This is a genomic window from Tenericutes bacterium MZ-XQ, from assembly GCA_002838205.1.
Taxonomy (GTDB): Bacteria; Bacillota_I; Bacilli_A; order Acholeplasmatales; family Acholeplasmataceae; genus Mariniplasma.
The window spans coordinates 1,960,826-2,018,496 of the sequence record CP017950.1 but is presented as its reverse complement, the minus strand read 5'-3'; the positions used below and the strand labels follow the sequence as shown (position 1 = coordinate 2,018,496).

Here is a 57,671-nt window from a genome sequence, read left to right as displayed (position 1 = left end):
CATATTTTATATGATTGAGTAACTGTGAAAATGGATTCCTTTTGCTTTTTTGATGATTTTTATACATAAAAGCTAAAGGGCTTCCTTGGATTGTATCTCCTAAATCAATTCTAATTTGGTGTTCTTGTTTTTGTGTTTTCAAGAAACTGGATACTCGAGATAATCCCTTCGGCATAGGAGGTAAATGGCTGTATGAGTCACTTGTTAAATGTCCGTGAGTATCTGAAGTATGAAAAACAGTAAGATGGAATTTCCTTTTCATATCTATGTTTCCTTTTCATAATTTTTTTTTGCTAATTCTAGTATACTACAAGGTGATGATTTTTAAAGCCTTTTATTCTTTACAAAGGTAGGGGTCTTTGCTATAATTAAGACATATTTGATATATCTTATGAATGACCGAGTTTTGTGATTTTTATTTCTTTGGCACCATAGATGAACTGCTGCACGAGTTTCTCTTTGTGCTCATGAAATAAAAGCCACATATGTGGTTTTATTTTTGTAGATTATCAAATAAAAAAAATAGAGGAGAAAAGTGAATTTATGTACAAAAAATTAGTGTTATTTACATTAGCTTTTGTAACATTGCTAGGGCTTGCTGCTTGTGGTGAAGCTGAAGAAAAAACAGATTTAAGCGTATTCTTCGTTCCTTCAAGAGACAATGCTACGTTAGTTCAAGGTATTAGTTATTTGCCAGAAGTATTAAAGGCAGAATTAGCTGAACTTGGTTATGATTTCGAAACAGTAAGTGTTTATGTAGGTACTTCTTATGAAGCAGTTGGTCAAGCACTTGATGCTGGTACTGCTGATGTTGGATTTATTCCTGGTGGTACTTATGCTGTATATGCTGATGGAGAAAATATGGATGTTGCTTTAACAGCTACTCGTGCTGGATTAAACAACGATTCAGATAATCCAAAAGACTGGAACGACAACAAACCAACTACTGGTGATTCAACAAAACAAGTTACTTACTATCGTTCAATTGCTGTTGCAGGTACTTCAGCAAAAGGTAGAGAACTTGCTGCTAAAGTAAATGGTGGAGAATCTTTAACTTGGGAAGACTTACAAGATGTTAAAGTTGGTGTACAATCAGTTACATCTTCTGCAGGTCGTGTTTACCCATCATTATTGTTTAACACATTATTTGGTAAAACATTAAATGATCTTCCACAAGCAAATGTGATTCAAGTATCTGGATACGGCGGAGCAGCAGCTGCGTTAGCATCAGGCCAAGTTGATATCGCATTCGGTTATGCAGATTTCAGAAGAGATTATGCAGATGAGTGGATTTCAAGTGATGAAGGCGGATATGGTCGCACTGAATCTATTTGGGATGAAACAGATGTTGTATTTGTAACAGAAGGTGTTTATAATGATACAATTACAGTTTCTAAGAAAACTGTAGATGATGATTTACAAGCAGCTATCGAACAAGCATTTATCAATTTAGTAAGTGATGAAACACCACTTCCTAAACCAGTTGCAGGTGTGTTTGAAATGGTTAAGGATATTTTCTCAGTTTATAGCCACCAAGGTTATACAAGAGCAGATGATTCTGATTATGATGGCGCTCGTGCTGCAAACGATTTAATTAACGGCTAATCAACAATTTAAAAATATTTAAATAATAGATAGGCTTAGTATGAGAATGCATATTAAGCCTATATTTATTCAAAAGGAGTTTTCATAATGATTAAGTTTCAAAATGTTTCAAAGATATACCCTAATGGTGTTCAAGCACTAAAAAATGTAAATTTAGTCATACATCCAGGAGAGTTTGTAGCAATCATAGGATTAAGTGGTGCTGGGAAATCAACACTCATTAAACTAGTTAATAGAATGATTGATATAACAGATGGAGAGATCATCGTAAATGATCAACATGTTAATGATTTGAAAGGTGTAGAGCTTAGAAGATTTAGAAGACATGTAGGTATGGTTTTTCAATCGTTTAATTTAGTTAATCGCACAAATGTATTAAACAATGTTTTAGCTGCAAGAGTTCCAGACATGAATTTTATGCAAAGTCTTCTCGGGTTATACTCCAAAAGAGATAAACTTCTTGCACTAGAATCCCTAAATAAAGTGGGAATTTTAGAAAAAGCTTATATTCGCGCTGATCAATTATCGGGTGGACAACAACAGCGTGTTGCTTTAGCACGCACTCTCGCTCAAAACCCAGATATTATTTTAGCGGATGAACCAGTAGCATCTTTAGATCCAATTACTGCAAATCAGATTATGAGTGATTTCCAAAGAATCAACAAAGAAGAAAATATTACAATTCTTGTCAACATGCATCACGTTGATTTAGCGTTGAAATATGCCACAAGAGTGATTGGAATCAATCAAGGCGAAGTTGTATACGATGGCGACTCTAAAGCGGTTACGGAAGAAATTTTAAAGAAAGTCTACGGAAGAGAGTTAACTGATGAAGACATTATGTTCAAAGATCAATAATTTTTTCAAAAGTTACAAACAAAAGAGCGAGATAAAAAGAACTACCCATCTTCATGATGGATCATTTATTGTAAAACCTAAGTCAAATAATATTTTTTATGCATCTATAGTTATAGCTGTGTTTCTTTATTTTTGGTTTAACATCATTCAAAATTATTTTAATCGTGTGGGATTTAATTTCTTCATAAGAAACATCCCCAACTTCTTTACCATTCTTGGCGACATGATTGCAGAGTTTAATATAGATTATGCGAGCAATGTTGTAACACCAATGGTTGAGACGATTCAAATATCATTAATCGGAACATTTATTGGTGCTATTCTATCTGTTCCAGTTGCAATATTAGCATCAAGAAATATTATGGGTGCAAAAAATCCTGTACCTAACATTGTAAAATCTTTTTTAGCAGTTATTAGAACTTTTCCAACATTAGTATACGCATTAATCTTTTCTTATATTTTTGATTATGGAACATTTATTGGTGTTTTAGCAACCATTTTATTTACATTTGGTATTATTACTAAAATGCTATTTGAAGTTATAGAAGGTTTAGATATGGGTGCATTTATTGCAATAGAAGCAACAGGAGCAACTAAACTTGAAGCTTTTAGAGCAGCGATTGTACCACAAATACTTGGTCGTTTTTACTCGATTGTACTATATACATTTGAAATAAATTTAAGAGCTTCAGCAATCTTAGGATTTGTCAACGCTGGTGGTATTGGTAGAGTCTTAAACGATCAAATGCAATTAAATAAATTTGGAAATGTATCAGTGATTGTTCTTTCACTTCTTGTCGTTGTATTAGTTGTTGAAAACCTCTCACAATATCTTAGAAGGAGGTTAACATAATGAATGACGTATTATTGGCTTATGAAAGACGCCCAAAACATACCGTTAGAAATACGATTGCTGCTGTCATTATTTTAGCACTCTTCATATGGAGTTTGGATGTTATTAATTATCCTGGTATTTTTGAAGAGGGTATTAATATCGCAAGAAACTTGTTTAGATCATTCTTTAATCCTACATGGGATTTAATTTTCAGTTATCATGCTGGAAGTATTCCTAGACTCATGTTTGAAACCATTGGTATTGCGTTTTTAGGAACCCTTCTCGGTGCTATCTTATCTGTTCCGTTTGCATTTTTAACTGCAAAAAACATTGTAGGTAGAGTGCCTAGTGTTATTGGAAATACAATCATTACAACGATTCGTTCATTTCCGTTTTTCATTACAGCGTTGATGTTCGTAAGAGTAACCGGTGGTGGAGCGATGACCGGGGTATTAACTATTGGTGTTTTATCCATTGGTATGATCTCAAAACTTTATATCGAGATTATTGAAGATATCGATCCCGGTATTATACAAGCGCTTGATGCATTAGGTGCGACAACATTTCAAAAGATCAGATACGGAATTATTCCTCAGCTGACAGCAAGTATGTTATCTGTAATTATTTATCGTTTTGAGATTAATGTTAAGAATGCCACAGTTTTAGGTATCGTTGGTGCTGGTGGTATTGGGGTTTCATTGATTTTAGCGATGAATGCAGGTCGATGGAGAGATGCTTCAGCAGCTTTATGGGGTATTATCATTGTTGTGTTGATTGTGGATTTCTTCTCTACAAGAATCAGAGCAAAACTTGTTAATGGATAATTTATGAAAAAAGCATATCATGCGATATGCTTTTTATTTCATCATAATCTCAATACCGGCATTTTCACCGATATCTTCAAAGATGAGTTGTTGATTTTCGTAAAGTTTCAAAGAAATTGTTCCAGATAAACCTTCTTTGATTGTATTTTTCATAAGTCCAAATGATGGTGAAACTAGGTCTATTTCATGCTCCTTTTTTGCATCCACATAGAGTTTGTATTTGCCTTTTTTCAAAATAAAACTGATAGTATCTTTTTGGATCTCTTTCTTTAAAATTTTTGTTAAGTTGTACGTAGCAAATCTATATTCTTTTTGATTGTAGATTAAATTGACGATGAGACCTTTAAATGACATACCCATAAAAGGTATGGTTGCATAAGAAAACATAAAGGATGTTTTTTCATTATTAAAATGGTTGCTTTGTAACCAGATATAGGCTTTAGGAAAGGATTTTCCCCAATCTTTTTCTATGTATGCTTTACCATCACTAAAATCATAGACTTCATTGTTTATTGTTAAGCTACCTTTTAGATTTGATGTCATACTAATGACACCGTGGTTGCATTCCATAAATGGTAGATATGCAAAAGGTCCCATGATATTTGGTTGATACAAATTTTTGTTTAAACCTATATGGTGATTTAGGTGAATGGTTCCTTGAACAGTCATAAGCTCATGATCTAAAGATATGTTAACTTCGCTTAAAGTAAATAGATTATTTTTGACTTGCACTTGAAATTGATCATGACTATAGATGAAATCATCACTATTAAACTTAAAGTAATATGTTTTTAAATCATCACCTTTAGAGACAAATACTTGAATAAATGTATGCGGATCTTTCTGATTCATACTGATTCCAGGAATAAAAGCAATGGATACTTTTTGATCTGCTGTAACTAATTTATAATACCAACCTTCAAAGTAATGATTTTTCTTTTTATTACCTTGAAAGAGTTCGGGATGTTTTATTTTTTTTAGATACATAAAATGATCTCCTTGTCATAAAATGATGACTTGATCAAAGATTTAAATCTTTTGATCTCTTCATATTCTTGATTAGTTTGATTATAACACGCATGTTTATCAAGGTAGATCAAAAATGATTTAAATTCAAGATTAATCTTGTTTCATGTTAAAATATGAGTGAACAATGATGGATTGATATTGTTTGATTTGAACCAAATAATAGAACTTTAAGGGGAACTGTATGCACAAAGAGCGTCTACTAAAAATTAAGGATGGTAAAAAAGATTCAAGCAGAAAATATGTGATTTATTGGATGCAACAATCTCAACGAGTGCACTATAACCATGCACTAGATCATGCAATACGTTTGGCAAATCATTTTGATTTACCACTTGTCTGTTTTTTTGGTCTAGATGATAAATATCCAGAAGCAAACGCTAGAAGTTATAGTTTTATGCTTGAAGGTTTAAAAGAAGTTAAACAGTTATTAAATAAGTTAGGTATAAGTTTTGTACTTAAGTTTGGTAAACCACATGAGATGATCATCCCATTTTTAAAGGATGCTCAAGCACTTATCATGGATCGAGGATATTTAAAACACCAAAGAACATGGAGAAAAGATGTATATCACAATGTCAAAAATGATGAGATTTTATATATCGACATGGTAGATACAGATTTGATTGTTCCAGTACATGTCGCATCAAATAAGGCTGAATATGGTGCTTATACTATTCGACCTAAGATTAAGAGAGTATATGAAGAGTTTAGAGATTTCAAAAAACTTGCGGTTTTGAATCGTCAGCAAATCATTGATTTACATAGCGACAACGATTTAGATGATGTTGCTGACTTGGTTGATCATATGAATATTGATCAAAGTGTTCCAAGAAGTATTTATTATAAGGGCGGATACTTAGAAGCATCTAAACTTTTTAGTGAGTTTATACTATATAAATCAGATTTATATCCAGAAAGTAACGATCCATCAAAAGATGCAACTTCACATATGAGCATGTATCTTCATTTTGGACAAATCTCAAGTTTAGAATTGTTAGAACGATTATATATAGCTTTAGAGCAAGGACAAATCAAAGGTGAATCTTTTGACCAATATGTCGAGCAATTACTTATTAGAAGAGAGTTAGCCTTCAATTATGTTTTTTATCAAGAGGGTTATGATACATTTGAAACCATGACAGAAGACTGGGCATATCAAACAATGAATGCTCATGAATTTGATCACAGGGATTATGTTTATGACACCAAAGATTATGAAACATTTCAAACGCATGACCCATATTTTAATGCAGCAATGAAAGAAATGGTAATTACAGGATATATGCACAATTATATGCGTATGTACTGGGCAAAAAAAATAATTGAATGGTCACCATCGTTTAAAAAAGCATATGAAAACATTCTATATTTAAATAACAAGTATTTTATAGATGGTAGAGACCCAAATAGTTACACAGGTGTCGCATGGTGTTTTGGAAAACACGATAGAGCATGGACAGAACGAACCATTTTTGGAAAACTTAGATACATGAATGATAAAGGGTTAGAACGTAAGTTTGAAATTGGAAAATATATTGAAAAAATAGAGAGATTATAATATAAGTTTATTCAATTTATAAAAAGATGTTTAATTTTTTAATTTTTTAACTGTGTTCAAGATAAATACTGATATGGCTTAAAAATATCAATAGGCCAATCTCTTTGATGAATATCACTTGATTTGATTGAAACATGGTTTGATATGACATATTTTAATGCCGCATTTAAGTGCTTGTCATACTCCAATTGATACTTTAAATACTTCATGAACCTAAACCACATCAAGTAACCCTCTAAATGTTTCGTAGATACGCCTCTAAATCTTCTAAACCAGGTTTTTAATTCACTATGATAATTATTAATAACTCCTAAACTGTATTCATCTTTGGTGTGTTCACCAGAAGGAATTTGTGTAACTGAACATTCTAATTGATGAGCAATATCAAAATAAGATGATTTACTATCTGATGTGATATGACTACCCGCTTTAACCTTACCTTTAATGGCATCGAAGATATCATCTTTCCACGGATTTCCTTGACCAACGACCTTCGTTAAAACCTGATCATTTTCATCAAGTGCGATAAGAACACAAACATGTTCATTAGAAACACCACGTAAAACGGCGGGTTCACCTTTCTTCTTAGCAGATCTTGGCATTTGTTTACCTTTCCAAGGACCCTTCATGTTAAGAAGAAAATAAGTTTCATCAATCTCTATTTCCCCAGACAGTTTGACAACTTCCTGATAGTCTTTCATCGCTTCGATGACTTTATGACGCCACGCAAAGGCAGTAGTCGTTGAAATCCCAACTTCAGATGCACTCTTTCTTAAAGATAGACCATAGAGCATACATTTGATAAACATCAACCACTGTTCATATGACTTCTTGGAGTAACGAACGATGGAATGATGGGTATCTGAAATAGATCTACTGGTTTGAGGATTGAGATACTTTTGACGACCAGTAGGTGTCTTACCGTTTCTAACATATCCGTTAGGAACTCGACGCTCTCTAAAGATGATTTTATGAAGAGCATTCGCAGCATCATTGATTATCTTTTGATTCAGCTGCATTTTCTTAAGCAGTTCATTATAATCATCAGCACATAAAGTTTGAATGATTGGGTACAATGTTTCTGGTGTTATAGCTTGATTCATGTTTGGTAGACTCCTTAAATGATAAATGTCCTTAAGCAACCAGCTTGAATAGGAACTTTCTTATCGCCAAACAAGAAATAGTGTCCAAGCTGGTTGATTAAAGACATCAACTTAAAAGGTATTCTATTCACTATTCTTGTTTGGCATAATCATTTTACCAAACGTAAGGTTATTATTCAATTATGAGTTATACAAAATCAGTATTTATCTTGAACACAGTTATTTTTTTGGTAAAATAGTAAAAGACCTTATATGATAAAATCATATACAACTACGTAAAAAAGCATAAGTATTCAAAGTTTTTATGGAATTTAGAAGATTTTAAGGAAAAGTATTGATTTCTTCATGATTATGACATAAAGATGAAAGTTATATTTTATCATTTTGTGATAATATAATGATAAGGTATTTGGGGGTGGTGACACTGTTCATTGAGATACAGAAGAACCTCATATCGAGCGTTGTTTTGGTGATTTTGTTTTTTTCACTGATTAGACAACTGAATTGGAAAAACTATATTAACAAAGTTTTCTTTTATCTAATTGGAGTGAATCTTTCTTTAATTATTCTAGATTCAATCATCATTCTATTAAATGGAACTGAAGGCATTGTTGCAAGCATTGTATTACACACAAGTGTAGGTGTGTATTTTACTTTGCCTCCTCTGTTCGGACTATTATGGATCTATTATGTAGATACAAATATTTTTGGTAGTCGTAAACGTTTGATAAAATTTTCTATCATTCCAGGTATTATTTTCATTATAAATTTTGGTTTTGTGATTGCAAGTTATTTTCAAGACATAATCTTTAATATCAGCGATTTGAATGATTTTTCTAGAGGACCACATCACTACATCGTTGCGCTTTCATCGTTTTTAGTTATTATGATTGCTAACTACGATATTATCAAACATAAAGAAAAAGTAAGAAAAAAAGAGTTTTTACCTTTACTATTATTTTCACTACCACCATTTTTCGCAACAAGCATATTGATGATTTTTAATGATATTAATATGATATGGAGCAGTTTAGTTGTTTCTCAATTGATGATTTATATTTATATTCAGTCGAGAATAACATCAACTGACTTTTTAACTGGATTGTTTAACAGAAGAGAATATGAGACCATCGTTAGAGACTTATCATATATGAAGCATAAAAGCTTGACTGTTTCTGGTATTATGGTCGATATCAATGATTTTAAAAACATCAACGATCAATATGGACATCGTGTTGGTGATGAGATTCTAGTTCATGTTTCCAAATTATTAAAATCGACCATTAGATCTCAAGATTACATCTTTAGAATTGGCGGAGACGAGTTTGTTATTGTTATTATTAGTGATAAAAAAGACATAGTCAATGAGATTATGAATCGCATTGAACACGTGATTCACGAGTTCAATAAAAAATCACCATACGATTTTTCTATAAGTTTAAGTTTAGGTAAGGGCATCTATGATGAACATACATATGTAGATTTACCAAGTTTTTTTGAACACTTAGATCTTATGATGTATGATGATAAAAAATACTTTAAGAAATCTCAAGAATAAAGGCGATAAGCCTTTTTCTTTTTGTGAAATACGGCTTGACAATGAAATTCTAAAAAGATAAACTAGGCATGAGAAGAAAGGTGGTCGTGATATGAATGATGTTATAAATAATATATACAAAAGAAAAAGCGTTAGAAAATTTTTAGATAAGCAAATATCGAAAGATATTGTTGAAACGATTGTTAAAGCGGGTATAGAAGCTCCAAGTGGGCACAACACACAACCAGTTAGATTTACGATTATTAGAAATGCAAAACTAATCGATGAAATGAGTGAAGTTGCAAAATCTTATATGAAGGACTCCGATATCGATTGGGTCTCAAAATACGGAAACAATGAGAAGTATCATGTGCTTCATCATGCACCTACAGTTGTCATCATTTCAGTGAGTGAGAAAGCATATTCTCCAGTCGAAGATTGCAGTGCAGCAATTGAGAATATGCTTTTAGCAGCTACCTCTTTAAATATTGGGTCTTTATGGGTAGAACTTATAAAACACTATTTTTTAGATCCAAGTTCAATGGATAAGTTGAATATTAAAGAAGGATATAAGCCACTATACGCAGTATGTTTAGGCTATGAAAACCCAGAAAAAATTTTCAATAAACCTAAGCGAAAAGAAGATCTCTATGATTGGATTGAGTCGTAACTATCAGTTAAAGCCCCAGGGCTTTTTCTTTTTTTATTATCTTATTTATAATGATAATTAGAATGTTTATAGATATATTTGACTTCATCACTGTTTTCAATATAATGAAACTGAATAACAACGATGAGGAGAAATGTCTAATGGCAAAAAAACCTAAATATAAAAAAAATGACAGAGCTGTTTTGGCTGATTTATCTATTGGACAAAAAGCTAAAGTCATTAAATTGAACACTATAGATAAAGCCTTAAGAAGAAGATTATTAGACATGGGCATTACTGAAGGTGTACAAATAAAAGTTAAAAGAATTGCACCTCTTGGAGATCCATATGATATCGAACTTAGAGGCTATGAATTATGTTTAAGAAAGCAAGATTTAAAACTGATTGATGTAGAGGTTTTATCATGAAAGTAGCACTTTTAGGGAATCAAAACTCTGGTAAAACGACACTTTTCAATTTGCTAACAGGTCATAACCAAAAAATAGGGAATTGGCCAGGAGTGACAATCGAAAAAAAAGAAGGAAGAATCAGATCAACAGATTTTGATATTATTGATCTACCTGGTGTTTATTCGCTAACACCTTATACGATTGAAGAATCAATAACTAGAAACTATTTATTTGAAGAGAAAATCGATTTGATTTTAAATATTTTAGATTCGACAAATCTTGAAAGATCTTTATATTTAACCACTCAACTTTTAGAACTAGATATTCCTGTTGTGGTTGCACTTAATATGAGTGATATCGCTCTACAAAGAGGAATAGACATCGACTATAAGTTTTTAGAAGAAAAACTGGATACAACCATGGTTCCTATTTCTGCACTCAAAAAAACAGGTGTTTTTGATCTAATTCAAGTGATAAAAAACAAATCATACAGAAAAAATAACTATGAACATATTTATGATCATCAGTTGGAAGATTGCCTGAATATTTTAGAAAAAGAACTGACTCATAAACACAAAAGATATATTGCAATTAAATTAATTGAAGAAGATCAAGCCTTTGATGAGTATCACCAAAATGGTTCAAAAGAGTTAGTTAAAAATATGAGTCTTCATTATCAAAGGGATATGGAGCAAGTGATTGTTGATGAAAGATATCGATATATTGAGTTTATAAGAGATGAAGCAATTAAGTCTAACAAAGAGCATATGACAATAACTGATAAACTTGATCGCATTTTTTTAAACAAGTATTTAGCAATTCCTATTTTTATGTTGATTATGTTCACTGTCTATTATTTAGCTGCTGGGCCATTTGGTTCTATAACTGTAGATTTTGTTGATAAATATGTCACAATGTTTAGTGAATGGATTGCAACAACATTGGATCAAGTTGGTGCATCCGAATGGTCTAGAAGCTTAGTTGTTGATGGCATTTTAGCAGGTGTTGGAGCTATTTTGACATTTTTACCTCAACTCACTATCTTGTTTTTGCTCATTTCTTTCTTAGAAACTACTGGATATATGAGTAGAATTGCATTTTTCTTAGATAAGGTGTTTCAAAAAGTAGGATTATCTGGAAAGTCATTAATACCATTTATTATTGGTAGTGGTTGTAGTGTTCCAGCGATTATGTCAGCAAGAACAATTCATGATGAAACAGAGAAAAAAATGACGATTCTTTTGACACCGTTTGTTCCATGTAGTGCTAAGTTACCAATTATTACTTTATTTGCCGGATATTTCTTTGGAGATTATTCAGGCATTGTAAGTGCGAGTTTATATTTCTTTGCAGTGATAGTGATTATTGGATCAGCATTTATGATGAAGCAGCTCTTGTTTAGGGGTAAGACTTCAAGTTTTATTCTAGAATTGCCTAATTATAAACTTCCACATTTTGGTTTTTTGTTTAAGGATGTTGGAGATAAGGTTCTTGCTTTTGTTAAACAAGCAGGTTCAATTATATTATTAGCTTCCATTGGCGTATGGTTTTTACTAAGTTTTTCATTTGGTTTTGAGTATGGTATAGCCCCTGATCAATCAATGCTTGCAAGCATAGGGAATGTTTTCTCATGGGCTTTATATCCTTTTTTAGGAGAGTTAAGTTGGGAAGCTACTGTTTCTGCGATGCAAGGGTTGGTTGCAAAAGAACAAGTAGTCGCATCAATGGCTATTATTGCTGGTTATTCAGAGGAAGTGTCTGATGGCATATTTATTTTCAATAGCCAAGCTTTTAGTTTCTTCACACCGGCATCAGCATATGCATTTATGGTCTTTAACCTATTTAGTGCACCATGCTTTGGAGCTATTGGAGCAATGAGAAGAGAACTGGGGACAACAAAACGCATGTGGAAAGCAGTCTTTTTCCAAACTGGTATTGCTTGGGTGATTGCAACGATTGTTTATCAGTTTTTGCATATATTTGAGGTGGTATTATGACATTTACTTTAGCTGATTTTATCATTTGTCTTGTTGTTGGATTTTTAGCTGGAAGAGTGATTTATCGAATGTTAAAAAACAAGAATAAATCATATTGCGAAAGATGTGCATACGCAAAGAAATGTTCAAACTAATTTAAGAATTTGTATACAAAAAATATTATTTCAAGTCAAACAAATAGATAATCTTCATGATAACATAAGATAGGTGATTAGATGAAGTATTTAGCGGTTTTACAAAAGGCAATAGACTATGTCGTAACAATTTAGAACAAGAACTAAAAGTAGTGGATATTTCTTCGCATGTAGATATGTCAGATATTGATTTTCAAAAACTATTTTCATTTGTCATAGGTATTCCAGTGATTGAGTACATGAGAAATAGAAGAATGTATGAAGCTGCTAACCTTATCGTTAGCACATCAGCAGCTATCGGTGATATTGCAGCTAAGTATACATACTACAATCTATCTTCTTTTTCTAGAGCATTTACGAATTTCCACGGAATCTCACCAGTGACTTTAAGGAAAACACCTTCATCAAACATCAATGTATTTCCTAAGATTAGATTAGAAAGGTTTGATGAAATGGATTTTAAGATTATTGAGTTACCAAAAGTGAAAATGGCAAGATCGGGGAAAAAAAGTTTAAAATCATTTGAAAATTGGTGGAGTGAAAGATTTAATAAAAAAGATCATTTATTCCCTAAAGATTTCATGTGGAATAATGAGATTACTAAAAAACTCGAGTGGCTGTATATTTTAGATGACCACGAAGACTCTGGAGGATTTGAGACGTTCGATTTTCCAGGTGGTTTATACGCTACCATAACATGTGATGATACTTCTAAAGCGAAGAGTAAAGCTTATCAAGAACTACTTGATAAAATCTCGCATAGTCATGAATATGAAAAATCTACCATTGATAATGATGATTTTTATCACCTTAAATATCCGATGGGACATGTGTCAACGCCAGTACACTTTAAGAATCATCAGTTTACAATATTTGTACCTATTGTCAGTAAAAAAAAGATATTTAATTAAAAAGAACCGCTTTTTTGAGCGGTTCTTATCTTATTTAGGTCATTTGAAAAAGAATTATTTTTCTTTATGCGAAACAACGATTTGTGGAAATGGAATTTCCACGTCGTTTTCATCTAACATATCTTTTATAAATTTTCTTAGGGCTCTTTCGATACCGTAGTGTTTTTCGTTATTTGTTCTTGCCATAACTCTAATATCAACACTAGAAGCACCTAGAGACACTACGCCTAAGTTGATTGGGTCTTCTACGACATCTGGTTGAGTTGCTTTAAATTTAGGCAAGTATTCTTCTAAAAGATTAAATGTTTTTTGAATATCTTCTTCATACGCGATACCAAAATCTACAACAGCAACAGATGGGTTTCTAGAATAGTTCGTTAAATTGGTCATATCACCATTAGCCATGATTTTAACGTCACCTTTCCAGTTTCTTATTCTTGTAGTTTTTAATCCAATATCTGTAACAACACCTTTAAATCCTTGTACTTCAATAACATCATCAATATCATAGTGTTGTTCAAATATGATAAAGAACCCAGAAATTAAGTCATTGATGAATTTTTGTGCTCCAAGACCAATAACCAATCCAGCGATACCTAAACCAGCAAGTGCTGGACCTACATTAACACCCCAGATGGATAATATGATAATCATTGAAATAATGCCTAAAGAGTATCTTGTGACACTTGATAAAAGTTTACCAACTGTTTTTTTGCGTTTTTGATTTGGACCTTCTTTATTACCAATCTTTTTAAATGCTTTTTTGCTGAACTTCATAATAAAGAATGTAACAAATAAGATAATCAAACTAGAAACAATTCTTCCAATACTTTCAGTTAACAAACTTGTTAGATTGGATATGGTTGATTCTGCATATTCTTTGATATCAAATCCCCATATTTGAAATAACAGAAGTATGGACCCTAATATAACAAAGAATGTTATCAAATAAATAATGAATAGAATCCATCCTTTAATGCGTTCATCTTTTTTCAGTAAAAAATGTTCTAAAATCAGTATAAAAGCTATAAATAGAGTGATTCCCACTGTGTATAATATGTTGGTTTGAGTAGTTGTTAAAAATATGTTTAAGTTCATTTTGTTTACTCCTTTCATTTATAAACATTATAACATATAAGATGTTAGTGTTAAAGATAGATGATTTTTCACATTTTTAACGTTTCATATTGAAAAACACATAAAAAGTGTTAAAATAAATATGTTTCGAAAGGTGGTTCATAGATGAAAAAAGATCACAATATTACACCGTTTTTCACGAAGCTTAAAGCATATGCTCTAAGTGATACTATTTGTCATGATGTTCCGGGACACAAACTCGGACATATTGATAATGATATGATGGATTTTGTTGGTAAAAATGTTTTTAAATTAGATGCGAATGCACCAAGAGGGTTAGATAATTTAAACCGTCCAAGTGGTGTCATATTAGAAGCCTCGGAATATATGGCCGATGCATTTGGCGCAGAAAAATCATATTTCTTAACCGGTGGTACAACCATGGGTATTTTAGCGATGATTATGTCAACATGTCGTGCCAAAGAAAAAATAATTTTACCAAGAAATGTACATAAATCAGCAATTAATGCTCTGATTTTAAGTGGGGCTGTCCCTATATTTGTCAAACCATATATCGATCAAGAACTAGGTATCGCAAATCATATGGATTATGAAGAAGTAAAAAAGGCAATCGAAGAAAATCCAGATGCCATGGGTGTGTTTGTCATTAACCCTACTTATTTCGGTGTAACAAGTGACTTAGAAAGAATCGTGAACCTTGCGCATGAGTATGACATGAAAGTCCTTGTAGATGAAGCTCACGGCTCACATTTTCCTTTTTCAGATAAACTTCCTATAGGTTCTATGGAAGCAGGGGCTGATTTAGCATCATGTTCACTTCATAAAACAGTTGGCTCCTTGACTCAAAGCTCAATATTAATTGCTCAAGGTCCTAGAGTAGACCACGTGAGATTAAGATCAACAATCAATATGATTCAATCAACATCTCCATCAGGATTACTACTTGCAAGTTTGGATGTTGCAAGAAAATCTATGGTATTTGAAGGACCTGTTAAGATTCCTAAATTAATTGAAATGGCTAGAAAAACAAGAGAACAAATCAATCAAATCCCAGGACTTAAAGCTTTAGGAAAATCTTATTTTATTTCAAGAAATGCCCATAATTATGATGAAACTAAAATCATAGTTAAAGTATCTGACTTAGGACTCACAGGTTTTGATGTGTATAAAGAGTTATTCGATACATATAAAATACAATTAGAACTTGCCGAAACGCATTTAATATTAGCTGTTTTATCAATTGGAACAACTCAAAAAGATTTAGATGTTTTGGTTGAATCATTAAAAGCAATCAGTGAAACTTACATGCCAATGGAACTTGAACCGATTATGCCTAAGATTAAATATAGTTATCCAGAAGCTTACACTAGACCAAGAGAGGCATATCATGCCCCTAAGAAATATTTACAGTTATATCAAGCTGTTGATGAGATTGCAGCAGAATCAATTATGATCTATCCTCCAGGGATTCCTATTGTGATTCCGGGTGAGGTCATTAGTCAAGACATTTTAGATGACTTAGATTTCTACCAAAGAAGTGGTTCAGTCATTTTAAGTGATACAGAAAGTGGATATATTAAAGTCATTGATAAAGAATATTGGACGAAATGGAGCGAAGATGACAATGAATAAATATGAAAAAGTGGATTTATCTTTCCAAAGTTGTAAATCTACATACGAAGAGGCTGATGTTGTAATATTTAGTGTTCCTATGGACGCTACGACATCATTTAGACCAGGTACACGTTTTGCAGGAAATGCGATTAGAGTGGATTCTTTTGGGGTTGAATGGTATTCACCTTATAGAGAAAGAGATTTAAATGAATTTAAAACAGCTGATATCGGAGATTTAGATTTACCGATTGGAGCTGTAGAAGATGCGCTTGATATGGTTTATCAAACAACTAAAGACATTTTAGAAGATGATAAGATTCCTATGATGGTTGGTGGCGAACACTTGGTATCATATCCAGTGATTAAAGCTACTTTCGAAAAATATCCTAATCTTCATATCATTCATTTAGATGCTCATACTGATCTTAGAGAAAGTTTTTTTGGAAGAGAACTATCACATGCGACTTTTATGAGACATGTACATAAATTTGTTGGTGATGGAAAAATTTTCCAATTTGGGATTAGAAGTGGTGAAAAACCAGAGTTTGATTGGGCTAAAAAAGAAAACGGTCATATCCATCAAAGAAAATTTGATTTCGAAGGATTAGACCAAGTCTGTGAACAATTAAAGGATGTTCCAGTGTATATCACAATTGACCTTGATGTTTTAGATCCTGCAGTCTTCCCTGGTACAGGAACTCCAGAACCAGGCGGTATGCAGTATAAAGATTTACTTTGGGCATTTGATCAATTTGAAAAGTTGAACCATTTGGTTGCAGCTGATTTTGTGGAATTATCACCGATGCTTGATCCAAGCGGTGCATCAACTGCTGTAGCAGCAAAAACATTAAGAGAAATGGTGCTTCTTTTACAAAAGGGATTAGAGAAAAGAGTTTGATTAAGTAGTCATACAATAATAATGATTCACTGTAGAAAGTGGGTCATTTTTTTTATAATAGGAATAACACTCCACTCTGTTGATTGTTTCGATTATAGTCGAAACATATATTGACATCGGCATTAATTTCTATTATAATCGAAATAGAGGTGACTAACTATTAAAAGTCAAGTACTTTTATTAGACATACTGTAAAAACCTCCTATAGCAGATAAAATATGGAGGTTAGCTTATATTACAGATGACTTTTTACTTAACCGCCACAGTTTAAGTAATCAGTTATTTGAGTTTAGAAGAATCAAAATCTTCATGATGAGTTTCCAAATGATGAATCACTCTAATCAGTTTTTTGGCGAGATGAATAAGTGCGACACGGTGATGTTTCCCCTCTTGTTTCTTCTTGGTGTAATAATCATAGAACACAGGGTTGTGAGTCATAACCATCAGGCAAATATTAACGAGCGTAGAACGTAGATATTTACTACCGCGTTTGACAAGTTTACCTGTAGAAGACATGGTGCCAGATTGTTTGATGGTTGAATCTAGACCTGCATAGGATAACATTTCAGAGGGATTTGAGAAAAGCCGAATGTCTCCGTATTCACATATAATAATAGCTGCTGAAATGATGCCAATACCCATAATTGTTTGAATCTTTGTTGGATACCGTTCCATTAAAGAAGTGATTTGTTTCTCAGTTTCTTCGATATCAGTGTTAAGTTTCTCAACATATGAGATTGAGGTCTTTAATTTAAAGAGTTGATGATCTTGAGTGACACCAATGGTTGATTTCGCGAGGTCTTTCAGCTTCACAAACTTAGGATAATTGAACTTACCCTTTGATAGTCTTCGAAGTTTATCGAAATGACTATCGGTCATCTTAGCGATTTTATCTGGAGAAGAAAAACGTTTTAAAATGTGCAAAGATGTACCACTATAGCCTTGTTCTCGCATAAAAGGCTTATATTCAGGAAAGATGACATCTAAGACCTTAGTCATCATATTGTAGTGCTTTGTCCGTATAGAAATGAGTTTAAATCGTAACCTAGTCAGTGATTTTAAAGCACTTATATGATAAGATTGATGATGATAGGCTTTGTAGTCTACAGATCTCATATAAGTTGAAATCAATTGAGCATCTTTCTTATCCGTCTTTGTTTTTCTTAGTGAATGGGCTTCTCCAAACTTCTTCACTAGAAAAGGATTAATCTCCATGAACGAATAGCCATGGAGGGTAAGAAATGACTTAAGATTTTCACCATAATGACCTGTAGCCTCTAAGCCTATTATCATTTCTTGCTTCACATAGGGTTTAAAATGCTCTAAAAGTTCTTTAAACCCGGACTGACTGTTCTCAAATGAGAACTGATAATCAACTGTTTCGGTGGCGATGAAACAGTCGTGCTTGTACTTTGAAATATCGATACCGATATAGATCATAAGTACACCTCCTTAAAATTATGTGTACATGTGGTAAGTCCAGCTAATCTTTATCTCATAATCATGTAAAAAGCGTCTTGCGCTAACTAACTATTGCTGATTAAAATAAAGACCGTGGTAAGCGTCACCTCGAAATAGTCTAAGCTATATAAAAATGAAACAAATCCACAGTACATTATTATTATATTAAATTAGAAAGAAAGGGGAAAGATTTAAATCCGTCTTAAGTACTAACTTAATACAGTTTAAATCTTACATGATGAAAATGATAAAAAGAGATACTTATATAAATATTTTGAATGGATATAAAGACAAGCCATTTATTAAAATATTAACAGGATTAAGAAGGGTAGGGAAATCCACTTTACTAAATCTTTATGTGGATAGTCTTTTATCACAAGGAATTCCAGAAACTCATATATTAAAAATTAATTTTGAATTGCCTGACAGTTTTGAGATTAATAACTATAAAGATTTAACAAATCATGTATTGTCGTTTTCAAACAATAAAAAAGGTGTTATATATTTGTTGTTAGACGAGATTAGTAGAGTTGAACATTGGGAGAAAGCTGTCAATGCATTCCATGCAATCAATCAATATGACATTTATATTACTGGTTCAAATGCTGATATGCTTTCCTCTGAACTGGCTACCTATCTTGCAGGAAGGTATATAGAAATACTGGTTCATCCATTTTCATATAAAGAATTTAAAGAGTTAAATACAGCAGCTTCGTTTAAAGATTATTTGATATTTGGAGGTATTCCATCGATTTCTTCGTTTGATTTACAATATGATTTTTCTATGAATGCCTTAAGAGATTCTTTTCAATCTGCGATTTTGCAAGATGTAGTATCAAGATATAAAATTAGAAATTCTATTATTTTGGAAAAATTAATTCAATATGTTTTTACAAATGTTGGTAAAACTTTTTCTGCACTTTCTATATCAAAATATTTTAAGTCTCAACAAGCAGGTGTTTCAGTAGATACGATACTCAACTATTTGAAAATGATTCAGGATGCTTTCTTGATATACAAGGTAAGTAGAAATGATTTATTAGGTAAAAGTATATTAAAGACTGAAGAAAAATACTATATTGCAGACCAAGGGATTAGAGAAGCCATATCAGGGGATAATATAAAAGTTATAGAAGTTATCTTAGAAAACATTATCTACATAGAACTCCTTAGAAGGGGTTATAGCGTTTATGTTGGAAAAGTAGATGATTATGAAATAGATTTTGTAGCATACAAAGGGAAAGAAAGGTGTTATTATCAAGTATCCTATATCTTGGAATCAGAAACGACACGTTTAAGAGAGTTCGGAGTACTGAAAAAAATTAATGACAATTATCCTAAGTATGTAATATCTATGGATCAAATTGATTTTTCACAGGATGGCATTCATCACCTTAATATTGAATCGTTTTTGTTAGAGACTAAATGATTCAGTAATTAGATTATTGAATGTAATTGACATTTGGAAGATACTACGTATCTTCCATTTTTTTATTTTCATATATAAATCTAATAAATAAGCAAAATCGCTTAACAAAGATAATAAATATATATTCTATAATTAAGAGTTCTCCCTTAAGCAAAACTTTTGTATTAAAAACCCCGCTCAAGTATAATACAAGTGTAAATGAAGGAGGGCGAAGATATGCTTTTTAAAGACTATGATCCGCTTAAGAAAAAACAGTTATCAATCCTAGATGAAAAAGGTAAAATTGTTAACAAAGATTTAGAGCCTAAATTAGATAAAGAAACACTACTAAAGATGTATAAAACCATGGCTCTTGGCAGAGTTGCAGATGTTAAAGCTATGCAATATCAAAGACAAGGCAGAATGCTTACATATGCGCCAAATAGAGGCCAAGAAGGCGCTCAAATTGGCGCTGCTGCAGCAATGCAAGAACAAGACTGGTATGTTCCAGGATTTAGAGATTTAAACGTATTATTATACAAAGGAGTTACACTTGAACAAGTGTATCTTTATTGGTATGGTAACGAATGGGGAAGTCATTTTAATGATGGTGTGAAAGTTACACCTATGAACATTATCATTGGATCTCAAGTTAACCATGCATCAGGGATTGCTTATGCTTCAAAAATTTTAAAGAAAAATGAAGTTGCAGTCACTGCGATTGGTGATGGTGGTACATCACATGGTGAGTTTTATGAAGGTATGAACTTTGCTGCTGCATATGATCTGCCTTTAGTCACAATGATTCAAAACAATCAATATGCGATTTCTACCCCTAGAAAAAAAGCGACTAAAGCAGAAACATTAGCTCAAAAAGCTGTAGCATTTGGTATTCCAGGCATGCAAGTTGATGGTAATGATGTGCTTGCAATGTATGTTGCGATGAAAGAAGCGATTGAACATGCAAGAAGTGGAAAAGGTCCAGTTTTAATTGAGGCTGTGACATATCGTATGGGGCCACATACAACTTCTGATGATCCTACATTATATCGTGATGATAAAGAAGTTGAATTATGGGCAAAACGTGATCCAATTGAAAGATTCAAGAAATATTTGATTGAAAAGAAATATTGGACAGAAGAAGAAGATAAGAAATTAGAAGAAGAAAACAATACTTTTGTTGGTGAAACATTCAAGAAAGTTGAACAATCAGGTTCAGCAGAATTGCTTGATATCTTCCAGTATACATATGAAGAAATGACACCACAATTAAAAGAACAATATGAAACTCACAAGAAGTTTTTAGAAGAAGGAGGCAAATAAGATGGCAGTTATAAATTTATTAACAGCAATTAATCAAGCATTAGACCAAAAAATGGCTGATGATGATAAAGTTGTCGTATTTGGTGAAGATGCCGGCTATGAAGGCGGAGTATTTAGAGTAACTGCAGGTCTCCAAAAGAAATATGGAGAAGATCGTGTATTTGATACACCGATTGCAGAAGCTGCGATTACAGGTAATGCCATTGGCATGGCAATTAATGGTCTTCGTCCGGTAGCGGAAATTCAGTTTGATGGCTTTGTGTTCCCTGGATATACAGAAATTGTGACACACATGGCGAGATATAGAAATAGAAGTCGTGGTAAATATGGATTGCCTATTGTTGTAAGATTCCCAGTTGGTGGTGGTATTAGAGCTTTAGAACACCATAGTGAATCTTTAGAAACACTACTTGGGCATATTCCAGGATTAAAAGTTGTTATGCCTTCAACACCTTACGATGCAAAAGGTTTAATGGTTTCTGCGATTGAAGATCCGGATCCTGTGATTTATATGGAACCTAAGAGAATCTATCGTTCAGGTAAACAAGATGTTCCTGAAGAAATGTATAGAATACCGATTGGAAAAGCTAAAGTGGTTCAAGAAGGTTCTGATATCACTGTTGTTGCATGGGGTGCAATGATGAGAGAAGCTGAAAAAGCGATTAAGCTTTTAGAAGGTGAAAATATCAGTGTTGAACTTATTGATTTAAGAACAATCAACCCAATTGATGAAGAAACAATTATTGAATCTGTTAAAAAGACAGGTCGTTTCTTGGTGGTTCAAGAAGCGGTTAAGACATATGGACCTGGTGCTGAGCTTATGTCATTAGTGAATGAAAAAGCGTTCTTGTATCTAGAAGCTGCACCAACTCGAGTTACTGGTTTTGATATTACAGTTCCACTTGCAAAAGGTGAAATGTTCCATTTCGTTCAACCAGAAAGAATTGCTGCTGAGATCAAAAAAGTAGCTAAATTTTAAGGAGGTCTACTCATGTATGATTTTAAATTCGCGGATATCGGTGAAGGTATCCATGAAGGTGTTATATTAAAATGGAATTTTAAAAAAGGAGATAAGGTTAAGGAAGGCGAAACTTTAGTGATTGTGGAAACAGATAAAGTAAATGCTGAACTACCTGCTCCTGTTGATGGCGTCATCACAAAATTAGGTGCTAAAGAAGGAGATACAATTAATGTTGGTGAAACCTTAGTTGTAATCGATGATGGTACCGGTGGTGAAGTCGAAGAAAAAGAAGAAGCTAAAGAAGAAAAGAAAGATGATTCTAAAGATGAACCTAAAAAAGCTTCTGTAGCTGAAGAGGAAGAAGATGAGCCACAAGGTGTTATTGGTGAAATCGAAGTATCTTCTGCAGTCATGGCTTCTAGTAATGAACATAGTGGTGCTAAAAAAGCAAGTACTGAAAATAAACGTGTATTAGCTACACCTGTTGCAAGACAACTTGCAAAAGATTTAGGTGTTGATATTAAGTTAATCGAAGGTACTGGTGAAAACGGAAGAGTATTAAAAGAAGATATTAAAAAAGCTGCAGAGTCAAAAGGTGAAGCTAAGTCAACTGGTATCTCTATACCAAGTGTAAAGGTTTCAACTGAAGGCGATGTTGAACTTGTTAAGATTACTAAGTTAAGAAAAGCTATTGTTAAGTCTATGACGATTGCTAAACAAGTGATTCCGCATACTGTATTGATGGATGAAGTTGTTGTTGATAAACTTGTTGATCTTCGTGCTAAAGTTAAGGAACAAGCTGCTGCTCAAGATATTAAGTTAACTTATATGGCTTTTATCATGAAAGCAACTATTCTTGCACTTAAGAAGTTCCCTTATTTCAATGCAAGTTTTGATCAAGAAAATGAGCAAATGGTACTTAAGAAGTTCTATAATATTGGTATGGCTGTAGATACAAAAGATGGCCTTATCGTGCCAAATATCAAAAATGCTGATAAGAAGAGTATTTTAGAATTAGCTAAGGAAATTAGAGATGTTGCAGATGCAACTGTTGAAAGAAAAGTTCAACTTGATCAACTAAGAAACTCAACATTTAGTATTACAAATTTTGGTGCTGCAAATGTTGCTTATGGCACACCAATCATTAACCATCCTGAAGTTGGTATTTTAGGTATTGGTAAGATTGAAAAGAAGCCTGTTGTTGTAAATGATGAAATCAAAATCAGTTATGTTCTACCTTTATCATTAGCAGTTGATCATAGAGTGATCGATGGCGCTGATGCTGGCAGATTCTTAAATGAAATTAAGTCTTTATTATCTGACCCAATGATGTTATTATTAAGTTGAGGTGTAGATTATGAAAACTTATGATGTTGTTGTATTAGGCGGTGGACCAGGTGGTTATGTGGCTGCGATTAAGGCTGCGCAAAATAACTTGAAGGTTGCACTTGTAGAAAAAGAAGTTGTTGGAGGGATTTGTTTAAATCATGGATGTATTCCAACAAAAACGTTATTAAAAAATGCAAAGGTCTATAAGACATTAAGCCATGCGAAAGATTATGGTGTTACCATTGATGGTAATATTGGTTTTGATTGGTCGCAAATGTTGAAAAGAAAAAACCTTGTTGTAAAAAAACTTACCACAGGTGTTGCAGGATTACTTAAGAAAAACGGCGTTGAAGTCTTTAATGGATTAGGCAAAGTTGTTGCGAAAAATAAAGTAGAAGTTAATGGCGAAACTTTAGAATGCAAGCATTTGATTTTAGCGACTGGTGCATCTCCAATAGTTCCACCAATTGAGGGACTTAAAGATGCATATGAAAAGGGATTTGCTAGAACTTCAAGAGAGATGTTACAAATTGAAGAAGCACCTAAAAACTTAGTCATTATTGGTGGCGGTGTGATTGGTGTAGAGTTTGCGACAATCTTTAATTCATTAGGATCGAAAGTTACTATTATTGAAAAACTTGATGGTATTGTTCCGATGATGGATGATGATATTAGAACCCAATATGCGAAGATTTTAAAGCGTGAAGGTATTGAGATTTTTGTCAATGCAGAAGTTAAAGCAGTTAAAGGCGATGATGTTATCTATCTATTAGATGGCAAAGAAGAAAAAGTTAAAGCCGATAGTATTTTAGTGAGTGTTGGCATGAAAGCTAATTCACAAGGTCTAGAAGCGTTGAATCTTAAGATGGAACGCGGTGCGATTGTTACTGATGAAAGACTTAAGACGAATGTACCTAACGTTTATGCCATCGGTGATGTGAATGGTAAGTATATGCTTGCACATGTTGCATCTCATGAAGGTATCGTTGCAGTAGAAAACATACTAGGTCACGATAAAAAAATGAACTATAACCGTATGCCAAATGCTGTTTATGGTTCACCAGAAATTGCATCTGTTGGATATACTGAAAAAGAACTAAAAGAAAAAGGTATTAGCTATAAAGCATCGACTTTCCCATTACTTGCAAGCGGTAAAGCATTAGCAGATAATGAAAAAGATGGATTTGTTAAGTTATTAGTTAGTGAAAAGTACAAAGAAATACTTGGAGCTCACATTTTAGCTTATAATGCATCAGATTTGATTGCTGAATTAGGTGTAACGATGGAACTTGAAGGTACAGCTTATGAGGTTGCAAATACCGTTCATCCACATCCTACACTTTCTGAAGTGATTATGGAAGCTGCTCATGGTGCGGTAGATAAACCCATTCATATTTAAAATACAGTTAATTAATGAAAAAAGACCAAAATATGATATGATACCTCTAAAGTAGACACTATAAATAAAGAAAGTAATCTTTAAGATTATGAGTACTTTGATGTAGTAGAAACTTTGGAGGTTTTTTATATGAGCAGAAAAGCAACACTAAGTAAAGAAATGAAGTTAGAAATAATAGAGAGATACAAAGCTGGAGAGGCACCATCAAGACTAGCAGGCATATATGGTGTACATAAAAGCATCATTCCTAAATGGTTGAATAAATATGAGAGCATAGGATCATCAGCATTTGAAAATGACAAGAGTAACAAATCATATTCAAAAGCATTTAAAGAAACAGTCATTAAAGCATATCTAGAAGGAGAAGGGTCACTAGAAGATATCAGTAATAGATACAAAATAAGTAGTCGTGGGCTTCTCTTAAGTTGGATAAACAAGTATACTAGTCATATAGAAATAAAGGATTATGATCCTAAACCGGAGGTCTATATGACAAAATCAAGGAAAACAACATACGAAGAACGTATTGAAATTGTAGAATACTGTTTAGAGCATGGAACAAACTACAAAGAAACAGCGATTAAATTTAGAATAAATTATGCCCAAGTCTTTTCATGGGTAAAAAAATATAAACAACTTGGTGAAGAAGGGCTAATTGATCGTAGGGGTAAAAACAAGGTTGAGTCTGAGATGAATGAAGAAGATAAACTTCGACATCATTTAAAAAAGCTTGAGGCAAAGAACGTTTACTTAGAAATGGAGAATAGAGCGCTAAAAAAGCTCGAAGAGATCGAAAGGAGGTCGATCAGAGAAAAACACAAGAAAACATCTACAAAGCTATCTTAGAGTTAAGTAAAGATTATTCAGTAAAAGCCTTATGTATTGTCTATGAGATGAATCGTAGTTCATATTATAAATGGTTAAAGCGAAAAGATATTGTCAATGAAACAGATAAAATCATTGAAGAACAGATTTTAAGTCTACATGAACTGTTTAATCATATTTTAGGGTATCGTCGCATGACATTGTTCATCAATATCATATATAAAACGACTTATAACATCAAAAGGATAAGAAGACACATGAGACTTCTTGGAATCTCTTCAGCAATTAGAAGAAAGAAAACCAACTATTTAAGATATAAACCAGAGCAGGTAGGAAAAAACATTTTAAACCGTGATTTTACAGCAAGCAAGCCAAATGAAAAGTGGTTAACTGACGTTACTGAATTTAAAATTATTGGATCAACAATAAAGTTATATTTAAGTGCAATCATCGACTTATATGATCATAGTATTGTCACATATAGATTAGGAACATCAAATAATAATGATCTCGTTTTTAAAACATTTGAACAAGCAATCAACAAATATCCGAACATTGAAAACATCCTATTTCATAGTGATAGAGGATTTCAATATACAAATCGAGTTTTCAAGAAAAAACTTGATGATAAAAAATTCATACAAAGTATGTCAAGAGTTGGAAAATGTATTGATAATGGACCTATGGAAGCTTTTTGGGGAACATTAAAGTGCGAAATGTATAATTTAAATAAGTTTTACTCAATTGATCAATTGAAAATGGCTATTAAAGAATATATCATATTTTACAATAATCAAAGATACCAACCCGTATTAAAAGGCTTGACTCCAATACAATATAGGAATCAAGCCTCAATTTAAGAAAATATAAAATTTTATTTATTTATGATGTCTACTTGACAGGGGGCAGTTCAATATTTGGTCTTTTTTGTGCTTGTACTACTCTATTAATCGTTAAGATATTGAATTGCTGTTTTTATTGCATCAACAAGTGCATTAGAGGTTTTTGTAGATCCGGCGATTATTTGAACTTGGTCTAAGTCATCAGCACTAATGAGTTGAGATATGTAATCTCCTTCAATAACGTCTTTGCCGAATCCTGCAGTTTCTGTATGTTCTAAAACCGTAAGATTAATCAGTTCCTTTTCAGTAGAAAGTTCTACTTCAATCAGCATTTCATGATAACCCATGATACGCACAGTGATGATGTGATTCGAGTTTTCAACTTTGGCATCTACAACTGTAGGTTCTCCGTTCCATAAATCAATACCAGCTGCTTTAGCGACAATTTTTATCATTTTTGGTTCAAACATCATAGTCGCTCATGCAATGGTATCCCTTTGTTGATCATCAGCTTGATTCGTTTCAGTTAAAAATGTATAAAGTTCTTCTAGAGTTAGAGCTTCACTCACGATATAAGACTCAAGTGCCATGAGCTGTTCGTGGAATGTTCCACCACCCCATTTTCCTGTAAGACCAATAACTTTTCTACCATTTTTTACAAGACTATTTTCACTATCATAAAGTCTTACTTGCGCAAGCAAATCTGCAACAGTTGTTTCTGCTGTAATATTAAAATTATCGAATCCTGTAGATAACAATTGATAAATCTCGTCTGTAGGGACACTTTCTGGATTCACTGGAGCTCCAAAAAAGCTTAATAAAGGAAGACCCATTAATAAATCCGAGCCATCAGCTTTGATTTGTCCTCTAATCGTATACATAGCTTGAGGGATGTTCTCGGTTGATCCTCCAATAAAAATGTCAATGGTTTGATAATCTTGTAAACCACCGATCATAATGTAAGTTACATTCATTTGATAGTTTTCACTACGTTTTGAAATATTAGCCGTTGAAACCATATCAAAATGTATTTGAGTGATTTCACCATCTTCATTCAAACTACCTGCTAAGAAATAACGATATCCTGGTGTATACCCTGATGGTTCAAAATCCATAACTTCGAAAAAGCTAGAAGGACTTGTTGTTTCTTGTTGTGGAACTTCTGGTGACTCTGGTTGATCATCAGTTTCATCGCATGCAGTAAGAAGGGCAAACGAAAAAGCGCACAAAAATAGTAGTACTAATTTCTTCATATTAAATTTCTCCTTGTATTTATTTATGTATAGAATAACATAAGGAATATGGGCAATCAATCCTCTCTTTGTTTGAAAACGTTTTAATGATTTAGATTATTAAATTTATAAATGATGTTTTTATATACTTCTAATATTTGTCTACATTATTTCGTATTTATTTCAATATCAACGTTTTACTATATATAAGTTCGTATTATCTTTCAAGTCTATATTTCCTTAAAAATAAGTGTTATAATATAGATAAACATTACGCAAGAAAGAGGGATGCTAGTGAGAGCGACAGAAAAGAAAATTCTTCTTGCTGCAACAAAACTATTCTCTGAGTATGGATATTCAGGTGTATCAACGAGAAAGATTGCAGAACAAGCTGGGGTCAATGAACTCACTTTATTTAGGACATTTAAAAGTAAAAGTAATTTATTACAAGCAGTGATTAGACATTTCGCCTATGAAGGTAATATTGTTGAAAAAGTAGCACATGATCTTACTGGGGATATCAAAAAAGATATTAAGATTTTTACTGATACTTATTATATGTTTTTGCAAAATAATATCAAAATGTATTTAATACAAATTAGAGAAATTGATGAAGAAGGATTGAAATTCACCAATACAATTGACTATACTGAGTTTATGAAAGACTATTTTGTAAAAAAAGTTGAAGAAGGAAAGTTTGTTGGAGATCCGTATTTAGTAGCAACTTCCATTGTCTCTATGATCATGGGTATATTTACACTTAAAGTCCATGCGAACTCAATTTATGATAACGCTAACTATAAAACACTTATAGAAACATTCGAAGAAGATCTGATCAGATTATATGTTAAAGAGTAGAACTGCTAGCCAAGCAGTTCTTTTTTTAACTTTTTTTCTGAAAACGCTTGTATTCAAAAATAAAAAGTTCTATAATGTAAGTAAGTACTTACATATAAATTTAAGAAAGGAAAACGTTAAGTGATGAATAAACTAATCTCTAAAAAAGATTTTGTTGCTAAAGTTTTTGATGGCGCAAGTATCATGGTTGGTGGGTTTATGAACATTGGTACAGCAGAAGAAATCATTGATGAACTGCTTAAAACTGATGTTAAAGATTTAACGATTATCTGTAATGATGCAGGTTTACCAGGCAAAGGTGTTGGCAAACTTATCGATGCAGGTAAAGTTAAAAAACTCATTGCATCGCACATTGGTTTAAATCCTATTGCAGGACAAAAAATGACTGAAGGTTCGATGATTGTTGATCTTGTACCGCAAGGAACTTTAGCTGAGCGTATACGCGCAGGTGGAGCTGGTTTAGGTGGGTTTCTAACACCAACAGGCATCGGAACGATTGTTGAAGAAGGCAAAGAAGTGTTAGAAGTAGATGGTAAGAAGTATCTTTTAGAAAAACCACTTAAAGCTGATTTTGCATTTTTATTAGGGCATGTTGTAGATAAAAAAGGTAACATCCTTTATAACAAAACCATAAGAAATTTTAATCCACTTATGGCTACAGCTTGTGAACATGTTGTAGTACAAGCAAGAAAAATTGTGGAGGCTGGGGATATTAACCCTGATCACATCGTTACACCACATATTTTCGTTGATTATATCGTTGAAGGAGGAAAACAATGAATCCAAAAGAACTGATTGCTAGACGTGTAGCAAAAGAACTCAAAGATGGAGATGTTGTTAACTTAGGTATTGGTCTTCCTACAATGGTAGCAAACTATGTTGACCATGGATTAGATATTACATTCCAATCTGAAAACGGCATGTTAGGTTTAGGTCCTGTACCGGATGCTGAAAACGAAGATTGGGATTTAACAAATGCTGGTGGAAAACCTGTAACCATGACAACTGGTGGCGTATTCTTTGATAGTGCAACATCATTTGGAATTATTCGTGGTGGTCATGTGGATATCACCGTATTAGGATCACTTCAAGTAGATGAAGAAGGTAATATCGCGAACTGGATTATTCCAGGAAAAATGGTTCCTGGCATGGGTGGTGCGATGGATTTATTAGTTGGAGCTAAAAAAGTGATTGTTGCGATGCAACACACATCAAAAGACACTCCAAAGATTTTAAAAAGATGTACACTACCATTTACAGCTGTTAAAGAAGTCGATATGATCGTGACTGAATTAGGCGTAATGGAAGTGACAGACAAAGGTATTGTATTAAAAGAATTAGCACCTGGTGTAACTGCTGAAGAAGTTCAAAAGAACACAGAAGCAACACTAATTATTAGTGAAAATATAAAAGAAATGGAAATTTAAGGAGAAAGAACATGAAAAAGATTTTTGATAAAATGACTCAAGGTTCTGTAAAACTTGTTGAAAGATTTTTACCAGATCCATACATCTTTGCGATCATCTTAACGTTTGTAGTATTTTTAGTAGCAATGATTACAACTCAGTCAGGTCCTCTTACAATTATTGAAGCTTGGTATGGTGGATTCTGGAGCTTATTGCAATTTTCTATGCAAATGGCAATGATTTTAGTTACAGGTACAATTTTAGCAACTGCACCTTTATTTAAAAAAGGTTTAGGTAAGCTAGCATCTATTCCAAAGAATAAGATTCAAGCAATCATTTGGGTATCTGTTATTGGTTTAGTAGCATCATTTATCAACTGGGGCTTTGGTCTTGTTATTGGTGCGATTTTCGCTAAAGAAGTAGCGAAACGTGTTAAAGGTGTTGACTATCCTTTATTAATCGCTGCTGCTTATTCAGGATTCCTAATTTGGCATGCTGGTATGTCAGGATCTATCCCTTTGACTCTTGCAACTGGTGGAGCAAATCTAGTGACACAAACTGGTGGAGCAGTTGTTGATGCAATTCCAACTAGCCAAACAATTTTCTCAGCTATGAACTTAATTATTGTTGGTGTTATTTTAGTAACATTACCAATATTACTTGCATTAATGCATCCAAAAGGTGACAAAGTTAAGACTGTTGATCCAGCTTTATTAGAAGATGATCCAGTAGTTCCTATGAAACCTAAATCTGAAATGACTCCTGCTGAAAAATTAGAAAATAGTAGAATTATTAACTATGTATTATCAGCAATGGGCTTTACTTTCATTATTTTATATTTCGTTGAAAATGGATTTAACTTAGGATTAAATATCGTGATTTTCATTTTCTTATTTGCTGCAATATTATTACATGGTACTCCAATTAATACAGTTAAAGCTGTTAACAGTGCTGCTAAGAGTGTTGGTGGAATCTTATTACAATTCCCATTCTATGCTGGTATTATGGGTATGATGACTTATAAAGGTTTAGAAAATAATGTATCACTTGCTGGTGCTATTTCTGACTTCTTCGTAAATGTATCAAATGGTACAACTTTCCCATTATTTAGTTTCTTATCTGCTGGTATCGTTAATATCTTCGTACCATCAGGTGGTGGACAATGGGCTGTACAAGCTCCAATTATGATGCCTGCTGCAGTTACACTTGGTGTAGATACTGCTAAAACAGCTATGGCAATCGCTTGGGGTGATGCTTGGACAAATATGATTCAACCATTCTGGGCTTTACCAGTATTAGGTATCGCTAAGCTTGGTGCTAAGAATATTATGGGTTACTGTTTAATGGTTTTATTATACTCTGGCGTTATCATCGGTTTAGGTTTAATTCTTCTTTAATAGAGGATTAAATATATGTCAAAAGTATATGTAGTTGCTGCTAAGAGAACTGCAGTTGGAAGTTTTTTAGGATCTTTATCTAATACTTCACCATCTGAGTTTGGGGCAGCAGTCGTTAAACAATTATTAGTAGATACAAAAGTAGATCCAAAAGATATCGATGAAGTGATTTCTGGAAATATTTTGCCTGCTGGTCAAGGACAAGGGATTGGACGACAAGTCGCGATTAAAGCTGGTCTTCCTATTGAAGTTCCTGGTTATGCAGTAAATATGGTTTGTGGTTCAGGTATGAAAGCAATTATGGACGGCTTTTTAAAGATTAAGGCTGGATGGGAACATTTAGTCGTTGCTGGTGGTACTGAGTCCATGAGTCAAGCTCCTCATTTGATGCCTTCTAAAGGTAGAAGTGGATATAAAATGGGTAATTTAGAAGTCATTGATCATATGATCTATGATGCATTAATTGATGCTTATGATGGTATTCATATGGGCATTACTGCAGAAAATATTGCAGAAAAATATCAAATTTCTAGAGAAGAACAAGATGCTTTTGCTTATCAATCACAAGTTAAAGCGATTAAGTCAGTTGATGAAGGTCGTTTTGATGATGAAGTTGTAGGTCTAGATGTTAAAATTGGTAGAGATGTTGTTCATTTTAATAAAGATGAATATCCAAATCGTAAAACATCTTTAGAAAAATTGGGTACATTAAGAGCTGCGTTTAAAAAAGATGGCAGTGTCACTGCAGGTAATGCATCAGGGATTAATGATGGTGCTGCATATGTTATGCTTGCTAGTGAAGAAGCTGTTAAGAAATATCATTTGACACCGCTTGTTGAAATTATTGAAGTTGATCAAGCAGGCGTTGATCCTAAGTTTATGGGATTAGGACCTGTTGGAGCAGTTAAAAATGTATTAAATAGATCAGGTTTAAATCTAGATCAAATTGGATTATTAGAGCTTAATGAAGCTTTTGCTGCTCAAAGCATTGGTGTCATGAAGTGTTTATCATCTGATTTAGGTGTAGACTATGATCAGTTATTAGAAAAAACAAATGTCAATGGTGGAGCGATTGCAATCGGTCATCCAGTTGGCGCTAGTGGTGCACGTATTGTTGTTACACTCATTCATGAGATGAAAAAACGTAATGAAAATTTAGGTTTAGCATCTTTATGTATCGGTGGCGGTATGGGTACAGCTATTATATTTAAGAATATCTAAATCCCCTATAAAGAGATATGAAGCGGAGACTGATTTGTCCTTGGATAAATCAGTCTCTTTTCTTGATTAACTAGGAAATTCTAATTGATAATTTAAATAAAAACAAACAGAAAAAACTCATCTAAAATGAGTCTGTAAAACGAGTCAACAAATTAATCAATAAGTTTATGATAAATATCTAAAGGCACAAACTGCAACTTACCACAATGACTACAAACATCAACGGGAAAAGCAGCACCTTCAGTCTCCATAAAGTGAGCATAACCAGAAAAATTGACAGTAAGTTCAAATCCACAGTGCAGACATTTCATATCAACCATGATATCAAAATTAGGCATCGATATAAATGCATTAAATGAAGCGGCAGGGCCAGCAATGAATCCCTGCTTAACAGCTGATTTATATTCAGCATACAAATTCTTTTTTTGAACAAAAGACATATGCACAGATTTAGTTTTAAATAGTTTAGGCATCGCTAAATAACCTCTCTTTTCGGTGATTTGGTAGATATGAAGCATCAAGATTTAAAACCATAGTAGAACCACACTGACATTTAAAGATGTCATAGTGATAAGTCTTAAGCAACAAAGTTCGAAAGTGAAGTTGATGTTTAAGATAAGTCAAAGATTTAGGGTTAACTAACTTTAACTCAGAGGCAATTTTTCGTTTTGTCCGATTTGAATAAAAACCGTAATAACGAATCAGATGAAATCCTTTATCAGGGATGTGTTTAATGAGACGTGCAATAAATTTAAAGACATGATCAGTGATGATTTGAGTACCTCGTTTATGATGTTTATCTGAAATTTGATCATCTTCATGAGGATCAAAATGCCAAGTGACTTGGTGATTGATATCATCGAAGTCATCAATTCTAGATTCAGAGATGGCTGGATGAGAAGCATATCTGGCGATGTATTTAGCAATCTTTTTGGCTGTAGACAAGCTAGATTTTCTCTTTAATTGAGGCCCGTAAGTGTAAAAGCCTTTTTTATACTTATGAATGAGATAACTTCTTAAGCGATTAAACTCATTATAGATAGAATTTGTCGCATGGGTTTTCAAATAGGCTGAGATGTTACTTAAGAGTCTATATTGCCAAAACATACGCAGTCTCTCAAAAGGAAAGAAAGACATGTTGGATAGATGACCATGAGCATCAATAAAGCGTTCAGCAACTAAAGCATGGATATGAGGATTGGTCTTCATATCTCTGCCATAGGTGTGAAGAAAACAAATGATGCCAAGTCTTCTATCTAATTGGTGGTCAGCCTTCGTTTTCTTAACAGCTTTATGAAGAACTTCATTTACAGTTTGAAATAAGATATCAAATAAGTCTCTATAAAGCCAAAAGAATTTACGCATCTCTTTAGCAACTGAAAAGACAAAATGTCTATGAGGGCACTTAAGTAATTTGGATTCAATCGCAAGTGTTCGAGCTTCTCGATATCTTTGATTACAAGAAGGACAAAACCTTGAATGACAAGAAAGACCTTGGATATGAAAGTTATCACAAGTTGGGCATTCATAGAAGAAGTAGCCATATTTGAAATCACGACAATGTATCATTTTTTCAACATTTTCGATAATTGAGGGACGTAGTTTATCTTCAAAATGAAGTTTAAATGAATCCCAATAGGTAGCAAATATAGATTGAATGGAAATGGAGTTATCTCTATATACTTTTAAATTAGATAGTTTAACAAGCTCATTGTTAAAGACATGTTCACCATGTTTAAGAGCAAGTTCTAATTGATCTTTAAATTTATACTTAATCACTATAGGTTCCATAAATCTATTATACAATGTGACTTTAAAAAGAAAAAGGCGATTTTTATCGCCCCTAGTGAATTTATTCACTTTTGTTCTTGACAGCAGATGATGTTTTTGTTACAATACTTCATATTTGGTATAAGGAGCACAAGATGAAAATAGCAGTTTTAGGTCCGATAGGTACGTATTCTTATTTAGCAGGTAAAGTTTATGAAAAAGATTTAGGAGCGTCAGTTGAATTTGTATATGTGAAGCACATCAAAGAAATGATGGATATTAAAGATCAAGTTGATGTGATGATTTGTCCTGTAGAAAATACGATCGATGGATATATCGGCATACATATGGATTTGATTATCAAACATCATTTAAAAATAGTTTCAGAGATTCATATACCAATCTCTTTTTGTTTTGTAAGCCATGCAGAAAAAGATAATATTCAAAGGGTTTATGTTCAATATGCTGCAAAAAATCAGTGTCTTGATTTTCTTGATGGTTTTAAAGATAAAGAGATTATGGTTATGGATTCTAATGTGTACGCTTATCAAGCATATGTAGAGGATCCATCTAGTGCAGCAATTGTTCCAAATCATTTGGTAAAAGAAAATGAGATTATTGATGATAAGATTCAAGATGAGAAGGATAATTATACCAGATTTTTAGTCATGACGCATAAACGTGACCATCCAAAACATGAAATGAAAGAAACATTTAAAGTATCATTAGTTATTAGTCCAAAGATTGATCGACCTGGTCTTTTATTTGATATCATCAAAGTTTTTAAAGAATATCAGGTGAATATGACATCGATTATTTCGAGACCGACAAAGAAGAAGTTAGGAACATACCACTTTTACTTAGAGTTAGAAGGCATCAATCAAGATTTTAAGATGATTGATCAAGTAATTGAAAAACTACAACAGGAGTTTCCAGTGATATCTTTGGGTGTTTATTCAGTTTATAAAAAATAAAGGCAGTAATGCCTTTTTTTGATATAATAAGGTTGAGTATTGAAAGGAGTTGTAGTCATGTTAGATATTGCTTTATATATTGTGTTAAGTATCTTAGGATTATTAGTTGTGATATGGATCATTGGTTTTATTTCTAGAGTTATCTTTGTTTCTAAATTTAAGAAAGAAGTTCAAGAACTTTTGGCATTAAGTAAAGGTGATGAAGATATGGATTTAAGCAAGTTTGATGAGTTGCCTAAACCAGTCAAAAAATGGTTAAATCTTCATGATTTCAAAAATCAGAAAAACATATATCAAGCTTATATGACTCAAGACATAAAGATGAGACTTGGTCAAGATAAACCATGGATGAAAGCAACCGCTAAGCAATATGTTATAACTCAAGAACCAGGATTTATATGGAAGGTTTTAGTAAAAATGATGCCTGGTGTTCATATCTCTGGTAGAGATAGATATATGCATGGTCAAGGTGAAATGCTGATTAAAGTGATGAGTTTTTTAAAAGTAGTAGATAGTAAAGGTGTCGAAATGAATCAAGGCACACTTTTAAGATATTTAGCTGAAATATGTTGGGTTCCAACAGCTGCATTAAAAGATTATATTAAATGGGAAGCTATTGATGATCATCATGCAAGAGCTATTATGAGTTATAAGGATGTGACAGCTGATGGCATTTTTGAGTTTAATGATCAAGGACATATGATTTCATTTGAAGCTTTGAGATATGGAGAGTTTGATGGTGTCTATCAGTTAAAACCATGGAGAATCGAGATGTGTAACATCAAGGATTTTCAAGGATTCAAATTACCTGTTGAAGGTAAAGTGATCTGGAAGTTAGAGGATGGAGATTATCATTGGTATCAGTTTATTGTAACAAACGTTGTTTTTAATGAAAGAGTCTAACGACTCTTTTTTACTTATTGTTTTTATGATAAAATACCATAAAGGGGCGAATCTATGAGATATTTATTAATGTATAATCCCGTCAGTGGTAGATCTACATTTAAACATAAAGTAAAACACATCATATCTTTTTTTGAAAAGAGAGGTTTTTCTCTTGATGTCTATGAATCTAAGAAATCTGGAGATTTAAAGGAGAAAGCTTTTCAAGCAGCAAAAGATTATGATGTTTTTTTTGTAGCTGGCGGAGATGGAACGGTTAATGAAGTCGTTAATGGCATGATGAAATCTGACATTAGACCTGCACTAGCAATTCTTCCAAGTGGAACAGCGAATGATATAGCATCTATTTTGGGTATACCCAGGATATTGACGTGTGCACTTAGAATGTATATTAAAAATGATCCAGTTAAGATTGATGTTAATCAAATGAACGAACGATATTTTGTTTACACAGCAGCAAGTGGAGTATTATCTCGAGTCAGTTATGATGTATCTAGAAGACGGATTAAGAAATACGGTTATTTAGCTTATGTGTTTGCTGCGATGAAGGATTTTGTACAAGATTATAACTATCCGATTAAAATCGAATATAATGGTGAAGTGTTAGAAACCGATTGTATGATGGTTTTAGGGTTAAACTCGAATCGTGTTGGCGGCATGAGATTAGTTAACTTTTCTCAAAGTAAATTAAATGATGGATTGTTTGAACTCAGAATTTTTACAAGTAGAAGAAAGTTTAGAAGGTTTAGACTGCTATCCTCATTCATTAGAGGTGGTAAGAAGTTAAGAGAAGATTTTCATTTGGTTAGTGATCATTTTAAAATCACAACAAATAAAGATGTGATTTGGAATGCAGATGGAGAATCAGCAGAAAAAGGAAGTATTGAGATTAAAACGATCAAAGAAGCGTTAAAAGTATATATAAATCCTAGAAGAAAGAAAAAACAACTTTAAATAAGGTAGTGTCAAAAGTTTAATGGAAGTTATGGAAGAATGTGATTAAGATTGATATCTTGCTTGTTCAAAAAGCGAGTTAGTATAATCCATAAGTTTGAGCCATTGATTAGGCATCAATTCATCTTTAGAAAAGATGTCAAGTTCAATAGGTCTCTTGTAATTGAGAGATGAGTGACGTCTTAAGAAATTATAAAATGTGACGAATAAACTCATGTAAACGTTCGCGTTTCTTAAACTTCCATACCCATTAGTACCATGATAATTAAACTTATACGTCCTATTTAAACGTTCTTCAGCTTGTTTATAGGATCGCCATTTCTTAGAGATACTGTCTTTGTTTTTTACACCAATGACTTGATATAAATCGAAATTAACATCATTCATTTTAAAGAAAACTTGTGTAGCGTTATAAATAGGATTACCATCCGTAACGACATGAAGTTTTTTAGGTAATTGCCTATATTTATTAAATGTTTCAAAAAGTGTAGTGACTGCATTTTTAGTTGTTCTTTGATCAAATATCCGATAAGATGTAATGATTTTATTGTGGGTATCTGAACCGAAAAATACATAATTAGATTTCCCCATGACTTTGATATAAGTTTCATCAAAAGTTACAGTGTTTGATAGTTTATAGGGATAAATAACATTGAGTGATTCAGTGATAGCTGCGACAGCTTCAGCGTAGTTAACGACGGTTTGATGTGTTAACTTTAAGTCGTGTACTTCCTTAAGTATTTGAGCGGTTTTTCTAGAGGATAATCCATAGTTCACATAATAAGTCAAAACTAAACCTAGTGTATATTTAGAGTGATGGATCTTGTCTAAATCTACTTTAGAGTTTATAGACAAATGATTTAGATCCTTTAAAGAAGCCAATGTGAAATTAAACAATCTAAAGTGATATCTAAGCTTGTGTTGAGAATCATTGATGAGTAAATGATCAGCGTCACCCGCTGTTAATGATTTCTTGTTTTTAAGATAAAAAGGACATTGATAATGATGACACATTAAAACATCATAATCCTTACGCATATGCTGAACTTCAAGTTTTTGATGACAGTGTGGACAATGATGTGTGATTTCTTCATGATAAGTTTTCTTTAAAGTGAAAGTTTGTTTACAGACTTTACACATATTTTGAGTCTTTGTATGTGCGTAGATATATTCATTTGGAGCACCACAGTTAAGACATAGACCTTCATAAGAAAATGGTTTTTGTCTTTTGATGGGTTTAATGATCTCTTCTGATTGAGCGAGGATATCTTCAAAAGATAGTTGCTTATAATGGTTTTGTTTAACAATCGGTGGCTCATCTATTTTAAAAGAAGCATAGCCAGTCATAGATGGCTTATGCTTAGGCGTTGTTTGTTGTTTTAAGGGTTTGATTAATGGTGTTAGTAAATCATTAAGGGTTTCTAGATGACTGGTGATGAGTGATATATGATCATGAATCTCAGGTGTAGTGAGTTTTTCTTCTAACTGATCAGATACACGATGATTTAACATAAGAGGTTCTAGATGTGTTGATATAAGATAAATATTTTGCTCTAGACTCTTTAAAGATTGAATGAAATGTGGTAAACTTTGCATAGGTAGTTAATCTCCTTTTATGTGATGTTCGCACATTCATTATAACATGGGATTGACTACTCTTTTTATTGATAAGAAGAGTATTAAAAATAGAAAGAGAGTAGGTCGAAATTTTAAACTTTTGACACTACCCATATAAAATGGAGGGGTTAGAATGATATATTGGACAATTCTTGGTATTTGGATTTTCTTAGAAACCATGTTAGCTCTAAAGATTATTTTAGGAATTATATTTTTTAAATTCACACCGAAAAGAAATGGAATATTTGGCTTTAGAACTGAAAAGTCATTGTCGAATGAAAAGATATGGATAATTGCAAATGTTGAATTTGGTAAATTATTTATATTTTTTGGAGTTATAGAATTAGTTACTTCATTATCTACATTAGGATTAACTTTTCAAGGATTTGAGAGTGTTGATGAAGTAATAACTCCATTGATATATTTATTAATATATATAATTACAACATGGTTTACTGTGATAGTCGTTGTAAGAAAGATCAAAAATATTGATAATTAAATGTGTTATGGGGAAAGGGACTTCGGGTAAGAACTTGTGATGAATAAGTACTATCATTATAATGAACACTTTATGTTTCATAATTTATCTAAATATGCACTATTAATACAAAAACAGATAAAGTCCATAAAGACAAGACATCTTACTATAAGTATCATTAAAAAGAGTTAAACACAGATAATGTGAAAAGAGTACGACAAAATCAAAATCTATTATATTTATAATGTCAATAATCTTCTTACTTATCAGCTGTTTCAATATAGGAGGAGTGTTAATTATGGATCAGGTTTCATATAAAAATGGATTAATAGAAGCAGTAGCATTTTGTTTTTATAGAAATGGTGAAGTGTTACTCGAGGATAGAGGGAAAGGTTTTAATGTAGAAGCCTTTTATCCAAATGGAAAAATAGAACTTAAAGATAAATATGATGAGAATTATATTATTAACGCACTTTATAGAGAAATTGGTGAAGAATTCGGAAATCAAATTAACATCAATGACAAGGTGTTTTGTGGAGAATTAGTAATTCCTGAAATTAATGTATTATTTTATGTATTTCTAATAATAGACTGGAATGGAGACTTTCCAAATGCAATTAAAGAAGAAGGAGAACCCGACAGTAGAATTTCCTTCTTCAAAGTTGAAGAAGCTAGGAAATTATTTAAGTACGAAAGTGCATTTAAAATGTTGGATATGATATTAAGCAAAACTTAATTATAATCACTTAAACTAATACACTCAGAAAAAGCAACTCCGTTGGAAATAGAGTAAAACTCCATAATGACAAGACAGTTTTCTAGATGATTGGTGATGAGTGATATATGATCATGAATCTCAGGTGTAGTGAGTTTTTCTTCTAACTGATCAGATACACGATGATTCAACATAAGAGGTTCTAGATGTGTTGATATAAGATAAATATTTTGCTCTAGACTCTTTAAAGATTGAATGAAATGTGGTAAACTTTGCATAGGTAGTTAATCTCCTTTTATGTGATGTTCGCACATTCATTATAACATGGGATTGACTACTCTTTTTATTGATAAGAAGAGTATTAAAAATAGAAAGAGAGTAGGTCGAAATTTTAAACTTTTGACACTACCATACAATATTGGGGGAGATTAAATGAAAAAGATTATACTAATGATTGTAGTTACTTGTATTGCAGTTTTAATGGTAGCTATTTATTTTATAGAAAGATATCCCGATAATCAATTCAATTTAGCAAAAGGATATTATAAAAATTCAACTGTTTTAAATATGTTTGAGCATGAAGATTATTTAATTTTTGTTCTTAAAAATTATGAACAGACTTTTGATGCTTTAGATGATGACGATTGCTATGATGATATGCTAGTTTATGCCGTTACAGATTCAAAAGGTAATATAATGAGTTCAAAAGAAGTTACAGAGACGCTTACCTTAGATAATGATGGCGATGGTATAAGAGCTGGAGAAGTAAGGGCAACTTCAGCACAATATAATGAGTATGTCTACACAAGTGTGAAAGTATACGGAGATACTTTTTTCGTGAAATTCGATTCAAAAAGCAATACATACGAAATCATTGATACAGTTTATTTTTATGAAGATTTCATCATTGATCAGCATTTAAAAGGTGTAACACTATTTGATAATGGAAACATTCAAATAGATTATGTTGAACACTCATTAGCAGGTGAATTGTTAGATTTAGAACATATTGGATATTTAGATCAAACGAGTCAATATGGTATAGCAAATCAAGTTCATCCTATGCTGACAAATGATTACATTATTGTTTATGGTGATTTGCTTAATCGAACATTTGGAAATCACATAGCTAGTATATATCATATTGAGTCAGGTGAAATAGAAGTTGTGACTCATGATAAAGATGAGTATATTGATTTTTGGAAAAAAGATCATCAAATATTCTATGGTAAAAGTTCCATTTATGAAGGTACAATTGATATCTATGATTCAGAATCTAATTTTATTGAGGAAAAACAAGAAAATGAGGTTTATAGACCAAACTCTTCACATTATACAGACATTTCAGAGTCTTCAGATTTCTTTAATAATCAAGTTATATTAATGAATGCTGATGATGAAATCATAGTATTAGATTTCAAAATTAAAACGCATGTTAAAAAAATATATGAGTTTGGTGATGATCTATATTTAGTTGTTAAAACTAGTCCAGGATTTATATCACAAATCATTAATGGCTCGGATTTTGAGTATATAATACATTATAAAATTGACGAAGTACATTTATTAGATGTACCAAGCTCGTAATGTAAAAGTGATGTAATCATAATAGTTAGTTATATAACCGAGTTGGAGGGGGTTCACTATGAAAAAGTTTGTATTAAGCATTTCAATTTTTGTTTTAGGATTTTTGGGAGTCATATTGTGCTTTATTAATAGCACTGTTATAAAAAATATTTATACACGAACGGGAAATACAGATGATGTAGCGACATATACGTATACCACTGATGGAGTCATGATATTTGGAAGTGTTGTATTTGGTTTAATAGCAATTGTTGGGTTGCTTTTTTCAGTGAAATTTGCAAAGGAAAAAGAGTTTATTAAATAAATAATATCTCAAAAATCATTAACTTCAACAAATCATTTTTTTCTAAGGTTTAAATGTGCACATAATAATCGTTAAGGAGGGAACACATATGCCATCAGGTTCTCACGGTGGAAGAAGAGGCGGTCACAGCTTTGGAGGATCTAGAATTGGAAGTTCTAAAGGTATCAAATTTGGATCTTTTCAGCGTCGAGATAATGACTATCATCGATATAGATATCCTTTCTTCAGAAGATCATACACAACAGGTTCATCCGGATATAATTCAGGACCAAAAATCGGTCCTTTAATATCCTTTTTAGTCTTTGGGCTTGTCATATGTAGTGTTTTCTTTTTTACACAACTTTCTAAAATAAACCAAATCAAAAGGGATCAGTCATACTACTTCAATATGATTGAAACAGCTGAACCTAATCAATATGTCACTGCAAAAGTCACAAATCAGTTTCTAGGTGAAGGTGGTAAGTATTATATCACTTATAATATAGAAGATTCTAACTTTGATTTATGGTATGAAGATGGGTATACGTATTCTATTTACACGGTAGAAGAAGCTTCTCGGATTTTTAGAAGAGGAGAAATCCAAATTGTTGTTGATAGATTACCATTAACATCTGATACAGATTCTATCAATGCCGATTATATGAATTTTGATTTATCTGATGATGGAAGTTATGTTGAAGCAGTTCGATTGAGTAGGATTGCATTAGGCATTGGATTGATTTTGATTTTCTCAATTATTCTATCTTTAACATATTACTTCAAGACATCGAGTTCGCAAAGATCAAGTCTAGATCAATATACTAATGATGATACCCAGGAGAAAAAAGACTATTGTTTATATTGTGGCTCTGTGATTGCTAAAGATAAGACTAAATGTCCGAATTGTGGCGCAATAAGGTCATATTCCAGATAATAAATAATGTTTAGTAAGTCTATATAATAAATCTTTGGAGGTCATGATGAAAAGAAGATATGCAAGAAAACTGTTTAACTTGAAAAGACCATATGATTTGAAAAAATCAGATGATCTATTTTGTCTTGCGATGCGAGAAAACGCAATGTATCATTATAATAACTGCGAAGATTATAAGCGGATATTAGATGAAGCAAATTTCGACCCAACAAACATTGAATCTATCGATGATTTGATAGATCTACCATTTATTCCAACTTTATATTTTAAACACCATGAACTTTTTTCAAAACCTTTATGGAAAATGCCAATCAAAGCTACTTCTTCAGGTACTTCGACAGGTTTTAAAAGTAAGATTGCCTTAAGTGTAGGTGACCTTTGGCGTGGTTTTAAGATGATAAAGCGATTGTTTGCGGTGCATAAGTTGTGGTCTATGAGACCAGTCACTTATTTGATATTCGGATATGAGCCAACAAAACATAGTGATGCGGGTATCATGAAAACTGCATATGGTTTTACTTATGTTGCACCTGCAAAGAAGAGAATCTATGCAATCCGCTATTCAAAAGAAAAGGGATATCAAGTAGATTTAGAACATATGAAACAAGCTTTTATTTCTGCATCTAAAAAAAGAACACCGATTCGAACCATAGGTTTTCCAGCATACACATATTTTTTGCTTAAAGAAATGGAAGCTGAAGGTATCAAACTCACTATGCCTAAAGGATCCAAAATCACTGTAGGTGGTGGATGGAAACAGTTTTATGCAGAAAAAGTAGATAAACAAGAATTCTATCGACTTGTGCATGATGTCTTAGGCATTAAAGAGAAAAACTGTGTTGAATTCTTTGGTGCGGTTGAACATCCTATTTTATACATTGATTGTGAACATCATCATTTTCATGTACCTGCTTATGCAAGGGTAATTATTAGAGATCCCGATACATTTAAACCAGTGCCTAATGGACAAATAGGACTTATTAATTTATTGACACCTATGGTTGAAGGTACTCCACTCTTATCGATCATGACAGATGATTTGGGGATTTTACACGATGAAGGATGTTCATGTGGTGCGCAATCACCATGGCTGGAAATCATAGGACGTGTAGGTATAAAAGATATTACGACTTGTGCACAAGGTGCAGAAGATCTCTTGAAGAGCTGAGGTGATTATATGATTTTATATCATGGTGAAATATTAGAAAATCATAAGCAATCAGAAAAACTTAAGTCACTTAGAAATGATTGTTATAAGACATTACAAGCTCAAGATCGTTTGAATATTGATGATGTTGTTATGGCATGTGATAAGCTCGCTCAAAAAGTTAAACAAGGAGCATATGATGATTTGATACTGCCATTACTCGAAGAGTTTGATATTCCTTATGATTATTTTTTGAACCACATGCCTATGTTTGAAAAAGATGCATTATTCAAAAAAATGGAAATTGAGTTAGGTAAAGATTATCAATCTTTAGAAGGTTTAAATGAGCATGTCCAAAGAAAAATATATCCATTAGGTATATTATTTCATATTGCAGCAGGTAATGTTGATGCTTTACCTGCATATTCAGTCATTGAAGGATTACTCGCTGGAAATATAAATATTTTAAAACTACCTTCAGGTGACAGAGGTGTGTCGGTTAAACTGTTATCTGAACTAATCGAGATAGAACCTAAATTAAAACCATACATATATGTTTTTGATGTGCCATCAACTGAACTTGAAACTTTGAAGATGTTTGCTGATATTGCAGATGCGATTATTGTTTGGGGAGGTGATGTTGCCGTTAAGGCAGCACGATCAATGGCTTCTGTGACAACCAAAATTATTGAATGGGGGCACAAACTGTCATTTGGCTATGCGACACTGGATGCAAGCGATGAAGACTTAATAGGCATTGCCAATCACATGGCAATGACCAATCAAGTTTTATGTTCGTCTGCACAAGGTATATTTGTTGATACTGATTCGAGAGAAGAACTTGATCAGTTTGCTGATCGATTTTTCAAGATATTTATTGACGTAAATCGTAAGCATAAGCCTATCCCATTTGGTATGAAAAGTAAAAACGCATTACAGTTATACAATGAAAAACTAGAACAACACGAAACACGTAAAAAGATTTGGCAACAAGACGGCATCAGTGTAATGACATCTGATGATTCAAATCTAGAATTATCCATGCTTTTTAGAAGTATTTGGATTAAAATGCTTCCAAAAGAACACATTATCACCACCTTAAAACCACATAAGAATCATTTACAAACTGTTGGACTCATGGTGTCTAGAAATGACTATCAAACTTATGCATCATTATTAATTCATGCAGGTGTTACAAGATTAACAAAAGCCAATAACATGTCTAGAATGATAACTGGAGAAAGTCATGATGGTAGTTTTCCATTAAGACTTTATACGAAAGTAGTAGAATTAGAAAAGTAGATCAATCGAAAACAAAAAGAGGATATCCTTAATCGGGTATCCTCTTTATAATGATGTGTTTGTTTTATGCTGTCACGCCAGAATCGTCAATAATGAATGTTCTTTGTTCACAATCAATGGTTGCTTTTGCCCCAAAAGGAATCGTGATCATAGGTGCTGTGTGTCCGAAATTTAGATTATATAATATAGGCAAATCCTTAAGTTTTAGTTCGTCACGTACGATCTTTAAAATACTGTTTTTATATTCGTCATAGTATTTCATATCGAAAGGTTTCCCAAAGACAATACCTTTCACACGATTTAAAATACCAATGGAACCATAGTTTCTAAGCCAGTATTCAATATAATCAGGTGTAGGAACATCTTCAGATGTTTCAAAGAATAAGATTGCATCATTCCACTGATCCAAACTTGGCCAAATTGTTGTTGCTTTTATCATTTCCATGACTTCGATACATCCACCAATGAGATGACCAGAGACGATACCTTTACCTTGTAAGAGTTCATATCCTTCATTTGGTGCTTGATGTCTTTGGATATCTTTTGTTTCTTGATGCCATCTTAGGTGTTGATCAACCCAATAGGAAGCTGGTTTAATTTCTCCTATAGGTAAATCGCTAAATAATGCCTTTTTTAAGTGCTCTACTGTATAATCATGCATCTCAACATTCTCAGCAAACTCTGCTAATAATGAAGGACCATAAAAGCTACTAAGACCAGCCTTCAGACACATAAAATGAGCGACAGTCGTATCTGAATAACCAATAAAGATTTTAGGATTGTCTTTAATCACATCAAAATCAATGTATGGTAACATTCTGATACTATCATCACCACCAATGGTAGAAAAGATTGCTTTTATGTTTGGATCTTTAAAGGCAGCCATTAAATCTTCTGCACGTTTTTCCGGGTGATTATAAACGAATTCAGGACTTTTTAATGTGTGAGGCATCTCTATAAGATTTAATCCAAAAACTTCTTTTAATCGGTTTTTAGCCAAGTCATATCGAAAGCTAGTGTTTGGATCACCTGCACCACCCCATGATAAACTGACTGAAGCTACAGTATCTCCTGGATTTAACTTTTTAGGTTTGATTAAGGGTTTCATAGTGTTTTTATAAACGTATTTAATACGTGCTCCTTTCCTTGACAGTTATCATTATTTTACTTTATTCTTAGGCATTAAACAACCTCAGTATATGCAAAATCTTTCTTTTTAGGGATTGTATCAAAGGTAAGAAAAACAAAATTCAAATCACTACTGGCCGATTGCGTGTAAAAATTATATAATGATAACAAATGTTATAAAAGGCTAACATTGATTTTACAAGAAATAATGCTTAGTTGTTAAAGAAAAGGAATGGGCAATGTTTAAGGATTGATATGTCTTATACTGCTCAAAAGGGAAATAATGAAAATCAATATAAATCACAGTGAACATATCATCAATCAAATTTTAAGTGAGTGCAATTTAGATGCTAAAGAGATTGAAGTGTTTCAGAGTAATGATCGGGTATGCGATTATCTAGTTAATCAAAGTTTGATGCTAAGAATTTCAGAACATACATTAGATGAAGTTCATAAGCTTTTAAGATTAAATGTTTTGCAGGGTACTCAAAGAGTATATGGACATGGTTGCATAATACATCAAAAGAATAAGATAAACTATATGCTCTTAGATTTTTTTCATGGGTCAAATTTATATGATACCATACCTGCTTTATCGACTGACAATGCTATTGAAATAGGAAAAGATATTGCTAAAGCACTAAAACAATTACATCAAATAAAAGGTGATCAATATGATATTGGGCATTATATTCCAACAATTCCAAAGCACAGAGGAAGCTGGAAATCAGGTCATCAAAAATATATAAGTTTATTACATAATCAAATCAAACAAGTAGATCTTTCTGCTGATGATCAACAAACGATAGCATTAGCTTTTAAATATATGTATCATCATATAGATAGTTTAAATTTTGAAGAAGGTCCAGTAATACTCCACAATGACTTGCACCCCAAAAATATTATCATTAATCAAAATAGATATGTTGGTATGATAGATTGGGAGTGTTCACAATATGGATCATATGATTTCGAATTTACCAACTTAATTCATTGGTGTATATATCCTATGGATTTAGATAGAAGTTTTGAAACACTATTAAAATCGATACTTGATCACTATGATCACTTTTGGACGATTCCGATGTTAGCCGAAAGATTTACAATTTATCAGTTAGAACATGAGATCAATCAAATCATATGGAATCAAGGAAATCAAATAGAAGATAGAATACGTCGAATCAATGGATGGCTTTCAGGTTTGATACACCAATTTTTTGATAAAATCCATGATTAACGATAATAATCACATCGATATTGTAATTGTATGAATGGAGAGATAGTATGAAAAATTTGGGCAATTATAAACTAGAAGACTTTGCAAAAAGCAGAGTAGGAACAGTTGATATTGGTTATGCAAGTAAGATGAAGCATCAAATAACATCACTCATAGAACTAGATGTAACTGAAGCAAGAAAAATGTTAAGAGAACTTAAAAAGGAAAATAAAGGCCTATCTTTTAATGCATGGATGATTAAATGCATCAGTAAAGCAGTTGAAGAAAACAAATCGATTCATGGCATTAGAAAAGGTAAGAAAAAAATTGTTATATTCGATGATATTGATATAACAATCATGATTGAAAGAGAAGCTGATGGCATCAAAGTACCGCTACCTTATCTCATTCGAAAGACTAATGAAAAATCGATTAGTGATATTGCTTTAGAGATTGCTAATGCTCAAAATCAAGCTATAAACAACGAAGGCGATTATGTCTTAGGTGAAAAGAAAAATGCTCGTATGATGAATATTTATGCTAGAGCTCCTAGGTTTTTAAGAAGGTTTATATGGAAGAGAATTTTACATAGTCCATTTTTAACAAAATCGAACATGGGAACAGTGATGATTACTTCTGTAGGTATGATTGGTAGAATTAATGGATGGGTCATTCCTAAAAGTGTTCATCCGCTTTCTTTTGCGATTGGTTCTATTATTAAAAAGCCAGGTATTGTTAAAGGCAATATCGAAATTAGAGATTATTTGTATGTGACTGTACTAGTTGATCATGATGTCATCGATGGTGCACCAGCGATTAGAGCTCTTTCAAAAATGGTTGAACTGATTGAAAAAGGTCATGGGTTGAAATAAATACGAACGATGGAGTTAATTATGAAAAAGAAGAAAGATACATTCATTGTGTTTTTACCGGTTTATATTTTTATAACAGTACTCACGGTTGTTTCAGTAAGTATGTACATATTGATGATGACAGTAGGTAGAAATGATAGTGTTACGACAGGTGTCATCATTATAGGGGTTTTAATGTTTTTAATTTTCCCACTTGGATTATGGATCTGGGCTTTTCTGTATTTGCTACCCCAAGTTAAAATTAGTGAGAAAGGTATAGATAGAAAACTACTTTGGATGAAAAAGAGTGTGTCTTGGAAAGAAGTTAAAGAAATCACGATGATTCATACACCAACACAAGGATGGTTATTCTTTTCTGAGTCCGAGATTGTGATTAAAGGTAGTGGATTTTGGGAGATATCAAAATATCGATTGAAGAAAGCTAATATATTTATAGCAAGTAATGATCAAATATTGGAAGTTGTTAATACCTATGCACCAGAAGAACTACTTCCTATTAAACACAAATGATCTATGAGATTTTAGTCTAATTAAATAGACAAAAAAAAGAGTTTAAAGTGATGAGTACACTTTAAACTCTTTTGCTTGAGTTAAATATTATTTGTCTACACTAGCAGTTGAGAAATCAATAGTTCCCAATACTGATCTTGACCAACCAGTTACTATAGAACTTACCATGAGTACATCACTATAGTGATAAATTGGAATCACTGGCATATCTTCCATAAAGATTTCATGAGCTGCATATAAAGCATTAAAGTGAGCAGCAGCAGTAGTTGCGTCTCTAGCATCTTCTAATGCATCTTCAAAATCAGGATTATAATAATCAGGGTCATTATAGGCATTACCTTGAGTGAAGATACCAATCATACCTGATGGGTCCATGAAGTCTGTTAACCATCCGCCACGAGATAGATCGTAAGCACCATCAGTTCTTGTGTCTTGGAATGTTGCCCATTCTTCGTTACCTAGTTTAATTTCAAAGCCTAGGTTTTCAGACCACATTTCTTGAATCAGTACACCAACTTGAGCATGTGCTTCACTTGTGTTATATAAGTATGTCTTAGTTTCAAGTTCTGCTCTTAAGTCAGCAAGTGGGGTTGATGAGTTTGGATATAGTTCATCAGCAGCATCCTCAAAGTAAGCGACAGCTTCGTCGTACATGCTGTCATCAACAGCAATTTCAGAATCATCTTTACTGTTTTCGTAGAAATCTTCTTCGTTATGATCTTTAAATCCAGGAGGAATAAATCCAGCAGCTGGAACTGCACCTGTACCAATCGCTTCAGTGATTGCTGTACGGTCAATAGATAAAGTTAAAGCATAACGTAGATTTTGATTACCGAATATTTCAACATCACGATTACCGATATCTCTAGTACCTCCAATAGGCGTACCAGATAAGTTGAAATTCACATAATAAGTTCCTAGTAAAGCAAAAGTATAGAACTCATCTGATGTTACAGATAGATTTGGTATTAAATCAGATGGAACATCATTTAATACATCAAGTTCACCTGCATAATATCTTGCATAAGAAGTTGTTGCTAAATCGATGAAATATCCATTGATTTTTTGAATACCAACTTCATCTTCATTCCAATAGTGTTCATTCTTTTCAAGTTCAAGATGATCTCCAACTTCATAATAAGTCAATTTAAAAGGTCCATTAGAAATAGCTTTTTCAGGATCTTTAGCCCATGCACCTTCACCTGCGATTGTAGCACTTTCAGGAACTGGCATGAAATGATAAAATGCCATCAGTGATACAAACCAGTTTGTTGGCGCAGTTAATGTAACTTCGAATTGAGCACCATCATTTAGCGATTTAATACCAACATCATCAGCAAGTGCATCAAGTTCGGCATCTGTACTTTCTGAATCAGCAAATGCAAATTCATTAGCACCTACAACATTAGTGTATTCCCAAATCCATGAGTATTCAGAAGCATTTCGTGGATCCATGCCTCTTAACCAAGATCTAACAAAATCGTCAGCAGTTAAAGCTGTTCCATCTGACCATTTAGCATCTTCTCTAATGTTAAATGTATACGTTAGACCATCTGAAGACATTTCCCAAGATTCCGCCATACCAGGATAGACAACACCATTTTTTTCTCTAACTAGACCTTCAAACGTGTTGTTGATGACGTCCCCACCATCACTAGCACCGTTTAGACCTGGATCCAAAGTTTTTGGATCAGCGCCGATATTCCAATTAAGTGTATTGGCATCGACTCCGCCACCACAAGCGATGAGTGTGAACAAGGTTGCGATAGCGACTAAAACTAACAACATTTTTCTCATAACTCTAAATCTCCTCCATTTTTTATTTATTTCAAATAATCATAATCTGATATGGTTATTTCAAATCATTGATATCTTTGACGAAGTGGCAAGCTGCATAATGGTCTTTTTTGATTTCTTCAAAGACTGGATCTTCTGTGAAACATCTATCTTTTGCATATGGACAGCGTCCTGCAAATCTACAACCAGGTTTTGGATTAATTGGTGATGTGACTTCACCTTTTAGTATCATTCGTTTACTTTTTTTATTTGCTTGTGGATCAGGTAGTGGAATCGATGATAACAAACTCTTTGTATAGGGATGTAAAGGTTCTTCATAAAGTGCATCACTAGACGCAAGTTCCATCATTTTTCCTAAATACATAACTCCAATGCGATCACTGATGTGTTTAACCATGGATAAATCATGTGCAATAAACAAATATGTTAATCCGAATTGTTCTTGGAGATCTTCAAGCATATTAACAACTTGTGCTTGAATTGAAACATCAAGTGCACTGATTGGTTCATCACATATAATCATTTTTGAGTTCATTGCTAAAGATCTAGCAATACCAATTCTTTGGCGTTGACCCCCACTAAATTCATGTGGATATCTTGAGGCATGTTCTTTTTTTAATCCAACAGTTTCTAATAGACTAAAGACTCTTTCTTCTATGGCCTTACCTTCTAGTAATTGATGTGTTTTTATTCCTTCAGAGATGATTTCAGAAACAGTCATTCTAGGATTAAGAGAAGTAAATGGGTCTTGGAATATCATTTGAATGTCACGAGGATTGCGTTTGATGTCCTTTTGTTTTTGCAGAGCCTCATGTTTCTTATGCATTTCTTGATCAACTTTTTCTTTATATAGTTTTTTTAAAGTCGTTATTTCATCTATGCGACTTTTTGGTATCTTTTGTACATTTTCTTTAAGTTCATCCAGGATTTCATGGATGTTTTGATCAAACTCATCTGTACCAATAGAAATGAGTTTACCTTCAAAGTATACTTCTCCACCAGTGTTCTCGTATAGACCAATGATGGTTCTACCACATGTTGTTTTACCACATCCACTTTCACCAACAAGTCCAAATGTTTCACCCTCATAGATATCAAAACTGACACCATCAACCGCTTTTAACGTTTTAGTAACTCTACCTAAAAGTGAGTGTTTAATATAGAAGTGCTTTTTAAGGTTGCTCACCCGTAACAAAACTTTATCTTTATTCATGATTTCTCACCTCTGACTTTGTAAAGCCTTCAACATCTGGAGCATTTGGGTCTTGAAGCCAACAAGCAGATACTTGAGTCTCACTGATTTTATATAAAGGTGGAGCTTCTTTGATACATGCCTCCATAGCAAATGGACATCTTGGGCTAAATGGACATCCTTTAGGTGGGCTCATGAGATCTGGTGGGGATCCAGGAATAGGTATGAGTCTATTTTTTTGACCAACAACATCTTTTGGAATGGATTGATGAAGTCCTTTGGTATAAGGATGCTGAGGATTATAAAATATTTCATCAACAGTCCCTTTTTCCATGATCATACCACCATACATGACAATAACATCTTGACAAAGTTCTGCAATAACTCCTAAATCATGTGTGATGAAGATAATGGATGTATCTAAATCTTTTTTAATGGTTTTTAGTAAATCTAGTATTTGTGCTTGAATAGTTACGTCTAGTGCTGTTGTTGGTTCATCTGCAATGATAAGTTTTGGTTCACAAGCTAAAGCCATAGCAACCAGTGCTCTTTGTCTCATACCACCAGAAAATTGATGAGGATATTCTTTAATTCTTGTTTCTGGTTCGGGTATGCCTACTAGTTTTAAGTAGTGTATTGCACGGTCTAATGCTTCATTTTTATTTAGTTTTCTTGTAATCCCTTTTTCAAGGTTTTTTAATGTTTTTTCTCTTTCTTTTAGATCTTTAATGTCTTGAGCTTCTTTAACTGCTTGTTCAGATGTAATATGAACATGTCTTAAGATAACTTCAATCATTTGATTTTTAATCGTATATACAGGATTTAATGAAGTCATGGGATCTTGGAAAATCATGGCGATTTCTTTTCCTCTATAATCTTGTATATCTTTGTTTGACAGTTTGACTAGATCTACACCATCAAAAATGATTTCACCTTCAGTGATTTTTCCTGGATCATCGACTAAGCGCATAATGGATAGACTAGATACACTCTTGCCACTGCCAGACTCTCCAACAATGCCTAAGATGCCACCTCTTTTGAGTTCGAAGCTTATACCTCTAACTGCCTGAACTTCTCCAAGATGGGTGAAAAATGAAGTTCTTAGGTTTTTAACTTCTAGTATGTTATCTTTTTTCATTTTCCCACCTATCCTTTTCTAAGTCTTGGATCAAGTGCATCACGAAGACCATCACCTAAAAAGTTAAATGCAAGCATCATAAACGCAATTGCGATTGATGGAATAAACAGTTGATATGGGTAGGTTTGCATAAATCTCGAACCATCATTTGCAAGGGATCCAAGTGATGCTTTGGGTGCTGATATGCCTAAACCAATAAAACTTAAGAATGCTTCAGTAAAAACTGCAGTAGGAATCATCATTGCCATAGTAACAATGATTGGACCAAGAGCGTTAGGAATTAAATGTTTTTGAATGATCTTTTTATTAGATACACCCATTGTTCTTGCAGCTAAAACATATTCTTGTTCTTTAAGACTTAACACTTGAGCTCTTACGAGTCTCGCCATACCTACCCAGTAGACACTAATGAGAGTGATAATGATTGTACCTAAGCCACCTGTACCAAACAGTTTATCTAGTATGTTTTGCTCAAACCAACTCTCTTTTAATACAACCATAAGTAAGATAACATATAGAAGTAGAGGTATTGAGTTTATGATATCTACAATGCGCATCATAATCATATCGGTATTTTTTCCAAAAAACCCAGAGATGCTACCATAAATAACACCGATAAAGAAGTTGATGATTGCTGCAATGAAAGCAATAACTAATGATATTCCAGTTCCATACATCAGTCTTGCAAGCATGTCTCTACCATTTAAATCGGTTCCCAAAATATATGTTTTATTCCAAACATTATCGTAAGCTTCTTTATATTCAACACCTTCATATGTAAAGCTATAGCGAATACCTTCTAGCTTTTTAATAGGGTCTGTTTGATAAGAGAAGTCTACAAGAATAGCAGCAATTTCGTTATCTTGTTCATCGTATAATCTGTAAGTTCTTGTTCGGTTTACTAAATCTTTATCTGCCTCTGCTAGACTAAATCGCTCAATCAGATGACCATCTTCTGAGACGAGTATTAAATCGAGCATTTCACTCAGGTATACATATAAATCGTCATCTAATTTATAAATTTCTAATTTTGGTGGAATATTTTTATAATCTAGTTCTTGACTACTATAATCGTGAGGATTGATAAATGGACCTATGGTAGCAAAAAGTATGATAAGTATAACACAAACAAGACCAACAAGAGCTAGATGGTTTTTCTTTAATCTTCGCCAAACATCTTGCCAGTAAGTTAAGCTTTTTCGTGTTTGCTCTTTATCTAATTTTTGATCTTTATCAAGAAACTTAAATTGATTTTTATCCATAACATCACCTACTTAGAAACCCTAATTCTAGGATCGATTATTGAATAAGCTAGGTCAACTAATAAAACCATGATGATATAAAATGATGCATAAAATAATGTGACACCGATAACAAGGGTATAATCTCTAGCGCCAATGGATTCAGTAAAGTATTTACCAATACCATTGATGACAAAGATTCTTTCAACGACAAAACTACCAGTCATAATAGCTGCAATCATTGGACCAATATAAGTGATGACTGGAATAAGTCCATTTTTTAATGCATGCTTGAAAATAACTTTTGATTCAGATAATCCTTTGGCACGTGCAGTTCTAATATAATCTTGTCTTAAAACTTCAAGCATACTAGATCTAGTAAGTCTAGAAACAAATGCTAAAGAATAGCCGCTAAGTGCAACCACAGGACCAAGGTAAGATATGGGTTGGGTGAGCCCTCCTACTGGCATCCAAGAAGTATTTTGGGCCAATAAAATAAACAAAGAGCCAATGACAAAGCTCGGGACAGTAATGCCTACCGTGGCCAAGATCATGACTCCGTAATCGATATATGTATTTGCTTTTAACGCTGAAATGACGCCTAAAGGGATGCCTACAACAATAATAACTATTACCGCTAATAGCCCAATTTGAAAGGTTTGGGGGATCCCTGTTGCTAATAATTCATTAACTGAATAAGCTGGTTTTCTAAAGGATGGTCCTAAGTCGCCGGTAAAAAGATTACCCATGTAAGTAAAGTACTGAACCATCAATGGTTCGTTTAAGCCGTAAGCTTCTTCAAGTCTTTCGCGGGTTGCCTCAGGCAAAGGCTTTTCTCTTGTGAAAGGTCCACCGGGGATTGCTCTTAACATGAAGAACACAAGAGTAACGACAATCAAGAGGGTTAATATAGAAAAAAGTGTTTTTCTAATAAAAAACCGATGCATAAAAGTTACCTCCTATTTAAAATCATACTGATTCATTGAGGATTTACTACAAAATTATGCTATATTTAATATATAAGTGCCGTCTTTAAGCAAATTATATAGCAATTGTGAGATTGTGTCAATATAATAAGTGATAAACTGGAAGAAACTAGGATTTTCATTAAGTGTGATATGAGATAAAAAAATTGAAAATGGTGATACTATGAAGATCAAAAAACTTTGGATAATTCCAATGGTTTTAATTGTCGTATCTGTAATAGCTTCTGTGATAGCTTTTAATCAAACAAAACGTTTAGAGTACGGATATTTATATGTTAATAATGAACCGAAAACAACTGTTTATGAGGGCGAATATGTAGCTATTATCGGTCAAACAGGAGTTGCTTCTTATATAGAAGTATCGTTATTGGATGAATATGTTGAAATTATTACATATAGAGATAACTATGTTATGCTCGATCGCTATCACCTTCAGATATCATATGATGGTATTAATCACGAAAAAGCACTAGTTAAATCGCTTATGGAAAATGAAAAAGTTCTTATTGATGAAATGAGTGAGTATCTTGTGATTCTAGATTTAAAAAAGAATCACGTGTATCATATGATGTTAGAAGTGATCGATGATGATCCTTTTACTGATGATATTGATATCGTTTTTGTAAACTTACCTGAACATGTATACAATTTAAAAACACTTATGGAAGGTATTGCTGTTACAACTTTAGTTTTTACTGTTATTTCTTCAATAACAATAGTAACAATTATAATATTAAAAAAAGATAGTTAAGTTTATAAATATGGATGGATGTTTTGATTGAATATCTGTCCCATTTTTTTGATTAAGTAAAGGCGTATAGATCAATGATTGTTTCTAAATTTGATATAATTAGACTAAATTAGTGGAGGTGTGTCATGAACATAAAAGATAGGGCACAAGGTGCTTTTATAGGTGCTTTAATTGGAGAAGCTTTGGGTGTTGGTCCACATTGGTTTTATAATCTAGATGAGCAACATAAACACTATGGAACATGGATTGATGATTATACGACTCCTTTAGCGCATAGATATCATGGACAAATGAAAAGAGGAGATATATCTCAACAAGGTTGGATCATAAAGAAAGTTGCTGAACAATACATTAAAGATAATGGCTACAAAAAATCTGGATTTATTAAGCTTTTTGATGAGGAAATACTACCTCAGTTAGATGGTACACCTATGGGTGGTTATGGTGGATATACATCACAAGTCATGAGACATATCTATCAAAAAAGAGTCATTGAAAAGGTAGATTGGGATCATTTAGCAAGTATTAGTGATACAACAGAATCACTTGAAAGAAATATTCCAACTGCAATTTATTATGCAAAAGATTTAGCAAAAGTAGCTGAGATCGTTACAGAAAACACATGCTTAACGCAAAGTGATAATGTAACTGGATCAGTATCAGTTGCATTTAATGTTTTACTTGCTTTGATCATTCAAGGAGAACCATTTAATCAAGATATAAGTTCGAAACTCATGAAAAAAGTGTATCAAAAAGAATTACCTTTTCATGCAGTGACATCTTCAAATTTAGGTGTACCTGAAAAAGGAGAAAAAGCAAAATCTAATGAAGGGTTATTTGCATCTCCTGATGCACTGCTTTCTCCAAGTTATATGATTAGAGCAGCATTTGATCCAAATATTGTTATTGAACCAGCTTGGAAAGTTTCTTTAGTTTACGGAATGCCATGTGCTTTTTATCATATGATGCCAGCTGTTTATTATTTGGCTGCGAAATTTGGTGGTGATTTTGAATCTGGTGTTTTACATGCTATCAATGGTGGTGGACAAAACCAAGTTCGTGCCATGTTGACTGGTGCATTAATTGGTGCACAAGTGGGACTTTCAGGGATCCCCAAAAGATTTATTGAAGGACTAAATGAAAAAGAAGAACTATTGAAGTTAGCTGATAGTTTAACCGAACACTTATAAGATGTAGAAAAATAATAAAGCTCAAATCTCTTATTCGAGATTCGAGCTTTTTACTTAGAGTTCACATTCAAGTTGAAAATCCCTTGGGTCGCTTTCATAGAGTTCTTGATTAATCTCCATAGCATTTCTACATCCAATAGATCGATAAAAAGCGATGGTATCTTCAGAAGAACCTGCACAGATATATAATTTATTAGCACCCCATAATCTGGCTTCATCCATGCATAGCTTCATAAGAGTTTTACCAATGCCATGTTTTCGAAA

Annotated in this window: 56 protein-coding genes and 1 pseudogene (2 of these 57 running past the window's edge); 39 read left to right on the top strand and 18 right to left on the bottom strand. The window is 32.9% G+C overall.

The features are described 5' to 3' along the window. Positions 1-262, bottom strand: the 5' portion of a protein-coding gene (locus BK011_09945; GenBank protein AUD65992.1) for a hypothetical protein. 1,304 nt of this gene lie to the left of the window's left edge; the window shows 262 of its 1,566 coding nt (coding positions 1-262); the start codon lies at positions 260-262; its stop codon lies beyond the left edge, outside the window. 281 nt (positions 263-543) lie between these two features. Between BK011_09945 and BK011_09940 the strand changes: the two genes are divergently transcribed. From BK011_09940 to BK011_09925, 4 genes are all read left to right on the top strand, one after another. Next, positions 544-1,605 carry a hypothetical protein gene (locus BK011_09940; GenBank protein ID AUD65991.1) on the top strand — a complete coding sequence of 354 codons (1,062 nt, stop codon included), beginning with the start codon at positions 544-546 and terminating at the stop codon, positions 1,603-1,605. Between the two features lie 87 nt (positions 1,606-1,692). Next, positions 1,693-2,463: a phosphonate ABC transporter ATP-binding protein gene (locus tag BK011_09935; GenBank protein AUD65990.1), complete on the top strand. Its 771-nt coding sequence runs from the start codon at positions 1,693-1,695 to the stop codon at positions 2,461-2,463. After that, positions 2,435-3,316 carry a phosphonate ABC transporter, permease protein PhnE gene (locus tag BK011_09930; protein AUD65989.1) on the top strand — a complete coding sequence of 294 codons (882 nt, stop codon included), beginning with the start codon at positions 2,435-2,437 and terminating at the stop codon, positions 3,314-3,316. The genes BK011_09935 and BK011_09930 overlap by 29 nt, the downstream gene beginning before the upstream one ends. Continuing rightward, positions 3,316-4,122, top strand: coding sequence for a phosphonate ABC transporter, permease protein PhnE (locus BK011_09925; GenBank protein AUD65988.1), 807 nt, complete (start codon positions 3,316-3,318; stop codon positions 4,120-4,122). Before BK011_09930 ends, BK011_09925 begins: the two co-directional genes overlap by 1 nt. A 33-nt stretch (positions 4,123-4,155) precedes the next feature. Here the strand turns inward: BK011_09925 and BK011_09920 are convergent, their stop codons facing one another. Next, a complete protein-coding gene (locus BK011_09920; protein ID AUD65987.1) occupies positions 4,156-5,109 on the bottom strand; it encodes a hypothetical protein in 954 nt (317 codons plus the stop codon). Between the two features lie 223 nt (positions 5,110-5,332). On the opposite strand from BK011_09920, the gene BK011_09915 reads away from it, so the two are divergent. Further along, a complete protein-coding gene (locus BK011_09915; GenBank protein AUD65986.1) occupies positions 5,333-6,709 on the top strand; it encodes a hypothetical protein in 1,377 nt (458 codons plus the stop codon). Positions 6,710-6,765: 56 nt separating this feature from the next. Here BK011_09915 and BK011_09910 read toward each other — a convergent pair whose 3' ends face one another. After that, on the bottom strand, positions 6,766-7,812 hold the full coding sequence (locus BK011_09910) for a hypothetical protein (protein ID AUD65985.1): 1,047 nt from the start codon (positions 7,810-7,812) through the stop codon (positions 6,766-6,768). A gap of 475 nt (positions 7,813-8,287) precedes the next feature. Here BK011_09910 and BK011_09905 point away from each other — a divergent pair, with 475 nt between their 5' ends. The 5 genes and pseudogenes from BK011_09905 to BK011_09885 all read left to right on the top strand — a co-directional run bounded on the left by BK011_09905 (position 8,288) and on the right by BK011_09885 (position 13,450). Next, positions 8,288-9,370 (top strand): hypothetical protein, encoded by a 1,083-nt coding sequence (locus BK011_09905; GenBank protein ID AUD65984.1) that lies wholly within the window; start codon positions 8,288-8,290, stop codon positions 9,368-9,370. Between the two features lie 91 nt (positions 9,371-9,461). Further along, on the top strand, positions 9,462-10,019 hold the full coding sequence (locus BK011_09900) for a hypothetical protein (protein ID AUD65983.1): 558 nt from the start codon (positions 9,462-9,464) through the stop codon (positions 10,017-10,019). A gap of 140 nt (positions 10,020-10,159) precedes the next feature. Continuing rightward, a complete protein-coding gene (locus BK011_09895) occupies positions 10,160-10,426 on the top strand; it encodes a hypothetical protein (protein ID AUD65982.1) in 267 nt (88 codons plus the stop codon). Next, positions 10,423-12,539: pseudogene (locus tag BK011_09890) on the top strand (ferrous iron transport protein B). The gene BK011_09895 and the pseudogene BK011_09890 overlap by 4 nt, the downstream one beginning before the upstream one ends. Before the next feature lie 176 nt (positions 12,540-12,715). Further along, complete coding sequence (locus BK011_09885; protein AUD65981.1) at positions 12,716-13,450, top strand: hypothetical protein; 735 nt, start codon at positions 12,716-12,718, stop codon at positions 13,448-13,450. 54 nt (positions 13,451-13,504) lie between these two features. Here BK011_09885 and BK011_09880 read toward each other — a convergent pair whose 3' ends face one another. Next, positions 13,505-14,548, bottom strand: coding sequence for a hypothetical protein (locus tag BK011_09880; GenBank protein ID AUD65980.1), 1,044 nt, complete (start codon positions 14,546-14,548; stop codon positions 13,505-13,507). Positions 14,549-14,692: 144 nt separating this feature from the next. On the opposite strand from BK011_09880, the gene BK011_09875 reads away from it, so the two are divergent. Both BK011_09875 and BK011_09870 read left to right on the top strand, forming a co-directional pair. Then, entirely contained in the window at positions 14,693-16,180 is a 1,488-nt protein-coding gene (locus BK011_09875; GenBank protein ID AUD65979.1) for a hypothetical protein, read from the top strand. Beyond that, positions 16,173-17,060 carry an agmatinase gene (locus BK011_09870; GenBank protein ID AUD66190.1) on the top strand — a complete coding sequence of 296 codons (888 nt, stop codon included), beginning with the start codon at positions 16,173-16,175 and terminating at the stop codon, positions 17,058-17,060. The genes BK011_09875 and BK011_09870 overlap by 8 nt, the downstream gene beginning before the upstream one ends. A 279-nt stretch (positions 17,061-17,339) precedes the next feature. Here BK011_09870 and BK011_09865 read toward each other — a convergent pair whose 3' ends face one another. Then, a complete protein-coding gene (locus tag BK011_09865; protein ID AUD65978.1) occupies positions 17,340-18,500 on the bottom strand; it encodes a hypothetical protein in 1,161 nt (386 codons plus the stop codon). A 265-nt stretch (positions 18,501-18,765) separates the two neighbouring features. Here BK011_09865 and BK011_09860 point away from each other — a divergent pair, with 265 nt between their 5' ends. The 7 genes from BK011_09860 (at position 18,766) to BK011_09830 (ending at position 26,626) form a co-directional block, all read left to right on the top strand. Beyond that, positions 18,766-19,950: a hypothetical protein gene (locus BK011_09860; GenBank protein ID AUD65977.1), complete on the top strand. Its 1,185-nt coding sequence runs from the start codon at positions 18,766-18,768 to the stop codon at positions 19,948-19,950. 216 nt (positions 19,951-20,166) lie between these two features. Further along, entirely contained in the window at positions 20,167-21,252 is a 1,086-nt protein-coding gene (locus BK011_09855) for a pyruvate dehydrogenase (acetyl-transferring) E1 component subunit alpha (GenBank protein ID AUD65976.1), read from the top strand. Between the two features lies 1 nt (position 21,253). Continuing rightward, positions 21,254-22,231 (top strand): alpha-ketoacid dehydrogenase subunit beta, encoded by a 978-nt coding sequence (locus BK011_09850; GenBank protein ID AUD65975.1) that lies wholly within the window; start codon positions 21,254-21,256, stop codon positions 22,229-22,231. 12 nt (positions 22,232-22,243) lie between these two features. Beyond that, positions 22,244-23,560 (top strand): dihydrolipoamide acyltransferase, encoded by a 1,317-nt coding sequence (locus BK011_09845; protein AUD65974.1) that lies wholly within the window; start codon positions 22,244-22,246, stop codon positions 23,558-23,560. Positions 23,561-23,570: 10 nt separating this feature from the next. Further along, the gene (locus BK011_09840; protein AUD65973.1) at positions 23,571-24,941 is read left to right on the top strand and encodes a dihydrolipoyl dehydrogenase; all 1,371 of its coding nucleotides are present in this window, start codon (positions 23,571-23,573) and stop codon (positions 24,939-24,941) included. A gap of 129 nt (positions 24,942-25,070) precedes the next feature. Continuing rightward, entirely contained in the window at positions 25,071-25,787 is a 717-nt protein-coding gene (locus tag BK011_09835) for a hypothetical protein (protein ID AUD65972.1), read from the top strand. A gap of 47 nt (positions 25,788-25,834) precedes the next feature. Then, positions 25,835-26,626, top strand: a complete 792-nt coding sequence (locus BK011_09830) for a transposase (protein AUD65971.1) — start codon at positions 25,835-25,837, stop codon at positions 26,624-26,626. A gap of 86 nt (positions 26,627-26,712) precedes the next feature. On the opposite strand, the gene BK011_09825 is transcribed toward BK011_09830, so the two are convergent. Continuing rightward, a complete protein-coding gene (locus BK011_09825; GenBank protein ID AUD65970.1) occupies positions 26,713-27,078 on the bottom strand; it encodes a hypothetical protein in 366 nt (121 codons plus the stop codon). Between the two features lie 9 nt (positions 27,079-27,087). Next, the gene (locus BK011_09820) at positions 27,088-27,861 is read right to left on the bottom strand and encodes a hypothetical protein (GenBank protein ID AUD65969.1); all 774 of its coding nucleotides are present in this window, start codon (positions 27,859-27,861) and stop codon (positions 27,088-27,090) included. Positions 27,862-28,134: 273 nt separating this feature from the next. On the opposite strand from BK011_09820, the gene BK011_09815 reads away from it, so the two are divergent. The 5 genes from BK011_09815 to BK011_09795 all read left to right on the top strand — a co-directional run bounded on the left by BK011_09815 (position 28,135) and on the right by BK011_09795 (position 32,722). After that, positions 28,135-28,698, top strand: coding sequence for a hypothetical protein (locus BK011_09815; GenBank protein AUD65968.1), 564 nt, complete (start codon positions 28,135-28,137; stop codon positions 28,696-28,698). Positions 28,699-28,821: 123 nt separating this feature from the next. Continuing rightward, positions 28,822-29,478, top strand: a complete 657-nt coding sequence (locus tag BK011_09810) for a branched-chain amino acid dehydrogenase (GenBank protein AUD65967.1) — start codon at positions 28,822-28,824, stop codon at positions 29,476-29,478. Continuing rightward, positions 29,475-30,125 (top strand): succinyl-CoA--3-ketoacid-CoA transferase, encoded by a 651-nt coding sequence (locus tag BK011_09805; GenBank protein ID AUD65966.1) that lies wholly within the window; start codon positions 29,475-29,477, stop codon positions 30,123-30,125. The genes BK011_09810 and BK011_09805 overlap by 4 nt, the downstream gene beginning before the upstream one ends. 11 nt (positions 30,126-30,136) lie before the next feature. Beyond that, a complete protein-coding gene (locus BK011_09800; protein AUD65965.1) occupies positions 30,137-31,501 on the top strand; it encodes a short-chain fatty acid transporter in 1,365 nt (454 codons plus the stop codon). Positions 31,502-31,516: 15 nt separating this feature from the next. After that, the gene (locus tag BK011_09795; GenBank protein ID AUD65964.1) at positions 31,517-32,722 is read left to right on the top strand and encodes an acetyl-CoA acetyltransferase; all 1,206 of its coding nucleotides are present in this window, start codon (positions 31,517-31,519) and stop codon (positions 32,720-32,722) included. A gap of 152 nt (positions 32,723-32,874) precedes the next feature. Here the strand turns inward: BK011_09795 and BK011_09790 are convergent, their stop codons facing one another. Both BK011_09790 and BK011_09785 read right to left on the bottom strand, forming a co-directional pair. Then, positions 32,875-33,195, bottom strand: coding sequence for a hypothetical protein (locus BK011_09790; GenBank protein ID AUD65963.1), 321 nt, complete (start codon positions 33,193-33,195; stop codon positions 32,875-32,877). Continuing rightward, on the bottom strand, positions 33,188-34,528 hold the full coding sequence (locus BK011_09785) for a hypothetical protein (GenBank protein ID AUD65962.1): 1,341 nt from the start codon (positions 34,526-34,528) through the stop codon (positions 33,188-33,190). The genes BK011_09790 and BK011_09785 overlap by 8 nt, the downstream gene beginning before the upstream one ends. A 119-nt stretch (positions 34,529-34,647) precedes the next feature. On the opposite strand from BK011_09785, the gene BK011_09780 reads away from it, so the two are divergent. The 3 genes from BK011_09780 to BK011_09770 are packed head-to-tail and all read left to right on the top strand — an operon-like array spanning position 34,648 to position 37,323. Continuing rightward, entirely contained in the window at positions 34,648-35,466 is an 819-nt protein-coding gene (locus BK011_09780; GenBank protein ID AUD65961.1) for a hypothetical protein, read from the top strand. A 57-nt stretch (positions 35,467-35,523) separates the two neighbouring features. Beyond that, positions 35,524-36,369: a hypothetical protein gene (locus tag BK011_09775; GenBank protein AUD65960.1), complete on the top strand. Its 846-nt coding sequence runs from the start codon at positions 35,524-35,526 to the stop codon at positions 36,367-36,369. Between the two features lie 54 nt (positions 36,370-36,423). Then, positions 36,424-37,323 (top strand): hypothetical protein, encoded by a 900-nt coding sequence (locus tag BK011_09770; protein ID AUD65959.1) that lies wholly within the window; start codon positions 36,424-36,426, stop codon positions 37,321-37,323. Between the two features lie 45 nt (positions 37,324-37,368). Here the strand turns inward: BK011_09770 and BK011_09765 are convergent, their stop codons facing one another. Then, positions 37,369-38,919: a hypothetical protein gene (locus tag BK011_09765; GenBank protein AUD65958.1), complete on the bottom strand. Its 1,551-nt coding sequence runs from the start codon at positions 38,917-38,919 to the stop codon at positions 37,369-37,371. A gap of 154 nt (positions 38,920-39,073) precedes the next feature. Here BK011_09765 and BK011_09760 point away from each other — a divergent pair, with 154 nt between their 5' ends. Then, positions 39,074-39,439: a hypothetical protein gene (locus BK011_09760; GenBank protein AUD65957.1), complete on the top strand. Its 366-nt coding sequence runs from the start codon at positions 39,074-39,076 to the stop codon at positions 39,437-39,439. Positions 39,440-39,716: 277 nt separating this feature from the next. Next, positions 39,717-40,154 (top strand): hypothetical protein, encoded by a 438-nt coding sequence (locus BK011_09755; GenBank protein AUD65956.1) that lies wholly within the window; start codon positions 39,717-39,719, stop codon positions 40,152-40,154. Here BK011_09755 and BK011_09750 read toward each other — a convergent pair. Further along, positions 40,151-40,411: a hypothetical protein gene (locus BK011_09750; protein ID AUD65955.1), complete on the bottom strand. Its 261-nt coding sequence runs from the start codon at positions 40,409-40,411 to the stop codon at positions 40,151-40,153. The two genes, BK011_09755 and BK011_09750, sit on opposite strands and share 4 nt — an antisense overlap. A gap of 154 nt (positions 40,412-40,565) precedes the next feature. Here BK011_09750 and BK011_09745 point away from each other — a divergent pair, with 154 nt between their 5' ends. The 5 genes from BK011_09745 to BK011_09725 all read left to right on the top strand — a co-directional run bounded on the left by BK011_09745 (position 40,566) and on the right by BK011_09725 (position 45,386). After that, positions 40,566-41,720: a hypothetical protein gene (locus BK011_09745; protein AUD65954.1), complete on the top strand. Its 1,155-nt coding sequence runs from the start codon at positions 40,566-40,568 to the stop codon at positions 41,718-41,720. A 58-nt stretch (positions 41,721-41,778) separates the two neighbouring features. After that, entirely contained in the window at positions 41,779-42,024 is a 246-nt protein-coding gene (locus tag BK011_09740; GenBank protein AUD65953.1) for a hypothetical protein, read from the top strand. 88 nt (positions 42,025-42,112) lie between these two features. After that, the gene (locus BK011_09735; GenBank protein ID AUD65952.1) at positions 42,113-42,937 is read left to right on the top strand and encodes a hypothetical protein; all 825 of its coding nucleotides are present in this window, start codon (positions 42,113-42,115) and stop codon (positions 42,935-42,937) included. Positions 42,938-42,980: 43 nt separating this feature from the next. After that, on the top strand, positions 42,981-44,105 hold the full coding sequence (locus BK011_09730; GenBank protein AUD65951.1) for an acyl-protein synthetase: 1,125 nt from the start codon (positions 42,981-42,983) through the stop codon (positions 44,103-44,105). 9 nt (positions 44,106-44,114) lie between these two features. Beyond that, entirely contained in the window at positions 44,115-45,386 is a 1,272-nt protein-coding gene (locus BK011_09725; GenBank protein AUD65950.1) for a hypothetical protein, read from the top strand. A 64-nt stretch (positions 45,387-45,450) separates the two neighbouring features. On the opposite strand, the gene BK011_09720 is transcribed toward BK011_09725, so the two are convergent. After that, positions 45,451-46,494 (bottom strand): LD-carboxypeptidase, encoded by a 1,044-nt coding sequence (locus BK011_09720; GenBank protein AUD65949.1) that lies wholly within the window; start codon positions 46,492-46,494, stop codon positions 45,451-45,453. 303 nt (positions 46,495-46,797) lie between these two features. Here BK011_09720 and BK011_09715 point away from each other — a divergent pair, with 303 nt between their 5' ends. From BK011_09715 to BK011_09705, 3 genes are read left to right on the top strand one after another with little or no spacing between them, the layout of a single operon-like run. Beyond that, positions 46,798-47,751, top strand: a complete 954-nt coding sequence (locus tag BK011_09715; GenBank protein ID AUD65948.1) for a hypothetical protein — start codon at positions 46,798-46,800, stop codon at positions 47,749-47,751. 47 nt (positions 47,752-47,798) lie between these two features. Continuing rightward, positions 47,799-48,602 carry a hypothetical protein gene (locus BK011_09710; GenBank protein ID AUD65947.1) on the top strand — a complete coding sequence of 268 codons (804 nt, stop codon included), beginning with the start codon at positions 47,799-47,801 and terminating at the stop codon, positions 48,600-48,602. Between the two features lie 21 nt (positions 48,603-48,623). Continuing rightward, positions 48,624-49,112 carry a hypothetical protein gene (locus tag BK011_09705; GenBank protein ID AUD65946.1) on the top strand — a complete coding sequence of 163 codons (489 nt, stop codon included), beginning with the start codon at positions 48,624-48,626 and terminating at the stop codon, positions 49,110-49,112. A gap of 87 nt (positions 49,113-49,199) precedes the next feature. On the opposite strand, the gene BK011_09700 is transcribed toward BK011_09705, so the two are convergent. From BK011_09700 to BK011_09680, 5 genes are read right to left on the bottom strand one after another with little or no spacing between them, the layout of a single operon-like run. Further along, the gene (locus BK011_09700) at positions 49,200-50,909 is read right to left on the bottom strand and encodes a hypothetical protein (protein AUD65945.1); all 1,710 of its coding nucleotides are present in this window, start codon (positions 50,907-50,909) and stop codon (positions 49,200-49,202) included. 55 nt (positions 50,910-50,964) lie between these two features. Beyond that, entirely contained in the window at positions 50,965-52,122 is a 1,158-nt protein-coding gene (locus BK011_09695) for an oligopeptide ABC transporter ATP-binding protein (GenBank protein AUD65944.1), read from the bottom strand. Further along, positions 52,115-53,239, bottom strand: a complete 1,125-nt coding sequence (locus BK011_09690) for a peptide ABC transporter ATP-binding protein (protein ID AUD65943.1) — start codon at positions 53,237-53,239, stop codon at positions 52,115-52,117. Before BK011_09690 ends, BK011_09695 begins: the two co-directional genes overlap by 8 nt. Positions 53,240-53,247: 8 nt before the next feature. Continuing rightward, positions 53,248-54,501: a peptide ABC transporter permease gene (locus tag BK011_09685; GenBank protein AUD65942.1), complete on the bottom strand. Its 1,254-nt coding sequence runs from the start codon at positions 54,499-54,501 to the stop codon at positions 53,248-53,250. A gap of 8 nt (positions 54,502-54,509) precedes the next feature. After that, positions 54,510-55,427, bottom strand: coding sequence for a peptide ABC transporter permease (locus tag BK011_09680; GenBank protein AUD65941.1), 918 nt, complete (start codon positions 55,425-55,427; stop codon positions 54,510-54,512). 202 nt (positions 55,428-55,629) lie between these two features. Between BK011_09680 and BK011_09675 the strand changes: the two genes are divergently transcribed. Both BK011_09675 and BK011_09670 read left to right on the top strand, forming a co-directional pair. Then, complete coding sequence (locus BK011_09675) at positions 55,630-56,217, top strand: hypothetical protein (GenBank protein AUD65940.1); 588 nt, start codon at positions 55,630-55,632, stop codon at positions 56,215-56,217. A 125-nt stretch (positions 56,218-56,342) separates the two neighbouring features. Then, a complete protein-coding gene (locus BK011_09670) occupies positions 56,343-57,407 on the top strand; it encodes an ADP-ribosylglycohydrolase (GenBank protein AUD65939.1) in 1,065 nt (354 codons plus the stop codon). A 54-nt stretch (positions 57,408-57,461) separates the two neighbouring features. Here the strand turns inward: BK011_09670 and BK011_09665 are convergent, their stop codons facing one another. Beyond that, positions 57,462-57,671, bottom strand: partial view of a GNAT family N-acetyltransferase gene (locus BK011_09665; protein ID AUD65938.1) — the 3' portion only. It continues 324 nt past the right edge of the window; 210 of the gene's 534 nt are visible here — the last part of the coding sequence; its start codon lies off the right edge, out of view — the gene reads right to left on this strand; the stop codon is at positions 57,462-57,464.

What these genes read in the sequence shown, in the direction of transcription:
- BK011_09780 (AUD65961.1), top strand. Translation starts at nt 34,648, where the DNA reads ATGAAAATAGCAGTTTTAGGTCCGATAGGTACGTATTCTTATTTAGCA.
- BK011_09875 (AUD65979.1), top strand. Translation starts at nt 14,693, where the DNA reads ATGAAAAAAGATCACAATATTACACCGTTTTTCACGAAGCTTAAAGCA.
- BK011_09925 (AUD65988.1), top strand. Translation starts at nt 3,316, where the DNA reads ATGAATGACGTATTATTGGCTTATGAAAGACGCCCAAAACATACCGTT.
- BK011_09895 (AUD65982.1), top strand. Translation starts at nt 10,160, where the DNA reads ATGGCAAAAAAACCTAAATATAAAAAAAATGACAGAGCTGTTTTGGCT.
- BK011_09675 (AUD65940.1), top strand. Translation starts at nt 55,630, where the DNA reads ATGAAGATCAAAAAACTTTGGATAATTCCAATGGTTTTAATTGTCGTA.
- BK011_09700 (AUD65945.1), bottom strand. Translation starts at nt 50,909, where the DNA reads ATGAGAAAAATGTTGTTAGTTTTAGTCGCTATCGCAACCTTGTTCACA.
- BK011_09830 (AUD65971.1), top strand. Translation starts at nt 25,835, where the DNA reads ATGAATCGTAGTTCATATTATAAATGGTTAAAGCGAAAAGATATTGTC.
- BK011_09710 (AUD65947.1), top strand. Translation starts at nt 47,799, where the DNA reads ATGAAAAATTTGGGCAATTATAAACTAGAAGACTTTGCAAAAAGCAGA.
- BK011_09805 (AUD65966.1), top strand. Translation starts at nt 29,475, where the DNA reads ATGAATCCAAAAGAACTGATTGCTAGACGTGTAGCAAAAGAACTCAAA.
- BK011_09860 (AUD65977.1), top strand. Translation starts at nt 18,766, where the DNA reads ATGATAAAAAGAGATACTTATATAAATATTTTGAATGGATATAAAGAC.
- BK011_09855 (AUD65976.1), top strand. Translation starts at nt 20,167, where the DNA reads ATGCTTTTTAAAGACTATGATCCGCTTAAGAAAAAACAGTTATCAATC.
- BK011_09680 (AUD65941.1), bottom strand. Translation starts at nt 55,427, where the DNA reads ATGCATCGGTTTTTTATTAGAAAAACACTTTTTTCTATATTAACCCTC.
- BK011_09725 (AUD65950.1), top strand. Translation starts at nt 44,115, where the DNA reads ATGATTTTATATCATGGTGAAATATTAGAAAATCATAAGCAATCAGAA.
- BK011_09735 (AUD65952.1), top strand. Translation starts at nt 42,113, where the DNA reads ATGCCATCAGGTTCTCACGGTGGAAGAAGAGGCGGTCACAGCTTTGGA.
- BK011_09795 (AUD65964.1), top strand. Translation starts at nt 31,517, where the DNA reads ATGTCAAAAGTATATGTAGTTGCTGCTAAGAGAACTGCAGTTGGAAGT.
- BK011_09810 (AUD65967.1), top strand. Translation starts at nt 28,822, where the DNA reads ATGAATAAACTAATCTCTAAAAAAGATTTTGTTGCTAAAGTTTTTGAT.
- BK011_09775 (AUD65960.1), top strand. Translation starts at nt 35,524, where the DNA reads ATGTTAGATATTGCTTTATATATTGTGTTAAGTATCTTAGGATTATTA.
- BK011_09870 (AUD66190.1), top strand. Translation starts at nt 16,173, where the DNA reads ATGAATAAATATGAAAAAGTGGATTTATCTTTCCAAAGTTGTAAATCT.
- BK011_09740 (AUD65953.1), top strand. Translation starts at nt 41,779, where the DNA reads ATGAAAAAGTTTGTATTAAGCATTTCAATTTTTGTTTTAGGATTTTTG.
- BK011_09760 (AUD65957.1), top strand. Translation starts at nt 39,074, where the DNA reads ATGATATATTGGACAATTCTTGGTATTTGGATTTTCTTAGAAACCATG.
- BK011_09940 (AUD65991.1), top strand. Translation starts at nt 544, where the DNA reads ATGTACAAAAAATTAGTGTTATTTACATTAGCTTTTGTAACATTGCTA.
- BK011_09730 (AUD65951.1), top strand. Translation starts at nt 42,981, where the DNA reads ATGATGAAAAGAAGATATGCAAGAAAACTGTTTAACTTGAAAAGACCA.
- BK011_09845 (AUD65974.1), top strand. Translation starts at nt 22,244, where the DNA reads ATGTATGATTTTAAATTCGCGGATATCGGTGAAGGTATCCATGAAGGT.
- BK011_09865 (AUD65978.1), bottom strand. Translation starts at nt 18,500, where the DNA reads ATGATCTATATCGGTATCGATATTTCAAAGTACAAGCACGACTGTTTC.
- BK011_09755 (AUD65956.1), top strand. Translation starts at nt 39,717, where the DNA reads ATGGATCAGGTTTCATATAAAAATGGATTAATAGAAGCAGTAGCATTT.
- BK011_09920 (AUD65987.1), bottom strand. Translation starts at nt 5,109, where the DNA reads ATGTATCTAAAAAAAATAAAACATCCCGAACTCTTTCAAGGTAATAAA.
- BK011_09695 (AUD65944.1), bottom strand. Translation starts at nt 52,122, where the DNA reads ATGAATAAAGATAAAGTTTTGTTACGGGTGAGCAACCTTAAAAAGCAC.
- BK011_09910 (AUD65985.1), bottom strand. Translation starts at nt 7,812, where the DNA reads ATGAATCAAGCTATAACACCAGAAACATTGTACCCAATCATTCAAACT.
- BK011_09900 (AUD65983.1), top strand. Translation starts at nt 9,462, where the DNA reads ATGAATGATGTTATAAATAATATATACAAAAGAAAAAGCGTTAGAAAA.
- BK011_09745 (AUD65954.1), top strand. Translation starts at nt 40,566, where the DNA reads ATGAAAAAGATTATACTAATGATTGTAGTTACTTGTATTGCAGTTTTA.
- BK011_09750 (AUD65955.1), bottom strand. Translation starts at nt 40,411, where the DNA reads ATGCAAAGTTTACCACATTTCATTCAATCTTTAAAGAGTCTAGAGCAA.
- BK011_09800 (AUD65965.1), top strand. Translation starts at nt 30,137, where the DNA reads ATGAAAAAGATTTTTGATAAAATGACTCAAGGTTCTGTAAAACTTGTT.
- BK011_09670 (AUD65939.1), top strand. Translation starts at nt 56,343, where the DNA reads ATGAACATAAAAGATAGGGCACAAGGTGCTTTTATAGGTGCTTTAATT.
- BK011_09915 (AUD65986.1), top strand. Translation starts at nt 5,333, where the DNA reads ATGCACAAAGAGCGTCTACTAAAAATTAAGGATGGTAAAAAAGATTCA.
- BK011_09715 (AUD65948.1), top strand. Translation starts at nt 46,798, where the DNA reads ATGAAAATCAATATAAATCACAGTGAACATATCATCAATCAAATTTTA.
- BK011_09765 (AUD65958.1), bottom strand. Translation starts at nt 38,919, where the DNA reads ATGCAAAGTTTACCACATTTCATTCAATCTTTAAAGAGTCTAGAGCAA.
- BK011_09850 (AUD65975.1), top strand. Translation starts at nt 21,254, where the DNA reads ATGGCAGTTATAAATTTATTAACAGCAATTAATCAAGCATTAGACCAA.
- BK011_09820 (AUD65969.1), bottom strand. Translation starts at nt 27,861, where the DNA reads ATGAAGAAATTAGTACTACTATTTTTGTGCGCTTTTTCGTTTGCCCTT.
- BK011_09685 (AUD65942.1), bottom strand. Translation starts at nt 54,501, where the DNA reads ATGGATAAAAATCAATTTAAGTTTCTTGATAAAGATCAAAAATTAGAT.
- BK011_09880 (AUD65980.1), bottom strand. Translation starts at nt 14,548, where the DNA reads ATGAACTTAAACATATTTTTAACAACTACTCAAACCAACATATTATAC.
- BK011_09840 (AUD65973.1), top strand. Translation starts at nt 23,571, where the DNA reads ATGAAAACTTATGATGTTGTTGTATTAGGCGGTGGACCAGGTGGTTAT.
- BK011_09705 (AUD65946.1), top strand. Translation starts at nt 48,624, where the DNA reads ATGAAAAAGAAGAAAGATACATTCATTGTGTTTTTACCGGTTTATATT.
- BK011_09835 (AUD65972.1), top strand. Translation starts at nt 25,071, where the DNA reads ATGAGCAGAAAAGCAACACTAAGTAAAGAAATGAAGTTAGAAATAATA.
- BK011_09770 (AUD65959.1), top strand. Translation starts at nt 36,424, where the DNA reads ATGAGATATTTATTAATGTATAATCCCGTCAGTGGTAGATCTACATTT.
- BK011_09690 (AUD65943.1), bottom strand. Translation starts at nt 53,239, where the DNA reads ATGAAAAAAGATAACATACTAGAAGTTAAAAACCTAAGAACTTCATTT.
- BK011_09930 (AUD65989.1), top strand. Translation starts at nt 2,435, where the DNA reads ATGAAGACATTATGTTCAAAGATCAATAATTTTTTCAAAAGTTACAAA.
- BK011_09790 (AUD65963.1), bottom strand. Translation starts at nt 33,195, where the DNA reads ATGCCTAAACTATTTAAAACTAAATCTGTGCATATGTCTTTTGTTCAA.
- BK011_09935 (AUD65990.1), top strand. Translation starts at nt 1,693, where the DNA reads ATGATTAAGTTTCAAAATGTTTCAAAGATATACCCTAATGGTGTTCAA.
- BK011_09720 (AUD65949.1), bottom strand. Translation starts at nt 46,494, where the DNA reads ATGAAACCCTTAATCAAACCTAAAAAGTTAAATCCAGGAGATACTGTA.
- BK011_09885 (AUD65981.1), top strand. Translation starts at nt 12,716, where the DNA reads ATGTCAGATATTGATTTTCAAAAACTATTTTCATTTGTCATAGGTATT.
- BK011_09825 (AUD65970.1), bottom strand. Translation starts at nt 27,078, where the DNA reads ATGTTTGAACCAAAAATGATAAAAATTGTCGCTAAAGCAGCTGGTATT.